Genomic DNA, 57,671 nt, shown 5'->3' with positions numbered 1-57,671 from the left:
CCCTTCGCCCCCGCCGGGTACGGGACCGGGCCCCGCCCGGCCGCGGCCCGTCCGCCGACCGGCGCCGACGGGCGGTCCGTCGTGCTCAGGAGGCCTCGGCGGGGTGGTCGTGATCCGGCCCGATGCCCACCAGGGCGGTCCGCCACTGCTCGGCGAGCTGCTGCTGCGCCGTCCTGGGCCTGCGGGCGGGATGGGGCAGGAGCCCCACCTCGAGGCCGGCCACCAGGCTCCCCACCAGGAGGGCCGCCGTCTCCGGCTGGGTGCCGGGCCGGAGCTGGTCCAGGACGTGCGCCTGGTACAGCCGGGTCCGCACCAGGGGCAGCCAGCTCGACCGCCAGTCCACCTCCAGCGCGGGGTGCTCGCGCGCCAGCCGCGCCGCCGCGCGGACCAGCGCCTGGCCGCCCAGCAGCTCGGCGAGCGTCTGCGCGATGCCGCCCACGGACGCCAGGGGCGTCGCCGCCCTCGCGTCCGCGTCGTCCACGGCGCTGTGCGTGGCCTCGATCCCCGCCGCGCCGACGGCCTGCGCCAGCGACGCCTTGGTGGGGAAGTGGAAGGTGAGCGCGCCCATCGTGACCGCCGCCTCCCGGCAGACGCGGGCGAAGGAGGTGCCGTCGTAGCCGCGGGACGCGAACTCCGCCGCGGCGCTGAGCACCAGCCGATTCCGCGTCCGCGCCGCACGGGCCTGACCGGTCCGCTCCGTCACCCCGTCTCCCTTCCCTCGTGCCCGCGAGGCCCCTCGTGCCCGCCGCGCCGTCGTGTTCCCGCCCGCTCGCGACGGGGCGCTCGGCAGCGCCTCGGGCCGGGTCGGTGACGCCGCCTCCCGAGGGGGCGGGCGGGCGGGGTTCCGAGCATCCTGCGGGAGCGGGCACCCGGAAAGAAGGCCAACTTCCCGAAGAAGCTGCGGTGTTCCCGCCGTCCACGATGGCACACCGCGCCCGGTGCGACGTGCCAAAGTAGCGCGGCTCCGACCCCCCGCCTGGACTACAAAAGAGAGTGCTCTCTATGTTTGTTGTCAGTGACGATCGAGAGACAAGACTCAGGGGGAGTGGCCGTGCTCAACAGCTCCGACATCCGCCGCCACGGGCGCGTCCCGGGCGACAGCGACGGACACCTGGAGGAGTTCGTCGACCGTCTCTTCGGGGACCTGCCCAGAGCGGACCAGCGCAACCGCTCCCGCGAGTACGTGACCGGCCTGCTGGTGACACCGGGCAAGAAGTCCCTGCGCCGCATGGCCGCCGCGGTCTCCACCTCCCCGTACGCCTCCCAGGCGCTCCAGCAGTTCGTCAACGTGAGCCCCTGGGACTGGCACCCGGTGCGGCGCGCGCTGGCCGAGTGGGTCGAGGAACGGCACCCCACCTTCGCCTGGACGCTCGCCCTCGCCGTGGCGCCGAAACGCGGCGCCCACTCGGCGGGCGTGCACCGGCGCTTCGTCCCCGGACCCGACCGCGCCCTCAACTGCCAGCTGGGCGTGGGGCTCTTCCTGAGCTCCGCCGACGCCTGCGTCCCCGTCGACTGGCGGCTGGTGCTGCCGGGACGGTGGGCGAGCGACGCGGGCGCGCGGGAGGCCGTACGCATCCCCAAGGACGAGCACACGCCCGCCGAAGGCGCCTGCGCCCTCGACCTCGTACGCGCCCGGGCCGCCGGCCGGCGAGGCGTCCCCGTCGTCGTCGACCTGACCCAGGTCCCGCACGACGCGACCCTCCTCGCCGATCTCGCCGCGCTCGGCACCGGCTTCGTCGCCCAGGTCCCCGGCACCCTCCTCCAACCCCCGGGCGGACCGGCCGCCGGCCACCTGGTGCGGTGCGCCGCGGCCCTGCCCGGCTTCGGCTCGGGCGTCGTCCCGGGGGCACGCGGACGCGGCCACTCCCGGGTCCGGACCTGCGCCGTACGCCTGGCGTCCGGGACCTCCGCCGCGTCCCGGCGGCCGCTCGGGCTCGTCATGGAACACCCCGCTGACGGCAACGGCACACCCCGCTGGCTCGTCACGGACCTCACCCACCTCGGGCCGGGCGGGGTCCTGAAGCTGGCCGGCACCCTCGACAGGAGCGCGAGCGCGGTGCGGGAGATGGAACACGACTACGGGCTGCTGGACTTCGAGGGCCGCTCCTACCCGGGCTGGCACCACCACATGACGCTCGTGTCCGCCGCGTACGCCTTCCGGCAGCCGACCGGCGGGGGAACGCACCCCGGCGCCGAGCTGCCGGCGAGGACGAAGACGGCGCGGGCCGCCTGAGCCGGTACCGGCACCGACGACCACGCGGGGCCCGGAAGCACGATGCTTCCGGGCCCCGCGTCACGTCCGGCTCCCGCCCTCCCCGCGCCCGCCCGGTCAGCCGGTCTCGGCCAGCCGCACATGGGCACGGGCCTCACGCCGGGCCAGCAGCCTGCCGACCTTCTCGGCCGTGTCGGTACCCGGCTGCGGCGACTGCAGGATCAGACGCATGTCCGAGCGGCTGGCCAGTCGCAGCGTGCTGTGCTCGAAGGTCAGACAGCCGACGACCGGATGGTCGATCACCTTGGTGACCGCCGTGTCCTCCAGGACGTCGTGCCGGTTCCACAGCTCGGCGAACTCCGGGCTGCGCCCGCTCAGTTCGGCCACCAGCTCCGCGTAGCGCGGATCGTCGGCATGGTCGGCGGCATCGGCGCGGAACTGCGCCACCACCGTCGGCGCGAACTGCTCCCAGGCACGGAAACGCGAGCGGTACGGGCCGGCGGTGAAGTACGCCACCAGACAGTTCCGTTCGGCCCGGCTGAAGGAGAAGACCTCCTCGGCGGCGTCGTTGACCGCCACCACGTTCCACCACCGGTCCAGCACATAGGCGGGATTGGGCAGCCAGGTCTCCAGCACCCGGCGCAGCTCCGCGGTGATCTCCGGCCTCCCGGACGGAGCGGAACGCGGCGGGTTCAGGCCCGCCAGGCGGTACAGGTGCGCCCGCTCCGCCTCGCTCATCCGCAGCGCCCGCGCGATCGCGTCCAGGACCTGCTCGGACACCTTGATGTCCCGGCCCTGCTCCAGCCACATGTACCAGGAGGAGCCGACGCCCGCGAGCACGGCGACCTCCTCGCGGCGCAGGCCCGGCGTGCGCCGCCGGCCGCCACCGGGCAGCCCCACGTCCTCAGGAGTGATCCGGGCCCGGCGGCTGCGCAGGAAATCACGGAGCTCGCCACGGCGTCCGTTGCCGTTCTGCCGACTGGTGCTAGTGGTCACAGCACTACCATAAACAGGCTCTCTCCACGCCGGGCCGTTCGCACCGATGCTCGGTACATGGTTTCCACGACTACGCCAACTCAGGCGGCCTCCACCACCCTCACCGCCCGGCAGTGGCTCATCCTGACCGTGCTGTGCGCCGCCCAGTTCATGGTGGCGCTCGACTTCTCGATCGTCAGCGTCGCCCTGCCGACCATCGGTGACGACCTCGGCTTCAGCATGTCCGCACTGCCGTGGGTGGTCACCGCCTTCGCCCTGCCCTCCGGCGGGTTCCTGATGATCTTCGGTCGCGCCGGCGACCTGTACGGACGCCGCCGCTGGTTCATGTCGGGCCTCGTCCTGTTCACCGCGGCCTCGCTCGTCGCCGGACTCGCCGGCGACCCGGTCGTGCTGCTCGCCTCCCGCGCCGCCCAGGGCTTCGCCGCCGCGATGCTCGTGCCGTCCGGCATGTCGCTGCTGACCACCTCGTTCCCCGAGGGCCCGCAGCGCAACCGCGCGCTCGGCGTCAACGGCGCGCTGATCTCCCTCGGCTTCACCTCCGGCGTCATCCTCGGCGGCATCATCACCGAGGCCCTCAGCTGGCGCTGGACGATGTTCATCAACATCCCCTTCGGCCTGCTCGCCATCGTCGCCACCCCGCTGCTGGTCGCCGAGAGCCGCAGCGAGGAGCGCAGCCGCCTGGACATCCCCGGCGCCATCACCGTCACCGCCGGCCTGCTCGCCCTCATCTACGGCATCACCGCGGCCGAGCACGGCGGCTGGACCGCCCCCGGCACCTGGGTCCCGCTGCTGGCCGGCGTCCTGCTGCTGATCCTGTTCGTCCGCATCGAGGCCAAGAGCCCCGCCCCGCTGGCGCCGCTGAAGGTCCTCACCAAGCGCAGCGTCGGCTGGGGCAACCTCGCCGGCTTCATCACCTTCTCGATGATCACCGCCTGCGTCTACCTGATGACCCTGTACATGCAGCAGGTCCTCACCATGAACCCGCTGACCACCGGCCTGGCCTTCGGCTCGCTCGGCGTGGCCGCCATCCTCGGCGGCGTCGTCGCCCCCAACCTGGCCAAGCGCTACGGCGCGCGCGCCGTCCTCGTCGGCGGCCTGGCGATCCAGGCGATCGGCACCGCCGCCCTGGTGTGGCTGACCGCGGACGACAGCTTCACGCTGCTGCTCGTCGGCACCGGCCTGGCCGGCTTCGGCCACATGGCCGCCGTGGTCGCGTACACCATCGTCGGCACCTCGGGCCTCGCCGACACCGAGCAGGGCCTCGCCTCGGGCCTCGCGACCACCTCCCAGCTCGTCGGCCTGACCATCGGCATCCCGGTGCTCGGCTCCATCGCCACCGCCCGCATCGGCTCCCTCGGCGACAGCGTCTCCGCCACCCAGGCGAGCCTGAGCGGTGTCCACTACGGCGTCCTCACGGCCGGCGCGATCATCGCCTTCGGCGCCCTGACCTCCCTGTTCTTCCTGCGCGGCGGACGCACCCCCGTCCAGCCGCTCACCGCGGTCCCCACGGACCGCAGCCGGACCGGGGCGGCCACCGACCAGCAGGTCCCCGTCGACTCCGTCCGCTGACGCCGCTCCCACACCAAGGGAATTGACCCCATGAACATGAGATTCCTCGGCCGCACCGGCCTCCAGGTCTCCGAACTCTCCTTCGGCGCCATGACCTTCGGCACCGGCGGCGGCTACGGACACATGGGCGGCCTCGACGCGGACGGCGCCCGGGCCCTGGTCGAACAGTGCCTGGACTCCGGAGTGAACTTCTTCGACACGTCCGACGTCTACGCGGCCGGGGAGTCGGAGCGGATCCTCGGCGCCGCCGTGCGGGGACGCCGCGACGAGATCGTCCTGGCCACCAAGGCCCGCTGGCCCCTGGAAGGAGCCGGCCCCAACGACCAGGGCCTCTCCCGCCACCACCTCATCCGGGCCGTCGAGGCGAGCCTGCGCCGCCTCGACACCGACCACCTCGACCTCTACCAGATCCACGGCTGGGACGGCCGCACCCCCTGGGAAGAGACCCTGCGCGCCCTGGACGACCTGGTCCGGGCCGGAAAGGTCCGCTACCTCGGCGCCTCCAACCTCGCCGCCTGGCAGCTCACCCGGGCCGTCGGCCTCAGCGAGCAGCACTTCCTGGAGCGGTTCGCCGTCCACCAGATCCAGTACAACCTGCTCAACCGGGAGGCCGAGTGGGAGCTGATCCCCATGGCCCGCAACCTCGGCGTCGGCATCACCTGCTGGAGCCCGCTGGCCGGCGGCCTGCTCTCCGGCCACCAGCAGCCCGGCACCACCCCTCCGCCGGGCAGCCGGCGCTCCACCGGCTACTTCGAGCCGCAGGACATGCAGTGGGCGTTCAAGGTGGTCGACGCCGTGCGCAAGGTCGCCGCCGACCGCGGCGCCACCCCCGCCCAGGTCGCCATCCGCTGGCTGCTCGACCAGCCCGGCGTCACCTCGGTGATCCTCGGCGCCCGCAACAGCAGGCAGCTCGCCGAGAACCTCGACGTCACCGGCTGGTCGCTCAGCGACCAGGAACGGGCCCGCCTCGACCTCGTCAGCCACCGCCCGCTGCCCTACCCGTACTGGCACCAGGCGTTCACCGACGCCGACCGCGCCGGCTCGGCCGACTCGGAGGACTGACAGCGACGTGCCCGGGGCGCGGCCACCGCCGCGCCCCGGGCCCCGCCATGCCCTCCGCCCCCGACCCCACGCCCCGTCACCCGAAGGTGGTTCGTACACGATGAAGGAAGAGCACATACCGGGAACACCAGTACCGTCCGGCCTCCCCGGGCCCGCCCGCCCGGTGACGCTCGCCCGCCGACCGCTCGCCCTCACCCTCCTCGGCCCGCTCGACATCCGCGTGCACGACAGCTCCGCGCTGCCCCGCGCGGCCAAACAGCGGCAGATCTTCGCCCTGCTGGCGGTCCAGGGCAACCGGATCGTCTCCACCGACACCCTGATCGAAGAACTCTGGGACGGCCGCCCGCCGGCCTCCGCCCGCACCGCGCTGCAGACCTACATCGGCCAGATGCGGCAGAACCTCGCGGACCTGCGCGGAGTGGACCGCCGCACGGTGGCCACCGAACTCCTGGTGACCGAGGAGAACGGCTACGTCCTCAGGTTCGACCCCCAGGACCTCGACCTCCACCACTTCAAGTCGAAACTGTGCGCCGGCACCACCCTGCTCAACGAGGGACGCCCGCACGAGGCCCACACCCTCCTCAGGGACGCCCTCGACCTGTGGCACGGCCGCCCCATGGAGAACGTCCGCACCGGCTCCGTCCTCGACGCCTACGCCCACCACCTCGAAGGCCTGCGGCTCTCCGCCGCCGAACACCTCGCCCGCGTCCGGATCAAGCTCGGCGCCTACCACGAGGCCCAGACCGGACTGAGCGAACTGTGCGCGCAGTACCCGCTGAACGAGGAACTGCAGGCACTGCGGATGACGGCCCTGTGCGGCTGCGGCCGCCGCGACGCCGCCCTCGACTCCTACCTCCTGTTCCGCCAGCGCATCCTCGACACCCTCGGCATGGACCCCTCGCCCCGCCTGGTCGACCTCCAGCGCTCCATCCTCAGCGGCCACCGCCCGCTGGCCGCCGCGGCGGCCTGACCCCCGCCCGCGCCCCGCGCCGCCCGCGCATTCTTTCCCAAGTCGGCGTTGCCGCCGCCCCGTCGAGCGACGGACAGTGAAGTCCGGTCACACCCAAGGCCGTTCCCCTTCCGCAGAGTCCGCCTTGAGTCGGGTGTGAGCCACTGCCGGAAGGCTGACGTGCCGTCCACGAACCCCGCCGGCGCGCACCCGATCCGGCCCGCGACGGCCATTCGTATCCCACCGATGGAGCCTTGATGAGTCTGAACATGCCAGGCCGACCGGCCCGGCAAGCCCCTCCCGCGCTCGTGCTCGCAGCCGTCTGCGCGGCTGTGCTCGTGCTTCCGGCCTCACTCACCGGCTCCTCGGTGGCGCTGCCCGACATCAGCGCCGAACTGGACGCCGGATACGGCCCGCTGCAGTGGGTCGTCAACGCGTACAACGTGGCCTTCGCGACCTTCATGCTGGCCTCGGGCGGCGTCGCCGACCTGATCGGCAGGCGCAAGGTCTTCGTCTTCGGCACCGTCGTCTTCGGCGCCTGCTCGCTGGTCAGCGCCCTGGCGACCAACATCTACCTGCTGGACGTGCTGCGCGGACTGTCCGGCCTGGGCGCCGCCGCCATGCTCACCTCCGGCAGCGCGATGCTCGCCACCGTCTTCCAGGGCGCCGCCCTCGGCCGGGCGTTCGCGCTCTTCGGCACCGCGGCGGGCGCCGGCCTGGCCCTCGGCCCCACCACCGCCGGCTGGCTGGTCGGGGCGTTCGGCTGGCGCGGCGTCTTCCTCTCCCACCTCGTCGTCGCCCTCGCCGTCCTGTGCGCCACGCCGTTCCTGCCCGAGTCGCGCGACCCGAAGGCCGGCGGCGTCGACTGGGCGGGCACACTCACCTTCACCGGCGGACTGTTCCTGCTCACCCTCGCCGTCGTCGAAGGCCCCCGGTACGGCTGGACGGGCGGACCGGTGCTCGCCATGGCGGCCGGGTTCGCCGTCCTGATCGGCGTGTTCGTCGCCGTCGAGCGCCGCCAGCGCCGCCCGATGGTCGACCTCAGCCTGCTGCGCCAGCCCCGCTTCGTCGCCCTCTGCCTGCTGCCGGTCGTCGCCGCGTTCGGCTTCGTCAGCCTGGTCGTCCTGCTGCCCTCGTACTTCATCGGCGCCGGAGGGATCTCCAGCGGCGCCGCCGGCACCCGGGTGCTGCTGCTGACCCTGCCCGTCCTGCTGCTCCCGCTCGCCGGCGCCTGGCTGGCCCGGCGCACCCGCTCCACCCGGTTCGTACTGGCCCTGAGCCTGCTGCTGATGGCGGCCGGCGCCGCCTGGCTCGCCCTGGTCCTCACCCCCACGGCGAGCATGGCGGCCCTCCTGGGCCCGCTGCTGCTCATCGGCAGCGGCATGGGCCTGAACGCGGGCATCATCGACGGCGCCGCCGTCGGCTCCGTCGAACCGGCCCGGGCCGGCATGGCCGCCGGCATGTTCAACACCACCCGGCTGGCCGGCGAGGCCGTCGCCATCGCCGTCATGGGCGCCGTCCTGGTCACCCTCACCCGCGGAAACCTCGCCGGGGCCGACTCCTTCGACGGCGTCACCGGACAGGACACCGGCGCCCTCGCCGACCGGCTCGCCCAGGGCGACCTGGCATCGGCCGCCGAGACGGCGAGCCCCGCCGCGCGCACCGGCTTCACGGACTTCCTGCTCGCCGGCTACACCGACGCCTTCCACACCGCCCTGTGGTGCCTGACCGGCATCACCGTGCTCGGCGCCGCCGTGGTCGCCCTGCTGCTGCCCGCCCGCGACGAGGCCCCCGCACCGCAGGAGGCCCCCGAGACCCCGGCCGACACCGGCAAGGAACGCGCCCCCGCCGAGGTGTGACGGCCCCCGCCGCCCGGGACCACGGGTGCGGACCCGCCCCCCCCAGAACCGGGCCCGCACCCGCCCGGGCCACACACCCCGGCCCCCGAGTCCCCGAGTTCCCGTCAAGAGTCCACCGAGGAAGCACATGAAGGACAACGCGGCGGCCGAGACCGTCCCGCCCAAACCCGTACTCGTCGTCGGCGCCGGCCCCGTCGGCCTGGCCGTCACCACCGACCTGGCCCGCCGCGGCGTCCCGGTCCGCTGCGTCGACCGCGCCGCCGAACGCTCGCCCCTCACCAAGGCCCTGGGCGTATGGCCGCGCAGCGTCGAGATCCTCGACAAGCTCGGCGCCCGCGGCGCGGCCCCCACCCGCGGACTGCGCGTGGACTCGTTCCGCTACTACTCCGGCAACCGCCCCGTCGCCCGACTGCGGTTCCCCGACCGCACCGCCCCGCTGATCCTGCCGCAGCCGGACGTCGAGGCCATCCTCGGCGACTGCCTCGACACGACGGACGCGCGGGTGGAACGCGGCGTCCAACTCCTCGACCTCGACCAGGACGAACAGGGCGTCAAGGCCCGGCTCCGCGACGCCCGAGGCGACGAGACCGTCGAGGAGTTCTCCTGGGTCATCGGCTGCGACGGCGCCGGAAGCACCGTCCGCAACCTCACCGGCATCGCCTTCGAAGGCGCCACCTACCCCCACACCTTCGTCGTCGCGGACGTCGACCTCGAAGGCGACCTCGAGCACGAGGACAACCACTACTACTGCTCCCCGCGCGGCATCCTCGTCATCGCCGGACTCCCCGACGGCCAGTACCGCGTCTTCACCTCCGCACCCCCCGGCCTCGACCCGGCGGAGGTCACCCTCGACGTCGTGCAGCGGCTCGTCGACGAACGCGGCCCCGGCGGGCTGCGACTCGTCCACGAGAACTGGATCAGCGCCTTCTCCGTCCACGCACGGCACGCCGAGACCACCCGGAGCGGACGGATCCTGCTGGCCGGCGACGCCGCCCACATCCACAGCCCCGCCGGCGGCCAGGGCCTCAACACCGGCCTGTACGACGCGCACAACCTCGCCTGGAAACTCGCCCTCGTCTGGCACGGCGACGCCGACGCCGCACTGCTCGACACCTACGTGCACGAGCGCGGCGCCGCCGCCCAGGACGTGGTCCGCCAGGCCGACCGGCAGACACGGGCATGGCTGCTGCAAAAACCCCACCAGGTGCTGCTGCGCGACCTGGCCCTGCGGGCCGGCTCGGCACTGCGCCTGGCCCACTGGTCGTACACCTCCACCCTCGCCGGATTCCGCACCGTCCACGCGACGGCCGAACGGCCCGGCACCGGCCGGGGCGGCTTCCGCTCCGGGGCACTGCTGCCCGACCGCACGGTCCGGGACGGCGCCACCGGCCGCCGCACCACCCTGCGCCGGGCCCTGCCCGACCTCACCCACACCGTCCTCGTCCTCGACCCGCCGCACGAGGCCGCCCCCCGGCTACGGGCCGAACTGCAGGCGCTGCGCACCCGGTTCGGGGACCGGCTGACCGTACGCGTCCTGGACACCTCCCGGCGCGTCCTCGCCGCGCCCGGCGACTGGCCCCGCCCGGCGCGGCCCGGCCTGCCGCGCCGCCCGCTCCTCGTACTGGTGCGGCCCGACCACCACATCGACGCGGTCCGCCCGCTCTCCGGCACCGCCGGCCTCGGCGACCGGCTCGCGACCGTCCTCAGCCGCCGCGGCGGCACGCGGACACCGGCCCCCACAGGCGCCTGACGCCCCCGCGCCGCGCCCGCCGCGGCCCGCGGACCCACCGAACCCGACAACCAGGAGCACACCCCCATGTCCCCGATCCCCGACAGCCACATCGACCTCCTCCAGCGCCCGCTCTTCGGCCACCTGGCCACCATCCGGCCCGACGGCAGCCCGCACGTGAACCCCGTCTGGTACCTGTGGGACGGCGAGCGCCTGTGGTTCACCACCTCCACCGACCGGTTCAAGTACCGCAACATCGCCAAGGACCCGCGCGTCTCCCTCTCGGTCAACGACCCGGACCAGCCCTACCGGTACGTCGAGGTCCGCGGCGTCGTGGACCGCGTGGAGCCCGACCCCTCCACCGACGGGTTCTTCCGCCTCGCGGACCGGTACGGGCTGACGGTCGACCGCCCCCTCGCCGACGCCCCCACCCGGGTCCTGCTCGGCCTCAAGCCCTCCCACGCCACCTTCCAGTAGCCCCCATCCCCCCTTCGGCAGCTCGTTCCGGAAAGGCCAACGCTCCCATGAAGTCCGTCAGGCTCGCCGCCGCAGCCGCTCTCGCCGGCACCGTCCTGCTCACCCCCGCAGCCGCGCCCGCCGACGCCGAACCGACCGCGGCCCCCGCCACCGCCGCCTCCGCCCGCTTCCCGGGCGCGTGGCCGCAGCGGCTGGTCGGCACCGCCGCCTCGCTGCACCCCGAGGGCATCGCATGGGACCCCACCCGCCGGGCGCTGCTGGTGAGTTCCGTCCGCCACGGCACGGTCTCGGTGCTGCGCCAGGACGGCAGCGTGCGCACCCTGGTCCGCGACCCCGGCATCATCTCCAGCTACGGCATCCACGTCGACGCCGCCCGCGGCCGCCTCTACGTCGCGTACGCCGACCTCGGCGTCGCCGAGCGCTCCACCCCCCGAACCGCCCTGCGCACCGGGGGAGTGGGAGTCTTCGACCTCGCCACCGGCCGCCGCATCCACCTGGTCGACCTGACCCGCCTCGACCCCGGCCGGGCCGCGTACGCCGTCAACGACGTGACCGTGGCACCCGACGGCACCGCCTACGTATCCGACGTCTTCAGCGACGCCGTCTACCGGGTGGACCGCAAGGGACGCGCCTCGGTCCTGGTGCGCGACACGGCGCTCACCGACGGCAAGGGCACCGGCATCAACGGCATCGTCTACCACCGCGGCGGCTTCCTGCTCGGCGTCAACACCGGCGACGGCCGCCTGGTCCGGATCCCGCTGCGCGACCCCGCCGTCCACACCGTCGCCCTCGACACCGCACTCCTCGGCGGCGACGGCCTCGCCGTCCGGCGGGACGGCTCCGTCGTCTCGGTCACCAACTCGCTGGGCAGCCCCGCCGGACACGACGCCGTACGCGTCCTGCGCTCCACCGACGGATGGCGCACCGCCCGCGCCGAGAACACCACCCCCTGGCCCGAGCGCGGCCCCTCCACCGTGGCCCTCACCCCGCACGGCAGCTATGTGCTCAGCGGACGCCTGGAAGTCGTCTTCGGACCGGGGAACCCGACCACCGACGACTTCGTCGCCAGGAGGTTCGGGTGACGGCCGGGCCGGGCACGACCCGCCCCCACCCCGCCGGACCCGCCCCCCTCACACCCCCCGCTCCCGAGGATCCCCGCGACCCCTACGACCCCTTCGCGGAGTTCGTCGACGAACTCAACGCCGGACTGCGCCGCAGCGCCCTCCGCCTGCGGACCCCGACACCGGCACCCACCGCCGCCCCCGCGCCCAGGGACACCGCCCCCGCCCCCCGCCCGGTGGACGAGACCGCGTTCACGCCGGCCCTCGGCCTGCTGCGCCTGGGCGCGAAACGCCTGCCCGCCCCGGCCGCCCCCCGGCGCGCCACCGGACCCCGGGCCGCCTGACACCAGCCCCACCGCCACCCCCCGATCGACCGAGGGAGCGGCCGAGATCCTCGGCCGCTCCCTCGGCATGCCCGCCCCCGCCCGCCCCCGCCCGCCAAGCCGGCCACAGAGGCCCGCTTGAGTCGGTCATGAGGACGGGCGGAGAGGGTGAAGTCCGAGCCGAGAAACACGGCTCCGTCCGCCCGATGCTGCACGCAAGGAGAACCCGTATGACGGTCACCACCGGCGTCGCCGACGTCCGGCCGCGGCCCGAGGAACTCAGGTACGTCCAGACCGTCGACCGGTCCATGGTCCACCGGGACGCGCTCAGCGAGGTGTTCCTCACCGACTCCCAGCAGATCGCCCCCGACCGCTACCTCGCCGCGGCGCAGCTGCCGCCCACCCACGCCTACTACACCGACCACCTGCTCAGCGGCCTGCCCGACCCGCTGCTGCTGCTGGAGAGCTGCCGGCAGGCGGAGACGTACGGCGGGCACGCCTACTTCGGCGTCCCCCGCGACACCAAGTTCATCCTGCGGTCCTGGCGGGTCGGCTTCCCCGGGCTGCTCGCGGCCCGCGGCACCGCCGGCCCCGCCCCGCTGGTCATGGACGTCACGACCCTGGGCCGCCGCGGCCCGGCCGGCCGGCTGCGCGCACTGACCTACGCCAGCGACGTGCAGCTCGCCGGACACCACCTCGGCGACGTCCGCATCGACGTCGGCTACCTGGGCTCCGAGAGCTACACCCAGCTCCGCGCCGACCAGCGCGGCGGCACGCCGCCCCCCTCGTCCACCGCGCTGCGCGCCACGCCCCCCGGGCTCGCCCCCGACCTCGTCGGCCGGACCCAGCGGGCCAACGTCGTCCTCGACACGGTGCACCTGAAGACCGGCGGCGCCACGGCCACCGTCCGCCTGCCCGTGGACCACCCCAGCATGTTCGACCACGCCCAGGACCACCTGCCGGGCATGGTGCTCATGGAGGCGGCCCGCCAGCTGGCCCTGGTCGCCGGCCGGCACCACCACGGGACACTGCCCACCCGGACCACCGTCGCGGGCTTCGCCTTCGAGTTCAGCCGCTACGCGGAACTGGACGCCCCCGTCACCGCACGGCTGCGGTCCGGCCTCCCGGCCGACGCCGTCCTCGCCGACACCCTGCCCGAGGTCCACACGTACGCCGTGGAGTTCCTCCAGCACGGCGCCGTCATCGCCCAGGGCGAGATCAGCACGGCCACCCTGACCGCCGCCGCGGAGATCCGGGCATGAGGGTCGCCGGACGGATCACCATCACCGCCCCCACGGCCTGGCTGCCCGCCGCCGCCGTGACCGCCGCCGACGCGCTCGCCGAGGGCCGCATCAAGGAGGAGGACGCCCAGGCCACCGGCTACCGGTCCCTCCCCGTCGCCACCGACCTCGCCCCGCCCCAGCTCGCCGCCCGCGCCGCGCGCCGCGCCTACCGGCGGGCCGGCCGCACCCCCGACGACACCGACGTCGTCCTGCACGCCTGGATCCACCACCAAGGACACGACTTCTGGTCACCGGCGCACTACGTGGCGCACGAGGCCGGAGCCCTGGACGCCGTCCCGATCGGCATCCAGCAGATGTGCAACGGCGGTGCCGCCGCCCTGGAGACCGCCGCCGCGCGCCTGCTGTCCGCACAGCCGCCCCGCACCGTCCTCGTCACCACCGCCGACCGCTTCGACGACGCCGCGTTCGACCGCTGGCGCGGCGACTACGGCCTCTGGTACGGCGACGCCGGCACCGCCGCCCTCCTCCACGGCACCCCCACCGCACCGGACCCCCGCGCCGACGCCCCCGCCCTGCTCCTCCACTCGGTCGTCACCGTCGCCGCACCGGCCCTGGAGACCATGCACCGGGGAGACGACCCGTTCTCCGAGGTGCCCCGCCCCTACGGGACGCGCATCGACGTACGCCGCACCAAGCGGGCCTTCCTCCGGCGCCACGGCAAGGAAGCCCTGGCCGAGGTGGTCCGGGACAAGGTCGCCGAGGTGCTGCGGACCGCCCTCGACGAGGCCGGGACATCCCCGGGCGGCCCCCGCCCGGCCGTGGTCGTCATGCCCCGCCTCGGCCAAGCCGCCCTCACCGACGTGTACGGGCCGGTCGTGCGCGGCGTCACCGACGCCCCGCTCCTCGACCTCGGCGCCGACACCGGCCACCTGGGCGCCGGCGACGTGCTCGCCAACCTCGCCGACCTGACCGAGGGCCCGCACCGTCTCGCCCCGGGGGAGTACGCCGTGCTGCTCGGCGCCGGCGGCGGCTTCACCTGGTCCTGCCTCGTGGTCCAGCGACCGCCCCAGCGCCACGTCCCGGAAAGGAACCCGCGGTGACCGCCACCCCCCCTGCCCCCCGAGCCGCCGTCGTGGCCGGACTCGGCGGCTGGATACCCCACCGTGCCGTCGACAACGACGAACTGGCACGCATCCTGGACACGTCGGACACCTGGATCCGCACCCGCACCGGCATCCGGCGGCGCTACACCATCGCCCCCGGCGAGGCCACCTCCGACCTGGCGGTCGAGGCCGGCCGGCGCGCGCTGAAGTCCGCCGGGGCCGCCGACGCCGACGCGCTGGTCCTGGCCACCAGCACCCCCGACCAGCCCTGCCCGGCCACCGCCCCGCAGGTGGCGGCCCGGCTCGGGCTCGGACCGGTCCCGGCCTTCGACGTGAACGCCGTCTGCACGGGTTTCGTCTACGCGCTGGCCACCGCGGCGGGACTGATCGCCACCGGCACCGCCGAGCGGGTCCTGGTCATCGGCGCCGACACCTTCTCCACCATCCTCGCCCCGGACGACCGCACCACCCGCGCCATCTTCGGCGACGGCGCCGGCGCCGTCCTGCTGCGCGCCGGGGACCGCTCCGAGCCGGGCGCCCTGCTCGACTTCGACCTGGGCAGCGAGGGCGAGCAGGCCGAGCTGATCCAGGTGCCCGCGGGCGGTTCCCGCCAGCGGTCCACCAAACTCGCCGCGCCCGCCCGGGACCACTGCTTCACCATGCAGGGCCGCCCGGTGTTCATGCACGCGGTGCTCCGCATGAGCGCCTCGACGCAGAAGCTGATCGACCGCCAGGAGTGGGGCACCCCCGACAAACTGGTGGCCCACCAGGCGAACATCCGGATCCTCAACGCCGTCGGCGACCAGCTCGGCCTCGGCGAGGAGCAGGTGGTGGCCAACCTCGACCGGGTGGGCAACACCGTCGCCGGCTCCATCCCGCTGGCCCTCGCCGACGCCGTCACCGACGGGCGGCTCACGCCCGGCGACCGCGTCGTCCTCACCGGCTTCGGCGGCGGACTCACCTGGGGATCGGCGGCCCTGGTCTGGCCCGACCTCCCCGTGGAGGCGCTGCCCCACCAGCCCTGGGCCGCCTGACCGGCTCCCGCCGCCCCTACCCCCGCCCCGCCACCCCCCCCCACGCATCCCCACCCCCCACCTCGCATCCCTCACCTCGCATCCCTCACCTCTCACCCCGACCGTCGGCCTTCGCCGACCGCATCACCGAACCGAAAGGAACCCCCTGTGGACGCGCTCAAGACCCGCCTCGCCGAACTGCTCAACGACAAGTTCGGCGTCCCCGTCGAGGAGGCCGCCTCCGGCGCCACCTTCGAGGACCTCGACATCGACTCGCTCGTGATCGTCGAGTTCTTCCTGGCCATCAGGAAGGAGTGGGGCGTCCAGCTCTCCGACGGCGACCTGAAGGCCTCCCACACCCTCGACGACGCGGTCGCCCTGGTCGCGTCGAAGGGTGTCACGGTCTGATGCCCCTCACCCACCCCAACGTCGCCGTGACCGGGATCGGCCTGGTCACCCCGGCCGGCCTGGGCACGCAGGCGAGCTGGGCGACCATCAGGGACGGCATCCCCACCGCCTCCCACGACCCGGCGCTCGCCGGCCTCGGCTGCGACCTCTCCTGCCGGGTGCCCGGCTTCGACGCGACCGCCCTGATCGGCCGGCGCACCGCCTGGCGCCTCGACCGGTTCACCCACCTCGCCCTCGTCGCCGCCCGCGAGGCGGTCGCCGACGCGGGCCTCGACCCCGCTACGTGGGACGGCGCCCGGGTGGCCGTCGTGCTCGGCAACTCCCTGGGCGGCACCGCCACCACGGAGGAGCAGTACCGCACCTACTACGGCGGCGCACCCGACGAGGTCTCCCCGCTGACCGTGCCGAAGAGCATGTCCAACATGGTCGCCGGATACGTGGCGATGGACCTCGGGGCCCGCGGACCGAGCCTGGTCACCGCCACCGCCTGCGCGTCCGGCAGCACCGCCATCGGCACCGCGCGCCAGCTCCTGGTCCTCGACCAGTGCGACATCGCCGTGGTGGGCGGCACCGAGTCCGCCCTCACCCCGGCGACGGTCACCGCCCTGCACCACATGGGCGCGCTGACCCGGCACACCCACGAACCGGACCGGGCCTCCCGCCCCTTCGACGCGGACCGGGACGGCTTCGTGCCCGCCGAGGGCGCCGGCATCCTCGTCCTGGAGCGCGAGGCCGACGCGGCGGCACGCAGGGCCACCCCGTACGCGTTCGTCCGCGGCTTCGGCGCGTCCTCGGACGCCCACCACGCCACGGCCCCCGACCCCCAGGGGGCCGGGATCGAACGGGCGGTGCGCGCCGCGCTCGCCGACGCCGGCCTCGCGCCCGGCGACATCGCGCACGTCAACGCCCACGGCACGTCCACCCCGCTGAACGACGCGACCGAGGCCACGGCACTCGGCCGGGTCTTCGGCCACGGCGCCGCCGTCACCTCGGTCAAGGGCGTCACCGGCCACACCCTGGCCGCCGCGGGCGCCGTCGAGGCCGCGGTCACGGCGCTCACCCTGCACCACGGCGTCATCCCGCCCACCGCCGGCACGGTCTCCGTCGACCCCGCCGTCGAACTGGACATCGTCCTGGAGGCCCCCCGCAAGTCCGCCCCGCAGGCCGCGGTGAGCACCTCGCTCGGCTTCGGCGGACACAACGCGGCCCTGGTCCTCACCACGGCCTGAACCACGGTCCGACCCCTCGAGAAAGGACGCTCATGTCCCCCTCCGCCGTCGTCCTGGCCGCCCCCGGCGGCCTGGGCGCCATCGGCGCCGAACTCGCCGTCCGGGCCGCTGCGGCACAGCTGGCCGTGACCGTCGTGACCGACGATCGCACCACGGTGGACGCCGCGTACGACCGGCTCGAACAGACCCTGCTCCAGTGGGCCGGAGGCCGACGGCTGCTGGCCCCGGAACGCCTGCTGGACACCCGTTCCGCCCTGACCGTCGTCACCTTCGACGAGGCACCCGGCGAGGCCGGCGTCGCGGCGGAGGTCTGCGAGCGCCCGCACGAGCGGGCCCGTACGCTCGCCCGGCTCGCCGCCGCCCACCCCGGCGCCCTGCTGGTGAGCACCGGCCTCGTCGAGACGGTACGCGGCGTGTGCCCGCCCGGCGCGGCCGACCGGACCGTCGGGCTGCGCCCCCTGTTCCCGGACCGCGCCCGCGCGTTCGAGATCGCGACGACTCCCGACACGGTGCCGGAGGCCGTCCGGCGCGCCGAGGCGTTCGTGAAGGCCCTCGGCGCCCAGCCGGTCGTGGCCGACGACCGGCCCGGCGGCATCGCCCCGGCCCTCGTCCTCGGGCTCGCCAACCGCGCGGCCCGCATGGTCGGCAGCCGGTACGCGAGCGCGGACACCGTCGACACGGCCCTCGGGCTCGGCTGCGGCCTGGCCGCAGGACCGCTGCGGATGCTCGACGAGATCGGCCTGGACGCGGCGGGCGACGCGCTCGACGCGCTCCACCGGGCGACCGGGAACCCGGTGTTCGACCCGGCGCCCGAACTCGGCCGGCTCGTCGCCGACGGCCGGTACGGGACGCGGAGCGGGCAGGGCTTCCACCGCCACCCGGCCACCGGCCCCGAGAAGACCGGCACCCCCGCCGGCGCCCCTGGGGAACACGGCCTCACCGGCACCCCGACCGTCGGCGTCATCGGCACCGGCACCATGGCGCGGGGCATCGCCGAGGCCTTCCTGCGGGCGGGGCTGCCGGTCGTCCAGTCCGCCCGGACACCGCAGCGCGCCGCCGAGACCCGGGAGGCGCTCGCCGACCGGTTCGGCGACGCCGCCGACACCCTCCTGGCCGGCTGGAGCGGCACCGTCGGCCTGAAGACGGCGGCACGCTGCGACCTCGTGGTGGAGGCGGTCGTCGAGGACCCGGACGTCAAACGGGACCTGTTCGCCGCCCTCGGCCGGCTGGCCCCCGCGCACGCGGTGCTGGCCACCAGCACGTCGAGCCTGTCCGTCGCCGAGCTCGCGGCGGCCGCCGGCCGCGCCGCCGACGTCGTCGGACTGCACTTCTTCAACCCCGCCCACACCAACCCCCTCGTCGAGGTCGTCACCACCGCCGCCACCTCGCCCCGGGCCGAACGGCTCGCCCTCGACGTGTGCGCGCACCTCGGCAAGCGGGCCGTCCACTGCGCCGACCGCACCGGATTCGTCGTCAACGCGCTGCTGTTCCCGTACCTCAACGACGTCCTGCGCGCCGTCGGGGAAGGCGTCGACCCGGCCCGGATCAACAAAGTCGCGAAGACAATCGCAGGTTTCCCTGTCGGGCCGACGCGGCTGCTCGACATCGTGGGAACCGATGTGGCGCTGGAGATCCAGCGCCGCCTCCACGAGGAATCCCCGCACGGCGAACCGCGTCCGGCGCAACTGCTGCGCGACCTGGTCGCCAGCGGGCACCTCGGGGCCAAGAACCGGCGCCCCGTGCAGCACTTCCTCGACGCCAGGCTCGCCCTGACCCCGGCCGCGTGACCGCCGACCACCCCTACGCACCCCAAGGAAGAACGCCATGAAGCTCCGCCACAAGGCCGTCGCCGCAGCCTTCGGCCTGATCGCCCTCCTCGGCACGACGACCGCGGCCCGCGCCGCCGCCGACACCCCCGCGCCGGCCGCGGACACGCCCGCTGCCGCCGCCCCCGCCGCCGACCTCCCCAAGCCGGTCGCCGAGATACTCGGCCGGGGCACCACCTCCGCCCCCTTCAAGGTCTCCTCCCGCGCCCCCCGCGAGTTCGTCGCGCGCAAGGTCACCATCCCGCCGGGCGCGCAGACTGGCTGGCACTACCACGAGGGCGAGCAGATCGTCGTCCAGATCTCCGGGACCGTCGAACGCCTCGACGAGAACTGCGAGGTGGAGACCCACACCGCCGGGGACGCCTACGTCGAGCCGGTCGGCGCGAAGCACATCCACAACGGCATCAACCGGGGCACCGAACCCGTGGTGTTCTACGTGACCGACGTGATCCCCGGCGGAGCCCCGTTCGCCGTGCCGGCCACCGCCCCCTCCTGCGCCGGCGATGAGTGAGCGCGCCGGACGGCCGCGCATCGCGGCGGCGTTCTTCGACGTCGACGAGACGCTGATCACGGTCAAGAGCATGTTCGGCTTCCTCGCCTTCCACCTGCGGGCCCAGGGCCTCGGCCCAGACGCCTACGACCGCGCCGAGAAGGAGCTCAAGGACCTCGCCGCGCAGGGCGTGCCGCGGGAGGAGACCAACCGTCTGTACTACCGCCACTTCGCCGGCCACCAGGCCGCCGACGTGGCCCAGGAGGGCCGGCGCTGGTTCGCCCGGGAGCTGGCCCGCGACGGCTTCTTCCACCCCCGCACCCTGCACCACCTGCGCGCCCACCACGCAGAAGGGACGGTGATCTCGCTCGTCTCCGGATCGTTCCCCGCCTGCCTGGACCCCATCGCCGCGCACGTGGGCGCCCACCGCGTCCTGTGCACCCGGCCGCGCATCGAGAACGGCGTGTACACCGGCGAACTCGACGGCGAACCGGTCATCGGCGAGGGCAAGGCACGGGCGGTCCGCCGGGCCCAGGCCGAACTCGGCATCGACGCCGACGCCTGCGTGGCCTACGGGGACCACGGCTCCGACCTGCCGATGCTCCTGACGGCCCGCCGCAGGATCGTCGTCGGCACGGACCCGGCCCTCCTCGGCCACCTGCCCGGTTCCGGATGGTCACGCCTGCACCAGGCGGCATGAGACCCCGCCGGCGGCGCGCCCCGACCGGGCACGCCGCCGGCCGACACAGACGGGTTCAGTCATGACAGCGACACCACCGCGCCACTCACCCCCCACCCCCACCCCCACCCCCGCTCCTGTCTCCACCCCCGCCCATGCCGCCGGACGCGTGCGGTACGCGCCCCACCCGCACCGGGCACGCCCGGCCCTGCTGGCCGGCGAGGACGAGGCCGCCTTCGACCCCCATGTGATCCGCGGCATCGACTGACGGCAGGTCAGCAAGAAGACAGCGGGCGCGGACCGACCCCACCGGTCCGCGCCGCACGACGTGGAATCCGCCGACTCAGCGAGAGGCACCGAGGTACATCGACATGGCAATGCCTGATCAGGGCGGGCTGGAACGCCCCTCGCGCGCGGTCGCCGTCATCGGGATCGGCTGCCGCTTCCCCGGCGCGGACGGACCGCAGGCCTTCTGGCGGCTGCTGCGCGACGGCGGCGACGCGGTCACCGGCCGGCGGCACGGCCGCGGCCCGGAGCGCGGCGGATTCCTCGACCGGGTCGACGGCTTCGACCCCGCCTTCTTCGGCGTCCCGCCGCGCGAGGCCCTCGCCATGGACCCGCAGCAGCGGCTCGCCCTCGAACTGGCCTGGGAGGCCCTGGAGGACGCCAGGACCCTGCCGGGCGACCTCCGGGGCAGCCGGACCGGCGTCTTCCTCGGAGTGATCGCCGACGACTACGCCAAGCTCCTGCACGACGCCGGCCCCGACGCGGTGACCGGCCACACCCTGACCGGCCTGCAGCGCGGCGTGACCGCCAACCGGATCTCGTACACCCTGGGCCTGAACGGCCCGAGCCTGGTGGTGGACACCGGCCAGTCCTCGTCCCTCGCCGCCGTCCACCTGGCCTGCGCCAGCCTGCGCAACGGCGAGTCCGAACTGGCCCTGGCCGGCGGGGTGAACCTGATCCTCGCACCCCAGAGCACCCTGGCCCTGGAACGGGCCGGGGCCCTGTCGGCCGACGGCCGCTGCTTCACCTTCGACGCGCGCGCGAACGGCTACGCACGGGGCGAGGGCGGCGGGATCGTCGTCCTCAAGCCGCTGGAGGCCGCCCTGCGGGACGGCGACCGCGTCCACGCCGTCATCCGCGGCAGCGCCCTCAACAACGACGGCGCGACCGAGACCCTCTCCACGCCGGGCCGGGCCGCCCAGGAACGGGTGATCCTCGACGCCTGCGCCGACGCGGGCGTCGCACCCGCGGAGGTCGCGTACGTCGAACTGCACGGCACCGGAACCCGCGTCGGCGATCCGGTCGAGGCCGCCGCGCTCGGCGCGGCCCTGGGCCCCTCCCGTACGCGGGACACCCCGCTTCTGGTCGGGTCGGTGAAGACGAACATCGGCCACCTGGAGGGCGCGGCCGGGATCGCCGGCCTCATCAAGGCCGTCCTGTGCGTCGGCGCCCGCGAACTCGTCCCCACCCTGAACCACTCCGGCCCCGGCGACCGCATCCCGCTCGACGAACTGCGGCTGCGGGTCACCACCGAGGCCCGGCCCTGGCCGTCGCCGGACGGGCCCCTCATCGCCGGGGTCAGCTCGTTCGGGATCGGCGGGACCAACTGCCACGTGATCCTCTCCGACCCGCCGGACACAAACACAGACACAAACACCGACACGGACACGGGGACGGACGCCGCCACGGACACGGTGCTGCCCTGGGTCCTGTCGGGGCGCGACGAGGCCGCGTTGCGGGACCAGGCCGCACGGCTGCGCGCCCACGTGGCGGCACGTCCGGAGCTCGGCGCGGCCGCGGTGGGCCGGTCGCTGGCCCTCACCCGCACCACGTTCGCCCACCGCGCCGTGATCGTCGCGGACGGCCGCGACGGCTTCCTCGCCGAACTGGAGGGCCGGCCGGCCGGCCGGCCGTCGGCGGCCGTCGTGGAGGGCCGCCACGAGGGGCCGCCGGTCCGGCCGGTCTTCGTCTTCCCCGGCCAGGGCTCGCAGTGGGCCGGCATGGCCGCCGAACTGCTGGACACCGAACCGGTCTTCGCCGCCCGCCTCCACGCCTGCGCGGACGCCCTGCGCCCGTACACGCACTGGTCGCCGGCCGACGTCCTGCGAGAAGTCCCCGGCGCGCCGCCCCTGACGGCCGACGAGGTGGTCCAGCCCGTCCTGTGGGCGGTGATGGTGTCGCTGGCCGAGCTGTGGCGGTCGGCCGGGGTGGAACCCGCCGCCGTGATCGGCCACTCCCAGGGCGAGATCGCCGCCGCCACCGTCGCGGGCGCCCTCTCCCTGGCGGACGGCGCGCGGATCGTGGCCCTGCGCAGCCGGATGCCGGGCCGGATCGCGGGCCGGGGCGGGATGCTGTCGGTGGAACACCCGCCCGCCCGGGTGGCGCGGGACATCGAGGCGGTCGCGCCCGCGCTGTCGGTCGCGGCGGTCAACGGCCCCGCGCACACCGTGGTCGCGGGACCGGTCGCCGCGCTCGACGCGCTGGCCGCCCACTACGGGCCGCAGGTCCGCACCCGGCGGATCCCGGTCGACTACGCCTCGCACAGCGCGGACGTCGACGTCCTGCGGGAGGAACTGCTCGCCGCCCTCGACGGGATCGCCCCGGGCCCCGCCGGCGTGCCCTTCGTCTCGACCGTCACCGCCGAACCGGTCGACACCGCCTCCCTGGGACCCGCCTACTGGTTCCGCAACCTGCGCGAACCCGTGCGGTTCGGACCGGCCGTCGAGAAGCTGCTGGACGAGGGCCACTCGACGTTCCTGGAGATCAGCCCGCACCCCGTGCTGACGACGGCTGTCCGCGGGGCGATCGACCTGCGCGGCGGGGGCGGCGCCGCGCTGGGCACGCTCCGCCGCGACCACGGCGGCCGGCGCCGGTTCCTCACCGCGGCCGCCGATGCCTTCACGCACGGCGTCGCCGTCGACTGGGCCGCGCTGCTGCCCCCTTCCGCCCCCCTGGCCGACCTGCCCACCTACCCCTTCCAGCGCCGCTCCTTCTGGCCCGCCGGGCTGCCCGACACCACCGGGGAGACACCGGACGGGCCCCCGGCCCCGGCCCCGGCCGCGCCTTCGGCCCCGGCCGGGGACCCGCGGGCGGTGCGCGAACTGGTCCGCAGCCTCACCGCCGTCGTGCTCGGCGCCGGCCCGGCCGCCGACGTCCCGCCCGGCCTGACCTTCCGGGAACTGGGCCTGGACTCGGCCATGACGCTCGAACTGCGCGACCGGCTGTCGACCGCGACCGGGCTCAGGCTGGAGAGCACCTTCCTGTACGACCACCCCAGCCCGGCCGCCGCGGCCACCGCGATCGCCGAGGCCGGCGGGGAGGAGCCGGCCCCGGCGGCCGTACCGGAGCGGACCGGCCCCGCCCGCACCCCCGGCGCCCCGCCCGACGATCCGCACGACGACCCCGTCGTCATCGTCGGCATGGCCTGCCGCTTCCCCGGCGGAGTGGGATCCCCCGACGACCTGTGGGACCTGGTCGCCGCCGGCACCGACGCCATCGGCGACTTCCCCGGCGACCGCGGCTGGGACCTGGCGGCCCTCCACCACCCGGACCCGCAGCGGCCCGGGACCTCCTACGCACGCCAGGGCGGCTTCCTGCGGGACGCGGCCGGCTTCGACGCGGAGTTCTTCGGCATCAGCCCGCGCGAGGCGCTCGCCATGGACCCGCAGCAGCGGCTCCTCCTGGAAGTCGCCTGGGAGGCGCTGGAACGCGCCGGGATCGACCCCGCGACGCTGCGGGGAAGCCGCACGGGGGTGTTCGCCGGGGCCATGCACTCCGGGTACGGGCCGAGCATGCAGACCGCCGGACCCGGCGTCGCGGGCCACCTGCTGACCGGCACCAGCGTCAGCGTGGTCTCCGGCCGGATCGCCTACGTCCTCGGCCTCAACGGGCCCGCGCTGACCGTCGACACCGCCTGCTCGGCGTCGCTGGTCGCACTGCACCAGGCGGTGCGGGCCGTACGCGGGGGAGAGTGCACGCTCGCCCTGGCCGGAGGGGTCACCGTCATGGCGACCCCCGGCATGTTCGTGGAACTCTCCCGGCAGCGGGTGCTGGCCGCCGACGGCCGCTGCAAGGCCTTCTCCGCCCGCGCCGACGGCACCGGCTGGGCCGAGGGCGCGGGCATGCTCGTCGTCGAACGCCTCTCGGACGCCCGCCGCCACGGCCACCCCGTCCTCGCGGTGGTCGCCGGCAGCGCCGTCAACTCCGACGGCGCCTCCAACGGGCTCTCCGCACCGAGCGGCACCGCCCAGCAGCGCGTCATCGCCGACGCCCTGGCCGACGCCGGCCTCACCCCCCGCCAGGTCGACGCCGTGGAGGCGCACGGCACGGGCACCGCGCTCGGCGACCCGATCGAGGCCAACGCCCTGCTCGCCGCCTACGGGCACGACCGCGACCGGCCGCTGTGGCTCGGCTCCCTCAAGTCCAACATCGGCCACGCCCAGGCGGCGGCGGGCGTCGGCGGCGTCATCAAGACGGTCCAGGCCCTCCGGCACGCGACCCTGCCCGCCACCCTGCACGCCGACGAACCCTCCCCGCACGTGGACTGGGACTCCGGCGCGGTGGCCCTGCTCGACCGCTCCCGCCCCTGGCCCCAGACCGGCGCCCCGCGCCGCGCCGGCGTCTCCTCGTTCGGGATCAGCGGCACCAACGCGCACGTGATCCTGGCCGAACCGCCCCCCGCGCCCGAACCCGCCGACGAGCCGGCCCGGCCGCCCGTGGTCCCCCTCGTCCTCTCGGCCCGGACCCCGGACGCCCTGCGGGAGCAGGCCCGAAGGCTGGCCGACGCACCCCACGACCCGATCGGCGCGGCACCCGCCCTCACCACCAGGACCCCCTTCGAGGAACGCGCCGTGGTGATCGCCGCCGACCGGCGGGAGGCCGGCCGGGCCCTGGACGCGCTGGCCCGCGGCCAGGAGGCCCCCGGCCTGGTCACCGGCCGGGCCGGCGAACCCGGCAGGACCGTGCTGGTCTTCCCCGGCCAGGGCGGCCAGTGGCCGGGCATGGCGGCGGAACTCGCCGCCGAGAGCCCCGTCTTCGCCGCCCGCCTGGCCGCCTGCGAACGCGCCCTCGCCCCGTACGTCGACTGGTCGCTCACCGACGTCCTGGGCAGCGCGACCCCGCTCGACCGGGTCGACGTCGTCCAGCCCGCGCTGTGGGCCGTGATGGTGTCGCTGGCCGGGCTGTGGCGGTCGGCCGGCCTCGTCCCGGACGCCGTGATCGGCCACTCCCAGGGCGAGATCGCCGCCGCCGTCGTCGCCGGGGCGCTCTCCCTGCAGGACGGCGCCCGCGCCATCGCGCTGCGCAGCGCCACCGCCGTCGACCTGATCGGCCGGGGGAGCATGGCGGTGGTCCCGCTGCCCGCCCGGCACGTACGGCAACGCCTCGGCACCCTCCTCGACGTCGCCGCCGTCAACGGACCGGCCACCACCGTCGTCGCCGGCCCCCCCGAGGCGGTCGCCGCACTGGTCGACGGCTACCGCGCCGAGGGCGTCGACGCCCGCGTCGTCCCGGCGGCCTTCGCCTCGCACAGCCCCGCCGTCGAACCGGTCCGCGAACGGATCCTCACCGAACTGGCGCCGCTGACACCGCGTACCGGAGAGATCCCGATGATGTCCTCCGTCACCGCCGACTGGCAGGAGGGCGGCGCGCTCGACGCGTCGTACTGGTACCGCAACCTGCGCCACCCGGTCCGCTTCCAGGACGCGGCCCAGGCGCTCGTCGCCTCCGGCCACACCACCTTCGTGGAGGTCGGCCCGCACCCGGTCCTCTCCGGCGCCCTCGGCCAGATCCTCGAAGAGGCCAAAACCGACGGGATCGTGACCGCCTCGCTGCGCCGCGACGACGGCGGCCTGCGCCGCTTCCTCACCTCCGCCGCCGAGGCCCACGTCCGGGGCCTGCCCCTCGCGTGGGAACGGCTCACCGGACCGGCCACCGGACCGGCCGCGGCCCCCGCCGGCCTCCCCACCTACCCCTTCCGGCACCGCCGTCACTGGCTCACGCCCACGACCGGGCCCTCGGACACCGCCGACCTCGGCCAGGCGCCGGCCGGCCACCCCCTGCTCGGGGCGGCCGTCGACCTCGGCGACGACGAGACGGTGTTCACCGGCCGGCTCTCCGCCCGCACCCATCCCTGGCTGGCCGACCACACCTTCGCCGGCACGGTCGTCGTGCCGGGCACCGCGCTCCTGGAGATGGCCCTGCACGCCGGCGCGGAGGCCGGTACGGCACGCGTCGAGGAACTGACGCTCTCCGCGCCCCTGGAACTCCCGGCGGACGGCGCCGTCGACCTGCGGGTGCGGGTGACGGCCCAGGACGCCGACGGGCTGCGCGCCTGCCGGATATCGGGCCGGACGGCCGGCGGCACATGGACCGCACACGCCCACGGCACCCTCGGACCCGACCGGGCGACGACACCGGCCGGACCCGACGCGGTGACGACACCGGCTCCCACCGACCGGCCGTCCGACGCGACGTGGCCGCCCGCCGGGGCGGCACCGGTGCCGGTGACGCGCGTGTACGAGGACCTCGAGCTGCGCGGGCACGGGCACGGGCCGGTCTTCCAGGGCCTCCGGGCCGCCTGGCGGCACGACGCGGAGCGGTTCGCCGAGGCCGTCCTGCCCGAACCGGAGGCCCGGAACGCCGCCTCCTACCGCCTCCACCCCGCCCTGCTCGACGCGTCCCTGCACGCCCTGGCCGCCGAGGAGCTCGCCCGCCGGGGCCGGCCCGTGCGGCCGCTGCGCTGGCGCGGGGTCCGCCTGCTCGGCACGGGCGGCCACACGTCGCTGCGGACGCACGCGGGGCCCGCCGCGGACGGCGGAACCACCCTGACCCTGCTCGACGCCGACGGGCGGCCCGCGGCCCTCGTCGACGCGCTGGAACTGTGCCCGGTCGAGGCGGCCCCCGCCGTGGACCCCGCCACCGCCGCGCGCGACTCCTGCTTCGTCCCGGACTGGGAACCGCTGTCCGCACCGCCCGCCGCCGCGAGGGCCGGTCACGCGCCGGTGCCGTGGGACGCGTTCGAACCGGACGCGCCGCCCGCGGCGGCACGGCCGGCCGGGCCCGCCGTCGTGGCCTGCCCGGGCGGCGCGGCCGCGTCCGACGTGCCGGCGGCGGCCAGGGACGCGGTGCGCCGCACCCGGGACCTGCTCGCCCGGTGGCTCGCCGGGGACCGGCCCGCCGAGGACCGCCTGGTCCTGGTCACCCGGGGGGCCGTCGCGGCCCGGCCCGGCGAGACCGTCACCGACCTCGCGCAGGCGGCGGTCTGGGGCCTGGTGCGGACGGCGCAGGTCGAACACCCGGGCCGGTTCGTCCTGGTCGACCTCGGCCCGGACACCACCGCCGTCCCGGCCGCGGCGACGGCCTCGGACGAACACCAGCTGGCGGTCCGCGACGGCACGGTCCTGGTGCCCCGCCTCAAGGCCGCCGCCGGCGGCCCCGTACTGCCGCTGCCCGGGGACGCGCCCGCCTGGCGCCTGGACATCCCCCGACGCGGCACCCTGGACGCCCTGGAGATCCGGCCGTGCCCCCAGGCCGCCGCCGAACCCGGCCCCGGCCGGGTCCGGATCGCGGTCCGCGCCGCCGGGCTCAACTTCCACGACGTCCTCGGCGCGCTCGACATGCACCCCGGCGACCCCGGCCCGCTCGGCCTGGAGGGCGCGGGCGTGGTGACCGCGACCGGCCCCGGCGTCACCGGCCTGGCCGTCGGCGACCGGGTGATGGGCCTGTTCTCCGGCGCGTTCGCCACCGTGGCCCACGCCGACCACCGCACCCTCGTCAAGATCCCCGACGGCTGGTCGTTCACCCAGGCCGCCGCGGTGCCCGTCACCCACCTGACCGCCCTGCACGCCCTGACCGAACTCGGCGGGACGGCCGCGGGCGACCCCGTCCTGATCCACGCCGGGGCGGGCGGCGTCGGCACGGCCGCGATCCAGCTCGCCCGGCACCTGGGCGCCGACGTCCACGCGACCGCGAGCCCCGCCAAGTGGCCCGCGCTGCGCGCCCTCGGCCTGACCGACGACCGGATCGCCTCCTCCCGCGAACCCGGCTTCGCCACCCGCTTCGGCGCCGGCGGCCGGCGCATGGCGCTCGTCCTGAACTCCCTGACCGGCGAGCTGCTCGACGAGTCGCTGCGGCTGCTGCGGCCCGGCGGCCTCCTGGTCGAACTGGGCAGGACCGACCCGCGGGACCCCGCCGAAGTGGCCTCGACGCACCCCGGCGCGCGCTACCGGCCCTGCGACCTCCTCCAGTTGCCGCCCGAGCACCTCGGCCGCCTCCTGAACCGGGTGGTCGAACTGTTCGCCGAGGGAGCCTTCACCCGGCCCGCCGTCACCGACCTGGACGTCCGGCGCGCGCCCGAGGCCTTCGGGCTGCTGCGGCAGGGCACCCACGTCGGCAAGGTCGTCCTCACCCTCCCGCCGGTCCTCGACCCGGACGGCACCGTCCTGATCACCGGCGGCACCGGCGCCATCGGCCGGGCCCTCGCCCGCCACCTGGTCACCGGCCACGGCGCACGACGGCTCCTGCTGGCCTCCCGCCGCGGCGGCGACGCGCCCGGCGCCGCCGGCCTGGCCGCCGACCTGACCGGCCTCGGCGCCGAGGTGCGCTTCGCGGCCCTGGACGTCGCCGACCGGCAGGCCGTCGCCGCGCTGATCGACACCGTCCCCGCACGGCACCCGCTGACCGCGGTGGTCCACGTCGCCGGCGTGGCCGACGACGCCCCGGTCACCACACTGACCCCCGGCCGGATCGACCGGGTCATGCGGGCCAAGGCCGACGCGGCCTGGCACCTGCACGAACTGACCGCGGGCCACCCGCTGACCGCGTTCGTCCTGGCCTCCTCGGTCATGGGCACGCTCGGCGGGGCGGGCCAGGGCGGCTACACCGCCGCCAACGCCTTCCTCGACGGGCTCGCCCGCCACCGCCGCACCCGTGGCCTGCCCGCCCTCGCGCTGGCCTGGGGCCTGTGGGACGACCCGGACGGCATGATGGGCGCCCTCACCGACGCCGACCGCGCCCGCTTCGCCCGGGCCGGCCTGGTGCCGATGGCCCCCGACCACGGCCTGGCCCTGCTGGAGGCGGCGCTGCTGTCCCCGCACGCCGTCCTGGCCCCCGCCAGGTTCGACCGCGAGGCCCTGCGCGACCTGGCGGCCGACCTCCCGCCGGTGCTCCGCGAGGTGGCGGCCGGCGGCCCGGCCCGGCCCGGAGACGAGCCCGCACGGCGGCCGCGGCCGCTGCGGGAGGAGCTCACCGGCCTGACCGCCGCCGAACGGGCGGAGGTCCTGGCCGACCTGGTCCGCACCCACATGGCCGCCGTCCTCGGCACCCGGCCCGAGAAGATCGCGGACGACCGGCCGTTCGGCGAGCTCGGACTCGACTCGCTCACCTCGGTCGAGTTCCGCAACCGCCTGGGCGCCGCGACCGGCCTCAAGCTCCCCGTCACCCTCCTGTTCGAGGCCCCCACGCTGCCGGAGGTCGTCGCCGTCCTCGACGCGGAACTCGCCCCGCGCGAGCAGCCCCCGGCCCCCAAGACCTTCGAGGACTCCGGGGACACGGCGGCAGCGCAGGCAGAGCAGGCGGCGCAGGCGGCGCAGGCGGCGGAGGTGGCGGCACTCGTCGAGGCCGCGACCGCCGACGAACTCCTCGACTTCATCGACCGCGAGCTCTCCGGCTCCTGACCCCCCACGAAGGACCGATCCGTCATGGCATCAGAAACGGACGAGAGGCTGCTCGCCTCCCTCAAGCGCCTCACCCTCGACCTGCACCGGACGCGCCGGCGGCTGCGCGAGCTGGAGGACGGCGACCGGGAGCCGATCGCGATCGTCGGCATGGCGTGCCGGTACCCGGGCGGGACCGACTCGCCCGCCGCCCTGTGGCGGCTGCTCGCCGAGGGCGGCGAGACCGTCGGCCCCTTCCCCCGCGACCGGGGCTGGCAGGACGGCCTGTACGACCCCGACGGCGGCGGCCGGAGCCTGACCGGCGCGGGCGGCTTCCTGCGCGGCGCGGCCGACTTCGACGCGGCCTTCTTCGGCATCAGCCCCCGCGAGGCCCTCGCCATGGACCCGCAGCAGCGGCTGCTCCTGGAGACCGCCTGGCGGGCCTTCGAGGACGCCGGGATCGACCCGCGGTCCGTACGCGACACCGAGACCGGCGTCTTCGCCGGACTGTCCTGCCAGGACTACGGGCAGGCGGACGTAGACGTCCCCGAGGAGGCCGAGGGCTTCCTGACCACCGGGACGGCCGGCGGCGTCGCCTCCGGCCGGATCTCCTACGCGCTCGGCCTGCGCGGCCCGGCCCTCACCGTGGACACGGCCTGCTCGTCCTCGCTGGTCGCGCTGCACCTGGCCGTCCAGTCCCTGCGCCGCGGCGAGTGCGCCATGGCGCTGGCGGGCGGCGCGACCATCATGTCCACGCCCCGGCTGTTCACCGAGTTCACCCGCATGCGAGGCCTGTCGCCGGACGGCAGGTCCCGCCCCTTCTCGGCCGCCGCCTCCGGCAGCGGCCTCTCCGAGGGCGCGGGCATGCTCCTGGTGGAACGCCTGTCGGACGCCCGGCGCCTGGGCCACCGGGTCCTGGCCGTGGTACGCGGCAGCGCGGTCAACCAGGACGGCGCCGGCCACGGCCTCACCGCGCCCAACGGCGCCGCGCAACAGCGGGTCCTCCGGCAGGCGCTGAAGGACGCCCGCCTCGAACCCGGCGACATCCAGGTGGTGGAGGCGGGCAGCACCGGCACCCCGCTCGGCGACCCGATCGAGGCCCGCGCCCTGCTCGCCGTCTACGGGCCCGGCCGCGACCGGCCGCTGCGGCTCGGCTCGGTGAAGTCCAACCTCGGCCACACCCAGGCGGCCGGCGGCGTCGCCGGCGTCATCAAGACGGTCCTGTCGATGCGGTACGGCACCCTCCCCGCCACCCTCCACGTGGCGGAGCCCACCCCGCACGTCGACTGGTCGGCGGGCGTCGAGCTCGTCGCCCGGCAGACCGCGTGGCCCGAGACGTCCGGGCCGCGCCGCGCGGCGGTCTCCTCCCAGGGCATCAGCGGCACCAACGCCCACGTCATCCTGGAGGAGCCCCCCGCCGACCCCGACCGGACCCCGCCCGCCGACGCGCCCGGCCGGCCACGCCTGCTGACCCTGTCAGCCAGGACCCCGGCGGCCCTCGCCGAACTCACCGCGCGTTACACCGAGTTGCTCGCCGAAGCCGAAGCCGAAGCCGAAGCCGAAGCCGAAGCCGAAGCCGAAGCCGAAGCCGAAGCCGAAGCCGAAGCCGAAGCCGAAGCCGAAGCCGGTGCCGGTGCCGGAGCCGGAGCCGGCGCAGGGCCCGCCGCCGAGTCCGCCGACGCCATCGAGTCCGCCGGCGGTGACTCGCTCGCGGCGATCTGCCGGACCACGAGCCTGGGACGGGCGCACTTCCCGCACCGGCTCACGGCCGTCGCCTCCTCGCGCGCCGAACTGCGCGACCTCCTCGCCCGGACGCGCCCGGACGAGGAGCCGCCGCCCGGCGTCCGCGCCGGCGTCCGGCCCCCGAAGGCGGACCGGGGCCCGGTCCTCCTCGTCACCGGCCTCCCGGAGCCGCGGTACGCCGACGCGCTCGCCGCACTGGCCGACACCGAGCCCGCCTTCCACGACGCCCTGGCGCGGTGCGCCGAGGCGGGCGCCGGCCGGCTCTCGCCGTTCGCCCTCACGTACGCGCTCGCCGAACTGTGGCGGTCGTGGGGCGTGGAGCCCGCCGCCGTCCTCGGCCACGGCGCCGGCGAGCCGGTCGCCGCCTGCCTGCGGGGGGAGTCGAGCCTGGAGGACGCCTGGCGGGCGGCGACGGCCCGGCCCGCGGCGGACACCACCGGGCCGGAACGGTTCACCGACGCGGTCGCCGCGCTCCTGCGCGACGGACACCGCGGCCTCGTGGAACTGGGGCCCGCCTCGCCGGTCCTCGACCGGCTCCGGGCGACCGCGCCCACCGCCTTCCTGCCGTCGCTGCGTGAGGGGCAGGACGCCCGCCGCACCCTCCTCGACGGCCTCGGCGCCCTCTACACCCAAGGCGCGCGGATCGACTGGGCCCGGGTGCACGGCGAGCCCGACGGCCCGCCCGCGACCCTGCCGGGACACCCCTTCCACCGCGAGCGGTACTGGCTCCCGACGGGCACCGGCCGCGGCGACCGCGCACCGGCCCCCCACGGGCCGCTCGTCGCCCAGGTCCGCCTCGTGGGCCCCGACGGCACCCCCGTGGCCCTCGCCGACGGCGTACGCCTCGAAGCCGCGCCCGCCACGGCCCCGCCGGAGCGGACCGCCGAGCCCGCCCCCGTACGAGACACCGCCCCCGCCGACGTCGCCGAGGCGGTGGCCGGCATCGTCGGCCGGGCGCGCGGCGCGGCCGTCACCGGCGACGAACTGCACCTGCCGCTGCGGAACCTGGGCGTCGACTCGCTGATCGCCATGGACATCCGGCAGTCCCTCGCCCGCCGGCTCGGCGCCGACATCCCCCTGCGCAGCCTCCTGGACGGCCGGAGCACCGACGAGCTCACCCACGCCGTCCGGACGGCACGCGACGACACGCACCGGGCCGGGGAGCCCGCCCCGACACCGCCCGCCGCGCCGCCGAACGCCCCGGCACCGGCCGCCGACCCCGCGGCCCGGTACGAGCCCTTCCCCCTCACCGCCCTCCAACAGGCCTACCTGGTCGGCCGGACCGACGCCTTCGAACTCGGCGGCGTCCCCACCTCCTTCCTCGTCGAGATCGACCTCGACGACACCGACACCGACCGGCTCGCCACCGCCTTCCGGCACCTGATCGACCGGCACGACATGCTCCGCGCGGTCGTCTGCGAGGACGGCCGGCAGCGGGTGCTCCCCGAAGTCCCCGCGTACCGGATCGCGACGGTCGACCTGCGGACGTGCGACGAGACCGAACGGGCCCGCCGCCTCGCCGAGATCCACCAGGAGATGCGCCACCAGACCTTCGACACCGCACTCTGGCCGCTGTTCGACGTCCGGGCGACCCTCCTCGACGCGCGCACCACCCGACTGCACCTCACCTTCGACGCGCTGATCATCGACGGCCGCAGCTCCGCACTGCTGTTCCGGGAATGGGCCGAGACCTACCGCACCGGCGCGCCCGCCGCGCCCGCCCCGGCCGTCACCTACCGCGACTACGTACTGGCCGCCGCCCAGGAGGACACCGCACGGCGCGACGCGTCCCTCGCCTACTGGCAGGGCCGCCTCGCCGACCTGCCGCCCGCCCCCGCCCTGCCGCTGCGCCCGGGCCCCGCACCCCGCCGGCCGGTCTTCACCCACCGCACGGCCCGGATCGACCCCGGCGCCTGGCAGCGGTTCAAGGACCACGCCACCGCGGCGGGCGCCTCCCCCTCGGCGGCCCTGTGCGCCGCGTACGCGCAGGTCCTCGCCGCCTGGAGCGCCTCGCCGCGCTTCACGCTCAACGTGCTGGCCTTCCACCGCCGGCCCGTGCACGAGGACGCCGGCCGGATCGTCGGAAACCTCAGCGCGACCACCCTGCTGGAGGTCGACGCCGCCCCCGCCGAGGCCTTCGCCTCCGGCGCCGCACGGCTGCAGGACCAGCTCCTGGCCGACCTCGAACACGGGCACGTCAGCGGCGTCGAGGTGCTGCGCGAACTCAACCGCACCCGGGGCGGCACCGGCCTCGCGAGCATGCCGGTGGTCTTCACCAGCACCCTCGGCTTCTCGGAGCAGGGCGCCGGCGCGCTCACCGCGCTCACCGCCCTCGGCACCGCCGGCCGACCGGTCTCCAGCTCGGTGCGGACGCCGCAGGTGTGGCTCGACCACCAGGCCCTGGAGGAGGACGGGGAACTGGTCCTCAACTGGGACGTGGTGGAGGAGATGTTCCCCGACGGCGTCGTCGACGGCATGTGGGACGCCTACCTGGAACTGGTGCGGGACCTGTGCGGCGAGACGGCCTGGCGCCGCCCGCCGTCCGTGTTGGTGCCGGCCGCCGACCTGGAGGCCCGGCGGGCGGCCAACGCCACGGACGGCCCCCTCCCCGCCGGGCTGCTGCACGACGGGTTCCTGCGGCAGGCCGCGGCCCGGCCCCACGCGCCCGCCGTCATCACCGCCTCCCGGACCCTCACCTACGGCGAGGCGCACCGCCGCTCCGACCGGATCGCCCACTGGCTGGCCCACCACGGCGCGGGCCCGGGCACGCTCGTCGGCATCGTGATGGACAAGGGCTGGGAGCAGGTCGTCGCGGCCCTCGGCACCCTCAAGGCCGGCGCCGCCTACGTGCCGCTCGACGCCACCATGCCCCGCCGACGGCTCCACGCCGTCATGGAGGCCGCCGGCATACGGCTGGTCCTGACCCGGACGCGGGACGCGGACGGCCCCGGCCTCCCGGACGGCACCCGCACGCTGCGCGTCGACACCGAACCGGCCGGCGGGGGAGCGGACACCCCGCCGCCGCCCTGCCCGGCCGGGCCCGGCGACCTCGCCTACGTCATCTTCACCTCGGGCTCCACCGGCACCCCCAAGGGCGTGATGATCGAGCACGCCGCCGCGCTCAACACGATCCAGGACGTCAACGACCGGTTCGGCGTCACCGCCGACGACCGGGTCCTGGCCCTGTCCGCGCTCCACTTCGACCTCTCGGTCTACGACGTGTTCGGCCCGCTCGCGGCCGGCGGCGCCGTCGTCCTGCCCGACGCGGCGGCGCAGCGGGAACCGGCCGTCTGGCGGGAGCTGATCGACCGGCACCGGGTGACGATCTGGAACAGCGTCCCCGCCCTGATGGACATGTTCGTCGAACACCTACGGGCCCTCGGCGGCCCCCCGTCGCTGCGCCTGGTGATGCTGAGCGGCGACTGGATCCCGGTCACCCTCCCCGGCGCCATCGCCTCGGCGCTGCCGAACGCCCGGACCTGGAGCCTGGGCGGCGCGACCGAGGCGTCCATCTGGTCCATCCAGCACCCGATCACCCGCGTGGACCCGCAGTGGACGAGCATCCCCTACGGCACCCCCCTGCGGAACCAGAAGTTCCACGTCCTGGACGAGACGCTGCGGCCCCGCCCGGCCCTCGTCCCCGGCGACCTGTACATCTCCGGCGCCGGCCTGGCCCGCGGCTACCTCGGCGACGAGGCGAAGACCCGCGCGGCCTTCCTCCGCCACCCGGTCACCGGGGAGCGGCTCTACCGGACCGGTGACCTCGGCCGCCACCTGCCCGACGGGACCATCGAGTTCCTGGGCCGCGCGGACACCCAGGTCAAGATCCGCGGCCACCGCATCGAACTCGGCGAGATCGAGGCGGCACTGCTGCGCCGGCCCGACGTCCGCGCCGCGGTCGTGACGGCCGAGGGCGAACGCGGCGGCCCCCGCCGGCTCGTCGCCCACGCCGTGTCGGACACCCCCGAGGACGCGCTGCGCGAGGCGCTCCGCGAGGAACTGCCCGGCTACATGATCCCCGCCCGCGTCGTCCTGATGGACGAACTCCCGCTGACCGGCAACGGCAAGGTGGACCGCGGCCGGCTGCCCTCCCCCCACCAGACGGCGCAGGGCCCGGCGGAGCCCGTCGCCCCGCGCGACGCGACCGAACGGCTCCTCGCCGGCATCTGGGCGGACTTCTTCCCGCCCGCCGGCGGACCCGTCGACGTCACCGCGGACTTCTTCGACCTCGGCGGCGACTCCCTGCTCGCGGTACGGCTCATGGCCCGCGTCCGGCAGCGCACCGGCCGGTCGCTCCCGGTGGCCACACTGCTCGCCCGGCCGACCGTCGCGGCGCTCGCCGAGGCGCTGCGCGAGCGGCCCGACGACACGGACCGGACGGCCCTGGTCACGATCCGGGACGGCGGGACCCGCCCGCCGCTCGTCCTCGTCCACCCGGTCGGCGGCGACGTCCTGTGCTACGCGCCGCTCGCCGCCCTCCTCGACGACGACCAGCCGCTCCACGCCCTGCAGTACCCCGACCCCGACCCCGACTCCGGCCCCGTGCCGCACACCGTCACCGGCCTCGCCGCGCACTACGCCGACCTGCTCACCGCCCGTTTCCCCAAGGGCCCGTACCGGCTCGGCGGCTGGTCCATGGGCGGCGTGATCGCCCTGGAGACCGCCCGCCTGCTCACCGAGCGGGGCAGGACGGTCGAACTCGTCGCGGCCGTGGACCTGCTCGAACCGCCCGGCCGCACCGAACCGCCCTCCGACACGGCGCTCCTCGCCCGCTTCGCCCGCGACCTGGCCGGCCTCGCGGGAAGCGACTGGGCCCCTGACCCGGCCGACCTCGAACCCGCGGACGGCAGGTCCCCGATCGGCGAACTCCTCGTCCGGGCCCGGGCCGCCGCCGTCCTTCCCGAGGACGTCGACACCCCCACCCTGGAACGGCTCGCGGCCCGCTTCCTGCGCCTCAGCCGCGCCCTGGCCGACCACGAACCCACCCCGTACCGGGGCAGGGTCCGGCTCCTGCGCGCCATGGACGGCTCCGCCACCGGCACCACCCGCCGGTGGCTGGAGCTCCTCGGCGACCGCGCCGAGAGCGTCGACGTTCCCGGCGACCACTACAGCGTCATGCGTCCCCCGAACCTCCGGACCCTGGCCGGCGAACTCGACAAGGCGCTGGGCGACCTGTGACCCGCACCCACCGACAGCACGGGACCGAAGCAGACCACCGAACCGGGAGGACCGGATGACCACCGTGGAACCGACCCGCCGGGCCGCAGCGGACCTGACGGCCGCAGCGGACCTGACGGCCGCAGCGGACCTGACGGCCGCAGCGGACCTGACGGCCGCAGCGGACCTGACGGCCGCACCGGACCTGACGGCCGGACAGGTCATGGACCGCGTACGGGCATACGCCGCGGGCCTCCCGGCACGCGCGCCCGAGATCGAGCGGCTGGGCCGGCTCCCCGCCGACGTCCTCGACGGCCTGAAGGCCACGGGACTGCTGCGCGCGGCCCTGCCGCCCCGGCGAGGCGGGGTCGAGCTGACGGTGCCGCAGATCACGCGGGCCGTCGACCTGCTGGCCCGGGGGGACGGCTCGGTCGCCTGGTGCGCGGCCGTCGCGCTGAACGCCGCACTGGCCGCGGTCCACCTCCCCGACGAGGTGTTCACCGAACTGTTCCCCGACCCCGGCCTGGTCACCGCCACCGTGCTGCCGCCGGCCGGGCGGGCGGTCCGGCGGGGCGGCGACTACCTCCTGTCGGGCCGCTGGACCCAGGCCAGCGGGATCACCCACGCCGACCGGGTGCTGGCCGGCTTCCAGACCCCGGACGGCACCCCGAGGATCGCCGTCCTCGACGCCGCGCGGGTAGGGGTGACCGACACCTGGCACACCACAGGACTGCGCGGCACCGGCTCGCACGACATCGAGGCCGCCGACCTCCGCGTACCGCAGCGGCACACCTTCGCGCTCGTACCGTCCGGCACCCACGGGGAACCGCCCCGCCTGCGCGCCGACGGCCTCGCCCACAAGATGGCGGGCGTCCCGCTGGGCATCGGCAGGGCCGCACTGGACAGCGCCCGGGAACTCCTCGCCGCCCGGCGCCCCGCGCTGCCGCGGCCCGCCACCCCGGCCGACCTCGCGCGCGCCGAATCCCTGATCGGCGCGGCGGACGCGTACGTGTACTCCACCCAGGAGAAGGACCGGGCAGCACAGAGCACCGGCAGGGAACCCGAACGCGGCACGGCCGCGCTGGCCCGCCACTTCGCCCACCGCGCCTGCCGGGAGGCGGCCCAACTGCTGTACGACGCCGTGGGATCGGCCGCCGTCTACACCGAGCGCACCCCGCTCGACCGGTGCCTGCGCGACCTGATCACCGCAGGCCGCCACGTCGCCTCCGCGGAGAAGATCCTCGACGGCGTCGGCGACCTGCGCCTGGGCGGCGACCCCGTCTCACCCCACCTCTGACCCGGGCGGAAACCCATGCCGATCCAGGAACAACCATGACCGTGACCACGACGGTGACCGTGAGGGAGAACCCGGACGCGCCCTTCCCCCGGGCGGACACACCGGACGCCGGGCCCGGCGCCCGCCCGCTGCTCCGCCCGCTGCTTCCCCCCGCGGTGGCGGTCGTGGAGACCCACGGCGACGACGGCACCGCCCCGGCCTCGGCCTACCCCGAGGAACACCGGGTGGTGGAACGGGCGGTGGACCGCCGCCGCCACGAGTTCTTCGCCGTACGCGCCTGCGCCCGCCACGCCATGAAAACCCTCGGCACAGCACCCGCCCCCATCCTGCCGGACCACAACGGCGCCCCCCGATGGCCGGCCGGCCTCATCGGCAGCATGACCCACTGCGCCGGCTACCGCGCCGCCGCCCTGGCCCGCTCCGGCGGCCTGGCCTCGCTGGGCATCGACGCCGAACCCCACGGCCCGCTCCCGGACGGCGTCCTGCCCCACGTCGCCCTGCCCGCCGAGCGCGACCGCCTGACGGCCCTGGCCGCCCGGCACCCCGCCGTGCACTGGGACCGGCTGCTCTTCAGCGCGAAGGAGTCCGTCTACAAGGCCTGGTACCCCCTGACGGGAAGGTGGCTGGAGTTCGACCAGGCGGACATCGAGATCCACCCCCCGGCCGGCCCCGCCGAGCACGGCCGGTTCACGGCCGTGCTCCTCGTCCCGGGACCGGTCGTACGCGGCCGCCGCCTCCAGCGCTTCCAGGGCCGGTGGACGGTCCGGCACGGCCTGGCCGCCACCACGGTGACGGTCCCGGCCGACGCCCCCGCGGCCCCACGCCCCGCGGCGGCGCCCCCGACACGATGACCCCGACAGCGAGGTACCCCCCCCCATGAACCCCATGACCCCCGTCATCCCCGCCCCCGCCCCTCCCCGCACGGGACCGCCCACCAGCTGGCTCCCCGGCGGCCCGCCACCGCCCGGCAAAGTCCCCCTCTTCCTCCTGCCGCCGGCCGGCGGCTCCACCGCCATGTACCGGTCGGCCGCCTGGCGCGCGCTCCCCGCCCCCCTGGCCGCCTGCCCCGTCGAACCACCGGGCCACGGGCTGCGGATGGCGGAAGGGGACCCGCTCCACGACATCGACGCGCTGGTGGCACTGCTCGACGCCCACCTCCGCCCGCCGGACGACGCCCCCTGGGCCGTGCTCGGCCACAGCCTGGGCGCGCTGACCGCCGCGTCCTGGGCCCTGCGCGCCCAGCGCGCCGGCCACCCGCCCGTGGCCCTCTACCTCAGCGCCGCCACCCCGCCGTGGCTCCGGACCGACGCACGGAACCTGGCCGCCGCGGACGACGCCACGCTGTGGACCCGCCTGGCCGCGCTGGGCGGGATACCACCCCGGGTGGCCGCGTCCCCCACGGCCCGCCGGCTCCTCACCGACGTCATGCGCGCCGACGTGACAGCCGCGGCCTCCTGGCGCCCCGACCTCACCACCCGCCTCACCTGCCCCGTCATAGCCGTCGCCGCCACCGGAGACCCGGCAGTGGCCCCGGCGACCCGGCACGGCTGGAACCGCCTCACCACCGGCGCCTTCACCCCCCTGACCCTCCCCGGAGGACACTTCTACCGGGCAGGCCTGGCAGACCTGACCCCCGTCGTCGCCCGGACCTGGCCCCGGTGACAGGACCCCGCCGCGCAGGGGCGCACGACCCTCCGCCGGCCGGAGCCCGCCCCGCGCGGCCGGGCAGCGCTCTGGTTCCCGCCGCGGCGAGTCCCGCTCGCGACGGTGAGCGGGAACCCATGAGCAAAGGGGTCCCGACCCCAGTGACGACCAGTTCGCCGCCTTCTCCGACACTCCCCGCTCAATCAGCCCGTCCGGAACATGCCCGCCCTGCGTACCGTCGACGTACGCAAGACATGCACTCCGCGGCGCAAGGTGAGTGCCAGGAGGCGTCTCACACCCGAATCGTTCGACGCGCTGCTTGCGTCCCGCGCCATGCTTCCGCCGCCGACGGAGCACAAACGGCTGCGTACCGCACACGGCCTGACGATCGACGAGGCGGCCACCGCGCCGAAGACGCGCCAAGCCACGGTATCCGGGCGAGAGTCCGGCAAGACCGAGCCGCGCCCGCCGGAGCGTGACGCGTACGCGCGACCCCTGGACGGACTCGCCGAGCCGTACCCCGCCCCGGCGGACGTGCGCCCCGCGGCCACGGGGGAGCCGCCCCGGGGCCACGGCCACGACGACAGCCGAGCACACCCAGCCCCCGGCCGTCGTGAGCGGTCGCCTGCGGGGTGCTGGATGCCTGATCCGGCCAACCTGACGCGGTACAGGGGAGGACGGGCCGATTCCTTGCGTTGCCCGGATGGACATCGCCGGTGCGGGCTGGCCATGCTGACCACTCCGGCAAAAGCCTTGCCGAAGGGTTCACTGACAACCCATTACCGGCCTTGACGGTACGAGCGGGAGTGAGAGCGATGAACTCTGCACACCAGCACCGCGATCCCCCACACGAGCAGAACCCCGTCACCGGAGCGGACGAGCGCAGCCCCGAACTGCTCCTCGTCGACGCCGGGCCGGTGCGTGACGTCACCCTGGGGAACTGGTCGTTCGGGCACCCCGACGACACGCAGCACTGGACGCCGATCGACGACTGATGCGCTGGGCGGCCGGGTTCCGGGCAGGACCAGACACGAGCGGGACGCCGGTCCCGGCGCCCCTCGGCGGGGCTGAGATCCCCGGCTTCACCAAAGCGTGGACTGTCGGGCCGGTCGTGGTGCGTACGGCGGAAACCGACGGCCCCGGTCGCTCCCGGATCGCGGCCGTCGGCGACTGTCCGCCCAGCCGTGCCGAACTAGCCGCCACCCTCGACGCCATACGGGCCGGGCGACTGGACCGGCTGCCGGAGCGGTCCGGCTCCTGCCTGCTGCTGGCCGAGGCCGGTGACCGTACGGTGATCATCGGCGACCGCGCCGGTGTCTGGCCGGTTTTCTACCGCAGGGATCTCGACGGCGGAGTCTGGTGGTCGAACGCGGCCGCGCCGCTGGCGGCGCTCTCCGGCCCTCCGGTCCCCGACCTCCGCGCGCTGGCGGCCCGTACCGCTCTGCCCGGCGTTGCGCTCGACCCGCACAGCAGCCTGTTCCCGCAGGTCGCCCGGGTACCACCCGGCACGGCTCTGGTCTGCGGACCGAGACCGGCGTCTCTGGCCCTTAAACGCACCGCCCCCGCCCTTTGGAGCACGGAGCCCCTCTCCTTGTCCGAAGGGGCCGAACTCCTGCGCGCGCGGCTGACCGAGGCGGTCGCCCGCCGGGCGCGCCTCACCCAGATCCGTTCCGCCGACCTGTCCGGTGGGCTCGACTCCACGGTCCTCGCCCACCTCTCCACACGGGCGGGAAAGGCCCACGCCGTCACCTACACCGACGAGTGGCTGCTCAACGACGACCTTCCGCATGCGACGGCCGCCGCTGCCGGGATGCCGGGGACCGTCCACCACGTGGTGACGGGAGACCGCTCCACGCTCCACTACACCGGGCTGGTTTCGGACCACCTCGCCGTCCCCGTCTCAGACGCCCCGAGCCCTACCGTCGTGTTGTGGGCGATGAAGACGAAAGTGCTGGGCGCGATGGCCGCACAAGGCTCGCAAGGCCACTTCGTGGGCACCGGCGGAGACACCGTGCTCACCGCTTCCGGCGTCCTGACCGACGCCCTACGCGCCGGACGACACCGTCGGGCCGCCGCGACGGCCATGGCGGCGGCCCGCCTCACCCACACGTCCGCCTGGCACCTGTGGCGCGCAGCCCGGTCCAAAGCCGCGCTGACCTTGGCAGCCGAGGCGGAGCGCCTCGCAGGCCGGCTGCGCGGACCCGCGGCCCCCGACGTCGCGGCGGCCACCACGGGCCGCGAGACCGGGTGGGCTGGTGGCGCGGACGCCGCGTGGCTGCCGGCCCCGACGATCGCCGCCTGGATGCCCCGTCCGGCCCGTGACCTCCTGGCCGATCACATCACCGACACCTGCCAGGCCCGCGAACAGCCGACCGGCCTTGCCCGCTGGCGCGACGCGAACGGCCTGGCCGGGGTCGGCGACGACGTCGCCCAGTACGCACACCTGGCGGCGAGCCTCGGCATGCCCCTATGGGCCCCGTACCTGGACGACCAGGTGGTCGCGGCCTGCTTCGGTGTGCCACCCGAGGAACGGCATGTGCCCGGGGCGTACAAGCCGCTGCTGACCCGCGCCATGCACGGCGTCGTCGCCGACCAGATCCTGGCCCGCCGCACCAAGGGCACCTTCGCCGGTCCTGTCTACGCGGGCCTGGCCGAACATGCCGCCGAAATCGCCGAGCTGGTGGGACCCGGCTCCCGCCTCGCCCGCCTCGAGCTCCTCGACCCGACGCCCCTCGCCGCCGTACTACGACGGGCGGCACCCGGGCTCCCTCTGCCGCTCGGCGCGGTGCACAACCTCGTCGCGGTCGAGGTGTGGCTGCGACAGTTGGAGACTCGCAGCCGCTCGTCGTGGTGGAAGGAGAACTGATCCCGTGCCATGGGTCTTGCCGCGTACCGCGCACGTCGTCCACGACGACACCGCGGGCGCCGCCCTGCTCGACGAGCGCTCTGGACGTTGGTACCACCTGTCCCCACCCGCAGGCCGACTCCTCAAGACGATCCTCGCAGGTGCCGACCCGGGGGAGGCAGCGGCCGAGGCGGCCGTACCAGATGATCCCGGACGGTCCGCGCAGGCCTTCCTGGCCCTGTTCCACGACCTGCGGGCCGCAGGCCTCCTCATCCAGCGACCCGACGGTTCCCCGCACCACGGCCTGCCAGGCCCCGAAGCCACCAACAGACCCACCGGAAGGTCCCCGATGAGACGCGCCGGAAGACTCACCGCGAGATTCACGGAGAGACTCACCGGAAGGACCCGACGATGACCCTGCCCGTCGCCCTCCCCGCAGGCCCACGGCCCTCCCTCATCCAGCGACTCAGCGGAACCCTCGGCCTCGCCGCCGCCATCCTCCTGCTCAGACTTCCCCTGCGCCGCGTCACCGCCCTCGTGCGCCTGCTCCACTGCCTGCCCCTGAGAGAACCCGCGCCTGCCCGGGCCGAGCGCATCGTCCAGGCGGCCCGCTCGGCCGGCGCCTGGTGGCCCGGCCGCGCCGCCTGCCTGGAGACCTCACTCGCCGCGACCCTGGCCGCCGCCGCCCAGGGCCACCGCCTTTCTTGGTGCCTCGGCGTCCGCTTCCTCCCACCACCCCGCATCCACCACGCGTGGGTGGAGACCACGGCCGGTCCGGCCGGCGAACCCGAGACCGCACTTCCTCACGGCTGGCCCTACAAGACGGCCCTGCGCATCTGACCGAATCGCAGGACGATTCGGCCACGCCCTGCCACTCACACCCCCTCGTCCAGAGCCCACGGCCGGCCGAAGCACCAGCAACGATCCCTCACCGAGCGCCACCGACGAGAACCTGAACCACTCGCCCCCCAGAGAGCAGAAGCAGCCGCTGAAGCGAAGCGGCCGACGCCCCCAGTCCGCTCGAAGAGCGGGTGACACGGGCGCCGGCCCGCCAAGACACCCGCCGATCCAGAAACCCGCGAGGCTTGCCAGGAAACGCAGCGCCGCAGCGACGCGAAAGCAGTCCAACACAGCTTTCTCGTCCAGGGCGTGATCGCGACTGCCACACGGCCACACCGCTGCCCGCCCCGTGACTGTCGCACCGGAGTTCGCCGTGATCCGCGCCGACCACGTCGACAAGGCCCGCACCCCCGCCGATCCCGCCGACGCCCCCCGTCCCCGTCCCCGGACCACCCAGGACCGACAGCGACGAGGACCCCCGGACCGAAACGAAGCCACCACCGAACTCGGCCTCGCGCTGACCGGCGGAAGCGCCCACAGGAAACGCCCCGCCCTGACCGACAACCAAGTCGTCGCCGCCGACGCCGAGCACCGGCCCCGCGGCATCCTCCACACCTACCGAAACGCCAAAAACAGCCACCCCGCCACCGGAGGCCACCCCAAGAACACCGGCGACCAGCCCCCCCCGCGACCAACTCCCCGCACTCCGCGCCGCCAAACCGGGACCTGCCTGGCCACAGCCACGGCCGCCCTGCACGAAGCCGGCCCGCCGACCTCCTGGCCGCACTCACCACCTGATGGCCGACGGGGGAGTACCAGCGGAGATTCATCCTCTGGCCGTCAGCGGCGCAGCCCCAATGACCTGGTAGTCCACACTGACATGCCGCGATGCACCGGTGCCGACACGAGTGACGAATAACCACGTCATTCTCACGCCGTCCCTCACGCACCGCTGCGCCCACAGGCCAGAAGACAACACCTGCACGCCGAGCAGGACTGACTATGCTGCGGGGATGGATATTCCTTCGGCGGACGAAATCCGCGCGCTACACCTCAAGCACTCTCCCAGCGCTGAAGCTTTTGAACTTGTCTTCACACATTGTGAAATCGTCTGGAAGATAGCCGAGCAAATCATTTCCCTTTCAGACTGGGGTGTTGACCCGGAACTGGTACGCGCCGGGTGCCTGCTCCATGACATCGGGGTGTACCGCCTTTACAGCGCCGAAGGCCGCATCGACGGGCAGAACTACATCCGCCACGGACTCCTAGGGCATGAAATCCTGGAATCCGAAGGACTGCCGCAGGAGTTGTGCCGCTTCTGTTCGTGTCACACCGGGGTCGGACTGACCAAAGAAGACGTACTCACCCAGGGCCTCCCCCTGCCACCGGCTGACTACGTTGCAGCCACGCCGGAAGAGCGGCTGGTGATGTACGCAGATAAATTCCACAGCAAGTCCACACCGCCGAAGTTCGTCGCCCCGGACACCTACGCGGCATACGTAGGACGCTTCGGCCAGGACAAGGTCGAGGCATTCGGAGCACTGCGCGCCCAATTCGGCGACCCCGAACTGGGCAGCCTGGCTGCTTCGTACGGCCATCACCTGACCTGACACACAGCCGGCGCAGCGAGACTCAAGAACCCGGTGCGCGCCCACAACCAGGGCGCACCGAGCGCCCCCACGCCCAGCACACGGCAGTCCAAGCCCGGCTGCCTCCGAGGGCGCTGGAGTGATCGAAGACATCTGCACGGCGCGTTGAACGTGAGGACCTGCACGGCTGACACCACAAGGGGCAGGTCCCGGAAAAGGGGGAGAGGGAACGACCATGGCCGATCACCCCCTCCCCTCGTTGACGCCGGCCGGTCAGCCGATGGCACGGTTGGTTACCCCCGTGTCGCCGACCATGAAGCGGGCGCCATGCGCGGTGCGGCCGCCGGGCCAGAAACAGAGCCTTCCGCCGGATGCGGCTGCCCACATGCCGGGTACGGCATCGCCGTCGGCGTCGGGAGTGCCCATGAGCATGGGCACGGATCCCTTGTTCCACCCGCCTGCTCCCCAGACCCCATCCTGGCCGGTTTTGAAGTTCGCGGCTGCTCACAGGAAGGCGAGGCCGACCCCGCCGATCGTGCCGGGCTTGCCCTGCCGCAGGAGCAGACCGCGCCCGGTTCCTCGCTACGGAAGAGCAGGTCGGGGACGCCGTCTCCACTGATGCCGGCGACACTGACAAGGCCGCGGGCCGCCAGGGTGCGCTGGCGAGCACGCGAGCTTCGGTGAAGGAGACTCCGTTGTAGCCGGTGAAGGCCCACAGCTGATCGCCGACAGGGAACCGCTCCCCGTCCCCGCAGGAATGCTCCCCGCGCCCGCGGGGGATGGTCTCAACGAACGCGCTAAATATTGCTGGCAACGCGCTAAATATTGCCGGCCATGACGTTGGTGACGCTCACGTGGAGGCATGAGGCTGAAGGACGGTTTCCGGCAGCGATGCGAGGCCGGTGATAGTCGTGGCGGATGTTCCAGACCACGATTGCCCGGGCCCACTTTTCCTCGGAGGTCCACGGACGGATGTAGAACAGCTCTTCGGCGAGGATGCGCTGGTACCGCTCGACCTCGCTGTGGATGCCGTGGGCGGCGAAGAACGCGCGAGCACGACTGATGAACACCACGGTGGTAGCGGCCTTCTCGTCAGGTAGGTGCTCGGTGTAGGCCAGGCGGGACAACCCGTCCACGGCGGAGTGCAGGCAGCCGTACCCCCCTCGGCGCCGGCGGTCTTCACGCGCCGGGCCGCCTTGGCCTGCGCAGAGCATCGGCCACGGGCCCGCCCCCCACCGCCGTCGGGGATGCATCCGACCTTCTTGACGCCCAGGTGGACCATGTGACCCGGGCAGCGGGCCACGACCCGTCCCGGCGGGCGTCGGCAGGCAAACCCTTCGAGGGCGAGGAGACGGCGGTGGCTGATGCCCAGCCGCGCCGGCCACCGGCCCATGGTACGTTCGCCGATCCGCGCACCCCGGCCCGCGAGTTCGAGCGCGATCCTGCGGACGGTCCACTTGTTCTCCCGCCGCGGTCACTTGATCCGTTCGACGATCCCGGGCGGGGCCTGGGCAGGCGAGGAGCGCGGGACGCCGGGGCGGCCCAGCAGCCGGACTTGCCGTGCTTGCCGCACCGGTTCTTCCACTAGGACAGGCAAGCCCGGGAGATGCCGGCCTCGGCGGCGATGTGTGCGACCGGTCGGGCGCGGCAGCGTTCGACGAGCCTTCGGCGTCCCTCGACGGCCAAGAGGGCGTTCGCGTGCGTCACTGGAGCACCTCGCTGCTGCGACCGGCCGCGATCACACCGCGCAAGGGGAACGCGACGAGCAGCGAGACCAGGACGAGGAGTCCGCTGGCCCAGAGCGGCCCGAGGTTCCCGGCCGCCGTCCCGAGGGTCGTCGCGGCGATGAGGGGTCCGACGGCGGCGCCGACGTTGAGCGCGGCGGTCGCGTAGGAGCCGGCCATGGTGGGCGCTGCCGCCGCCTCGTAGAGGACCCGCGTGATCAGCGTGCTGCCCAGCGCGAACGACAGCGCGCCCTGGACGAACACGAGGGCGAGCAGCGCAACCGGCTTGTCGGCCAGGACGGCCAGGGCCGGCCAGCCGATGAGCAGCAGCGGACCGCCGACCGCAACGACCGGGCCGGGGTACTGGTCGGACAACCGACCGGCGACGGTGACCCCGGCGAAGGAACCGGCACCGAAGAGCACCAGGGCGACGGAGATCCACAGCTCGCCCAGCCCGGCGGTATCGGTCACGACGGGGGCGAGGAAGGTGAAGCCGGCGAAGGTCGCCGCGTTCACCATGGCGCCGAGCAGCAGGATCAGAAGCAACCGCGGCCTTTTGAGCTGTGCGAGTTCCGACCACAAGGCCGGCCCGTCAGCGGCAACCTTCTGCACACGTCGCACCGGGATCCCTTTGACGATGCCGATGACCGCGGGCAGACAGAGAGCGGCGACGGCCCAGAAAACGGCCCGCCAGCCGAGCAGTGCGCCGAGCACCGACCCCCCTGGGACACCCGCGACCGTGGCCACCGTGGTGCCCGACAGCAGCACAGCGAGCGCACGTCCCTTCCTGTCGGGCGAGACCAGCGTGGTGGCAGTCGTCAGCGCTACGGCGAGGAACCCCGCGTACGCGAGCGCCGCGACCACCCGCGTCGCCACCAGGACCGGGAAGCCCGAGGCGGCAGCACCCACGACGTGGGCCGCCAGGAACACGAGGACGAACCCCAGAAGACTGGACCGTCCGGGCCGGTTGCGGGCCAGCCCGGCCATGAGCGGGGCACCGACGACCATTCCGATCGCGAAAGCCGAGGTGAGCACACCTGCTGTCCCGACTGTCACGTCGAGGTCCGAGGCGATGTCCGGCAAGAGACCGGCGAGCATGAATTCCGAGGTGCCCATGGCGAAGACCGCCACGGCGAGCAGATACAACGGGACAGGCATCGAGTGACTCCGAGGTGAGGAGAAGCACGAGAAGGTCAACTCGTCACCGCGGTCAGCACCCAGGGGCGCACCCGTCCGGCCGCACAACGCGGCGAGACGGCAGGACTACGAACTCAGTGGTTCAGGGGGCTGACGGCGTGACCGAAAGCCCCCACCGTGTCTGACTCAGGACTCGACATGGCCCGCACGGTACCCGACCGATGCCCGTCGAGGCACACCGGTTTCACACCTGCCGGCATGTGTCCCCAACGTCATGACCCGCAACAGCCAAAGATGAGACGAAGCATGGCCGCTCCCCGCGCCCGCACGGGAACAGCCCCTCCACGGACCTCGCGGCCACCCACCGGGCTTCCTGCTCAGTTGCTCCATGGCCGCCGTTCGGAGCCGCTCAAGACTGCTCAAGAAGAACCGCTCCCCGCTCACAGAAGGGATGATCCCTCCTCCAGGGCGCCGCCGCACGGCCACCAGATGGCCGCCGATGTCGCCAACTACGCCACCGGCGGTGCGGTCATCATCCACTATCCGGTGCAGGACGACACCGGACGACACCGGACGACACCAGCCGAGACAGGCCGATACGCTCCAGGACACGTGCGGTCGGCCATCGCGGCCAGGTCCGGCTACCGGCGGACGCCGTTCGCGGTTGCCGGTTCATTGAGCATCAAAGGTGGGGCGATGTCCTGGCAAGATGTCACGGTGGTCGACGCGTGCGTGCGGCGCGACGGCCGGGGCGGCAGCCCCACGGCCGTCACCGACGACGACCCGGCGGCGACGGACACGGACCGGCGTGCGGTCGCTGCTGCGGCCGGCACCTCACACACGGCGTTCCTCGGCCCGAGGCGGACACCGGACGGTGGCTGGCCGGTCCGGTTCTTCACCGCCACCGCCGAACTGCCCGGCTGCGGCCACGGCACCGTCGCCGCCCAAGCCGTCCGATTGACCCGCACCGCACTGGACGAGCTGACCGACCGCCAACACACCGGCGGGCGCACGTTCGACACCACCGCGATCCGCCGCCCCACCGGCATCGAGGTGTGGTTCGACCAGGGCCTCGTCGCCCTGCGCCACCCGGCACCGAACGAGCACGCCGCGATCATCACCGCGCTCGGGCTCACCACCAACGACCTGCACCCGACCGACACGCCACGGATCGCCGCACCCGGCGCACCACGCATGCTCGTACCGGTCCACGACCGGTCGACCCTGCTCCAAGTCCACCCACACCTCGACAGACTGACAACAGCGTGCCGGCAGTACGGGCTCCTCGGCTGTTTCCTGTACGTACCGCCCGCGGGCGACCGACCAGGTGCGGCGCGGATGTTCGCCCCGGCGATCGGCGTCGACGAGGACATCGCCAACGCCAACAGCACCGGCTGCCTGGCCGCCCACCTCCTCGACACAACAGGGGCACAGACGATCACGATCGAGGTGGAGCAGGGCGACACCCTCGGCCGACCGGCCAGCGTGCTCGCTTCGGCCCAACGCGAACCAGCGGGCATCACGACCCGGGTCGGCGGGTTGGCGCTGGTCCGCGACGGACACCGAGGCGACGATTAGTACTCCAGCCGTAGATCATGATCTTCATGGTTGGAGAGCGGCTTGTCGTCGGTAGTGGCACTGGCGTGCATGGGCCTGGTGACGTCTTCGCCAGTGCGACCAGCGCAGTCGGTGTGCGAGGTCGTGAACGGGGCTGTTCAAGGCTGCGAACAGGTGCTGGATCTCGTTGCCGGTCAGAGGGATCAAGCCATTGGGGGCCGGCCGGTCGTGGCGTTCAGTGGCTGCGGTGACGGCGAGGAAGGCGTGGGCGAGCATCGCGAGGGTGACCCAGCGGTGCCAGGAGGTCCAGCGGCGGACCTGGTGCTCATCCAGGCCGGTCAGACCCTTGCTAGCCTGGAACGTCTCCTCGACCGTCCAGCGCCTACCGGCCACCCGTACCAGCTCGGACATTGACACCGGGTGTGGTGAGAAGCAGCGGTAGAACGCGAGTTCGCGGGTGCGATGGTTGCGGCGGACCAGCAGGCACCACTGGCCGAGCCGATCGGCCGGGTCGTGGACCTCGACCTGTGCCCAGTCGTAGTACCGCTCGCCCTTCGCACCCGCTCCAGCCGACAGCCGCTGCCAGGCCCGCTTCGGGATGCGCGCGGCCAGCGTCTTTGCCTGGAACTTCCCCGCGTGCGTGACGACGGGGTGAGTGCTGGAGACGGCCAGGACGTAGCCGGTCCGACGCTGTTCCAGAGCGGTCCGCAGGTGCGGATTATCGCCGTAGACCTCGTCTCCTGTGACCCAGCGTGCAGCTGTGCCCGCGTCCAGGGCTCGCTCGACCATTTGCGCGGCGAGTTGGGGCTTGGTCGCGAACGCCAAGCCGTCCGGGATACCCGCGCGCTGGCAGCGGTCCGGGTCCTCGGTCCACGAGCGGGGCACGTACAGGGCCCGGTCGATGGCAGTGTGTCCGCGGGCGGCGGAGTACACGAGGTAGACAGCGACCTGGGCGTTCTCGATACGGCCGGCCGTGCCGGTGTACTGACGCTGGACGCCGACGGTCGCCGTGCCCTTCTTCAGATCCCCCGTCTCGTCGACCACGAGCACTGTGTTCTCGTCGTGCAGGTGCTCGACGACGTAGGCGCGTATGTCGTCACGGACTGCGTCAGCGTCCCATTTCGCGCGGTGGAACAGGTGCTGCATGCCGTCCGGGGTGGCGTCACCCGCGTGCTCGGCCAGGGTCCAGCAGTTTTTCCGCGGCAGGTCCGACAGGAGCCCGGAGACCAGCCGCGTTACCCGGCGGCGGGGCTCAACTCGGGCGAACCGGGTCGCGATCCGGCTCATCAGAGCCTCGAATGCCTCCTGCCAGTGGGCAGGCACTACGCTGGCGGCCGAGGTCGCCGCGTGATCATTGGTTGTCCACACAACACCTAATGATCAACGGCGGCCTCACCTGTTCAGACGCCAGCGGAACCAGTAGCCCGTTCCTTCCACCCCGTGGCCAGCACCGGTATGCCGAAGCTCACCGGCAAGCCGACGCGCATCGTCAGGCGCCTGACGGTACTGCGCCAGCAGCGCGTCCAATTCGTCGTAGCGTGCGTTGATCCCGCCCTGGCCCAGATAGGCAGCCCCAGCCCCCTGGCGTTCGTTCCAGTCGATGTAGATTGCCCACTGCTCGCGTTCCAACTCCGCTGTGGCCGGGCTCGCAGGCCAGACGCGATACTCGTCAGCCTCGTCGCCGAGGTATTGGCCATAGCCGTCGAAGTAGTGGGGCTTCCCGTCGATGTCAACGAGGCCGACGCGCGGTCCGTCGTACCACTCCAACTCGACGATCACACGCCCGAAGCCGTCCGTGATCAACTGTGCTTCGTCCCAGGTCTCAGCCATACGCGCAGGCTACTGACGAGCGACCTTCACATCCATGATCAGGATCTACGGCTGGAGTATTAGACCGTCCTCAGCGTCACCTTGGCCGAACTGCACGCTGAGGCACCATTCCTGGAAAACAGTGCGCTGCCGCGGCCCACGAACGCGGGCCCGAGTATGCCGTGGCGAAGAAATGGCGCCTACCTGGAACCGGACTCGTACGAGGACCTGGAAATGACCCGCGCGGCACACGCCGAACCCAGGCTGCGAGCACCCTTCCCCTTCATCAGCCACGGCACCCTGATGTTCAGCAGATGCACCGGATGGTCGTTCTCACGCGATGCCCCGGCAATCCGCCCGCTCGCCAACGACCGTTACACGGTACTGCACCGCGGCGAGGAGCTCTCCAAGTCGCTTTCCTACACGCCACAGGAAGCAGCAACATTGGTCGTCTCCCGCCTGCAGGAGACCTGGGGTCCGGTGGCCGCCGGGACCGAGCACGATCTGCGTGACCGCGAGAGCCGGTGACCGCACGGGGCGCCTTCCCAACTGCCCCAGAACACCGCAGGCTGGGAAATCACCATGAGCGGCTCTGCCCACCCCCTGAGCAGGGGCAAGAAATCCAAAGAGCGGCATCACCCGCTTGTACGGGGATGGCTCTTACGGCAAAGGCCACGAGGACACATGGCTGTCTGCTCCCTGCTCGTGCGGGTGTGTTTGCGTTCCGGTCGCTTGGGTCACTGAACCTCTTTCATCCTGTGCTGGACGGTGAAATGAGCTGCTCAGCGGTGTGGTGACGAGGCAGGGCCCCTGGTCGTTGGCGTGGTGATCTCACTCAGCACACCGGCGACCGAAGGGGCCCTGTCGGTTCCGTATCCTGCCACGCTCGACGTCCCGCATGAGCTCGTCGAGCATGTCGCCTGGCTGCTGTACGAGCACCGCCAGACTTGCAACACCCGCTGGCGCAAGCTCGACTGCTTCGACCAGGCGCTGCTCACGCTGGTGCACCTACGGAAGAACGAGACGTTCTCGCAGCTCGGAGCGGGTTTCGGGATATCCCAGGCCGCCGCCTGACGGTACGTCGACGAGACCTTGGACATCCTGGCCGGCTGGGCGCCCGGCCTCCACGAAGCCCTCACCGGCCTCGGCGAAGGCGACCACGTCATCGTCGACGGCACCCTGATCCCCATCGACCGCATCGCCGCCGACGAGCCGTACTACTCCCAAAAGCACCGCAAGCACGGCATGACCGTGCAGGTCATCGCCCGTCCCGACGGCACACCGCTCTGGTTCTCCCGCGCGACACCCGGCCGCACCCACGACCTGACCGCGGCCCGCGCCCACGGCATCGTCCAGGCCTGCCTGACCCGACAGATCCTCGTCCTCGCGGACCGCGCCTACCAGGACGCCGGCGCCACCGTCCGCACCCCCTACTACCGACACCACGAACACCCCGAGTATTAGCAGCAGTTCAACCGGGACCATGCTCGGCTGAGAGCTCCGGGCGAACGCGCCTTCGCCCGACTCAAGTCCTGGCGGCTACTACGGCGGGCCAGATGCTCCACTCGCCGCATCGGCACCATCGTCCAAGCCGTCCACACCCTCCTGATCTGCAGCTATGCAGGATGAAAGAGACTCACTGCAGCCAATTTTGTGCACGCAGAGAACACTTCGACTTCGCTGCCAGACAAGCATCGTTTGTACGAACCTGTAACTTCTGCGTGCAGGAGCCCGTCTGCAAACGACGGTCCCGCGCACTGATTCAAAGGAGTTATTCATGAGTTCCCAGGCGAAGGCATTCGGTTTTGGTATGCCGTGGGAGTCGTTGTACGGGTACAGTCAGGCCACCCAGGTCGGTGACACGGTCTATGTGTCAGGGCAGCTGTCCCATGACCGTCACGGCAACTTCCTGGGCGCAGGCGACTTCGAACTGCAGGTCCGAACCACGCTGGAAAATCTGGACCTGGTGCTGAGGCAGTTCGGGGCCGAGCGTAGCCAGATAGTGGAAACCACGGTACTGGTGAGGAACCTGCGGGAGAACTTCGACACGACAGCACGCCTCCACGCCGAGTACTTCGGGGAGCACCGGCCCGCCAGCACGGTCATGGGCATTTCCGACTTGGCACTGCCGGACCAACTCGTTGAAATTGGCGCGCTCGTGCGTCTCGACGTGAAGCCATAGGCAGGAGGTTGGCCTGATTCCTTCACCGAGCCTCTTTCATCCTGCATAGCTGCAGGTCAGCAACGTGTGGACGGCTTGGACGATGGTGCCGATACGGCGGGTGGAGCATCGGGCCCGGCGGAGGATGCGCCAGGACTTCAGTTGCGCGAAGGCGCGTTCACCGGGTGCTCTGAGTCGGGCATGGTCGCGGTTGAACTGTTGGTAGTGCTCGGGCTGTTCGCGGTGGTTCTTGTACGGGGTGCGAACCGTAGCGCCGGCACCCTGGTAGGCGCGGTCCGCCAGGACGAGGATCTGTCGGGTCAGGCAGGCCTGGACGATGCCATGGGCGCGGGCCGCGGTCAGATCGTGGGTCCGGCCCGGCATTGCGCGGGAGAACCACAGCGGTGTGCCGTCGGGACGGGCGACGACCTGCACGGTCATGCCATGCCGGCGGTGCTTCATCGAGTAGTACGGCTCGTCCGCTTCGATCCGGTCGATAGGGATCAAAGTGCCGTCAACGATGACGTGGTCGCCTTCGCCGAGGCCGGTGAGGGCTTCGTGGAGGCCGGGCGCCCAGCCGGCCAGGATGTCCAAGGTCTCGTCGACGTACCGTCAGGCGGCGGCCTGGGATATCCCGAAACCCGCTCCGAGCTGCGAGAACGTCTCGTTCTTCCGTAGGTGCACCAGCGTGAGCAGCGCCTGGTCGAAGCAGTCGAGCTTGCGCCAGCGGGTGTTGCAAGTCTGGCGGTGCTCGTACAGCAGCCAGGCGACATGCTCGACGAGCTCATGCGGGACGTCGAGCGTGGCAGGATACGGAACCGACAGGGCCCCTTCGGTCGCCGGTGTGCTGAGTGAGATCACCACGCCAACGACCAGGGGCCCTGCCTCGTCACCACACCGCTGGCCAGCTCATTTCACCCTTCAGCCCAGGATGAAAGAGGCTCACTGTGCGGTGTGGGTGTGGCGGGTATCGACCGGTGTGGGGATTGTGTCCGCAGTTTATTTACCACCGGGCTTTCCACAGCCGCTTCGCGCACTGTGCGGGGAGCGGCCTGGCCGTGGTTTTCTGCGGTGGGACCATGGCGCCGGCCGCTGTCCCCCACTGCGTGCGGGAGGTTGTCCTGGTCGCACGGTCGGTCCATTGCAGCGGTGCCAGGTCCTGATTGCTCCTCGTTCCTGCCGGGATGCCCTCGTGGGCACCCCGCGCCTGCGTTGGTGACCACGCTGGCCTTGTGAGGGTGGTCCCGTCTCGCGCCGTACCGCTTTGGTTCGTCCAGTAGCCCCTGCACTGACCGCTCGCCGTCGGTACGGGGGCTACCGGGGATGGTTATGGCGGCGAGGACCTGAATGGCTGATACGGTTTCCGCATATGCGGGTCATGCATAGCGTATGCGATTTCCGCATGCAGGGTGGTTTTCGAGGCCGCGCTGTTGTGCCGTCGGGGGCATGGCGGCTGTCTGCAGTTTTCTGTGAGCGGATGAGAGCCGTGCCCGTTCCCAGCCCCCCATCTCCGTTTTCTTCCGTGCCCTGGTGCCTGGTCAGCATGTTTCTGTGGCCTTGCTGGCTGTGGTGCCGGGCTGGCGGATGCCATAGCCGCCGGACTGGCCCCGCCTGCCTTTCCTTGCGGCCTGCCTGTCGGATCCGGAGCTGATTGCGGGCTTGATACGAGAGTGTCGGAGGGCCTGCTGTTCCCGTGCAGGCAGGCCAGGCCGTTGGTGAGGGTGCTGGATCGGTGAGGCAGTATCCGCATATGGGGTGATGCATGCCGTATGCGTTTTCCATATACGGCATGGGGTTCCGGGTCCGGGCCCCGGGCTTGCCCTGCCCGGGGACGGGTGCGTCTGTCTGCCGCGCCCAGGCCGACAGGGGAGGGCCGCAGGCAGACTCTCGTTCCTCCCACCCCCTCCTCCAAGCTCCAGACAGCCTGTTCCGAGGCCTGCGCGGCCGACGTCGCCCGATCGGCGGGCTCGATGGCTGCGGTGGTGCCCTTCCCCGGGTGCCCCTGCGCCCCTGCCATCTCTTTCTGACACCGGCTGGGCCTGCGGGGGCCCGGCGAGAGGGGAAAAAACCGTCCCGCTCATGCGCCTGGGGTGTGGTGAGCAGGGGGATCTGAGAGCCTCTCAGGCCCTTTTCCCAGATGGACCGATGGACCGATGGACTGAGAGCTGTGAGAGATGGACTCACCACGGCTCTTTGGCCGTGATGGCGGAATGAGCAGCCCCCTCTCCGACAGCCAGTCACGCGACGCGCGGATACCCGGCCCGACAACAGCCCCCGCTGCCGCGCCCTGCTCTTTCGGCGTGCGAGCGATTCCGGTGCCTGTGGCGACCGTGACCCCGTGCCGGCCCGGCGATGCGGCGACGGTGGTCCTGAGCGTCTCCTCTCGGGGTGGGGCAGGTGTGTAGCGGTTCGTCTTATGCGTTTTCTGCATGGGGTATTGGTGTGGTGTCAGGAGGCGTTCGCTGTCGGGGTTTTGTGTTTTCGTCATGTGCATTCAGGGTTAGGGTAATTGGTGGGTGCGCCCCCCGGGCTCGGGACGCTGGTGTGAGAGGTAGGGCCGATTTCGCTGTCACGCTGCGGTATTCATACAGGTGGAGCACTGACACGAAACCGAGAGATCGCAGCTGAGAAGTCAGGTTGTGGGCCAGCGGCCGGCCCGCTCCTAGCGTCCCGCCGCCGACCGTCCGGTGTTCACCGAGGACGGCAGGGCCTACCACGGCACCGTTGGCTTTGATTACGCCTACTACCCGGTCAGCGTGAGGCTTTGTAGCCTGTGCAGGCCCGGCGGCTTCCGGCCGGGTTCCGGCGATCACGGGGGAACTGAAATCATGTCGGATCTCGAACGGGCAGCCGCGGAGCTCTTGCGTCGGCAGCGGGAGTTGAGCGCGAAGGAGACAGCCGCCGCCGAGGCGGCCGAGCAGGCTCATGCCAGAGACCAGCAGCTCCTGCGCGAACGCGCCAAGGAGTTCTTCGCGTTCGCCCGCCGCCACGGTGCACCCCTGCTACGTCGGTACATCTTCATAGACGGGGGCCAGGAGTCCCCGCACCGGCACGAGCGGACGAACGACCTGTGTGTTGTGGCGCAGGCCTGGAGCGACGGCATCAATTCGTTCGACACTCCAAGGTGGGCCGTCAGTGAGGACGGCACGGTGTACCCGTACGTGTTGGAGGTGCCCTACGGGCAGCCGAAGAGTGTCCGCGACGAGCGCTACTTCAGGCAGCACTCGTCGTACGCCGACCAGCTGGCCTACCTCAGCCTCTCGGATGACTTCGCGCCGGCAGCGGCGGCGCTGCTGGAGTCCTTGCCGCTCCCCGGCGGATTGCGGACTGGAGTCCAGGACGGTGGCTGGATCGGCTACCGTCGGGGCTGAGCCCCAGCGGAGGCCCGCTTCCGCCGACGTGTCCTGTCAGCGCCGGTCTGGGCCGAGCGCGGCGAGCTGGTGGAGCTACTCGGCGGTCGCCAGCATCAGCTCCGGCCAGGGCCTGCCGTCTGGAGCCGTGCCCCGCATCCGCCCGCCGGGCCGACGTACTGAGGTACGCGTACACCCGATGCTCTAGCTGACCCAGATGCACAACGCCCCCCGCTTCGTCCGGAGCGGGGGGCGTTGTGCATTACCACGTAGTCCAATCAAGGGCCGTATGCAGATCCTGAATTGGTTGTCTGCATTCTGTTTCTGCATACGGTTTTTGGTGGTGATTCAGGCACAGTGAGGGGGAGGGGTTTTGCGGTTCCGTCATGAGGATTTGCGTCGGGGCTTTCTGTTGGTGTTTCAGTTTGCGGTTTCCGCATTTCCCCATGAATGGGCGGTGCCTTTCCGGACGGCCGAGCATCCCTACCCTTCTTGCTGACGATCTTTATATGGTTTAGACCACCTATAGCCGGGTATGCTCCTAGTGTGGCACGGAGAGTGATCACCCTTCCGGGTGGTTGCGGGGCTGGACAGGCTCTCTCGATCCCTGCAATCTGTTACCAGATAGAGGATTCCGCGGGTGATTGAGGAGTCGCCGGCCCCGCAGGGGACGGAGGCGAAACCCACCACCCAGACCGGTACCACCCCGCAGGATCAGGCTTCTGACCAGCGGAAACGCTCGCCGCAGGCGAGCGAGACCCAACCGCCGGCCCCCACCCGGGGCCCGCAGGCCCGGTCTGACCGGGCCGCCCCGCAGTCACCGAAGGTGACTGCCTTCCGGGCTCACTCCGCCCGGCGCCGCGCAGCGGCGCAGTCCCCCTTGGAGTGACGCAGTCACTCCGCGTCGTGTCTCCGCAGGAGACCGCGCGC

General features: G+C 73.5%; 37 protein-coding genes and 3 pseudogenes. 32 read left to right on the top strand and 8 right to left on the bottom strand.

All coding sequences use genetic code 11. The features are described from left to right. Positions 1–85: 85 nt before the first annotated feature. Positions 86–703 carry a TetR family transcriptional regulator gene (locus ACFYUS_RS34270; protein WP_388861272.1) on the bottom strand — a complete coding sequence of 206 codons (618 nt, stop codon included), beginning with the start codon at positions 701–703 and terminating at the stop codon, positions 86–88. Positions 704–1,051: 348 nt separating this feature from the next. Here ACFYUS_RS34270 and ACFYUS_RS34265 point away from each other — a divergent pair, with 348 nt between their 5' ends. Next, positions 1,052–2,233, top strand: a complete 1,182-nt coding sequence (locus tag ACFYUS_RS34265) for an IS701 family transposase (protein ID WP_388861269.1) — start codon at positions 1,052–1,054, stop codon at positions 2,231–2,233. A 96-nt stretch (positions 2,234–2,329) separates the two neighbouring features. Here ACFYUS_RS34265 and ACFYUS_RS34260 read toward each other — a convergent pair whose 3' ends face one another. Continuing rightward, entirely contained in the window at positions 2,330–3,208 is an 879-nt protein-coding gene (locus tag ACFYUS_RS34260) for a helix-turn-helix transcriptional regulator (RefSeq protein WP_388861266.1), read from the bottom strand. Positions 3,209–3,265: 57 nt separating this feature from the next. Here ACFYUS_RS34260 and ACFYUS_RS34255 point away from each other — a divergent pair, with 57 nt between their 5' ends. The 26 genes from ACFYUS_RS34255 (at position 3,266) to ACFYUS_RS34130 (ending at position 45,024) form a co-directional block, all read left to right on the top strand. Continuing rightward, positions 3,266–4,777, top strand: coding sequence for an MFS transporter (locus ACFYUS_RS34255; protein WP_388861263.1), 1,512 nt, complete (start codon positions 3,266–3,268; stop codon positions 4,775–4,777). Positions 4,778–4,807: 30 nt separating this feature from the next. After that, complete coding sequence (locus tag ACFYUS_RS34250; RefSeq protein ID WP_388861260.1) at positions 4,808–5,839, top strand: aldo/keto reductase; 1,032 nt, start codon at positions 4,808–4,810, stop codon at positions 5,837–5,839. Positions 5,840–5,939: 100 nt separating this feature from the next. Beyond that, entirely contained in the window at positions 5,940–6,809 is an 870-nt protein-coding gene (locus tag ACFYUS_RS34245; RefSeq protein WP_388861257.1) for a BTAD domain-containing putative transcriptional regulator, read from the top strand. A 248-nt stretch (positions 6,810–7,057) separates the two neighbouring features. Next, a complete protein-coding gene (locus ACFYUS_RS34240; protein ID WP_388861254.1) occupies positions 7,058–8,647 on the top strand; it encodes an MFS transporter in 1,590 nt (529 codons plus the stop codon). 127 nt (positions 8,648–8,774) lie between these two features. Further along, on the top strand, positions 8,775–10,397 hold the full coding sequence (locus tag ACFYUS_RS34235) for an FAD-dependent monooxygenase (protein ID WP_388861251.1): 1,623 nt from the start codon (positions 8,775–8,777) through the stop codon (positions 10,395–10,397). Between the two features lie 66 nt (positions 10,398–10,463). Beyond that, positions 10,464–10,853, top strand: coding sequence for a PPOX class F420-dependent oxidoreductase (locus ACFYUS_RS34230; protein WP_388861248.1), 390 nt, complete (start codon positions 10,464–10,466; stop codon positions 10,851–10,853). A gap of 47 nt (positions 10,854–10,900) precedes the next feature. Next, complete coding sequence (locus ACFYUS_RS34225; RefSeq protein ID WP_388861245.1) at positions 10,901–11,935, top strand: SMP-30/gluconolactonase/LRE family protein; 1,035 nt, start codon at positions 10,901–10,903, stop codon at positions 11,933–11,935. Next, complete coding sequence (locus tag ACFYUS_RS34220) at positions 11,932–12,258, top strand: hypothetical protein (protein ID WP_388861243.1); 327 nt, start codon at positions 11,932–11,934, stop codon at positions 12,256–12,258. Before ACFYUS_RS34225 ends, ACFYUS_RS34220 begins: the two co-directional genes overlap by 4 nt. Before the next feature lie 209 nt (positions 12,259–12,467). Then, positions 12,468–13,499, top strand: a complete 1,032-nt coding sequence (locus tag ACFYUS_RS34215) for an AfsA-related hotdog domain-containing protein (protein ID WP_388861240.1) — start codon at positions 12,468–12,470, stop codon at positions 13,497–13,499. Further along, positions 13,496–14,581 (top strand): 3-oxoacyl-ACP synthase, encoded by a 1,086-nt coding sequence (locus ACFYUS_RS34210; protein ID WP_388861237.1) that lies wholly within the window; start codon positions 13,496–13,498, stop codon positions 14,579–14,581. The genes ACFYUS_RS34215 and ACFYUS_RS34210 overlap by 4 nt, the downstream gene beginning before the upstream one ends. Beyond that, positions 14,578–15,618 carry a beta-ketoacyl-ACP synthase III gene (locus tag ACFYUS_RS34205; protein ID WP_388861234.1) on the top strand — a complete coding sequence of 347 codons (1,041 nt, stop codon included), beginning with the start codon at positions 14,578–14,580 and terminating at the stop codon, positions 15,616–15,618. Before ACFYUS_RS34210 ends, ACFYUS_RS34205 begins: the two co-directional genes overlap by 4 nt. 147 nt (positions 15,619–15,765) lie before the next feature. Further along, on the top strand, positions 15,766–16,005 hold the full coding sequence (locus tag ACFYUS_RS34200) for an acyl carrier protein (RefSeq protein WP_388861231.1): 240 nt from the start codon (positions 15,766–15,768) through the stop codon (positions 16,003–16,005). Continuing rightward, a complete protein-coding gene (locus ACFYUS_RS34195) occupies positions 16,005–17,234 on the top strand; it encodes a beta-ketoacyl-[acyl-carrier-protein] synthase family protein (protein WP_388861228.1) in 1,230 nt (409 codons plus the stop codon). The genes ACFYUS_RS34200 and ACFYUS_RS34195 overlap by 1 nt, the downstream gene beginning before the upstream one ends. 32 nt (positions 17,235–17,266) lie before the next feature. Then, on the top strand, positions 17,267–19,021 hold the full coding sequence (locus ACFYUS_RS34190; protein ID WP_388861226.1) for a 3-hydroxyacyl-CoA dehydrogenase family protein: 1,755 nt from the start codon (positions 17,267–17,269) through the stop codon (positions 19,019–19,021). A gap of 37 nt (positions 19,022–19,058) precedes the next feature. Then, entirely contained in the window at positions 19,059–19,571 is a 513-nt protein-coding gene (locus tag ACFYUS_RS34185; RefSeq protein WP_388861224.1) for a cupin domain-containing protein, read from the top strand. After that, positions 19,564–20,250, top strand: coding sequence for an HAD family hydrolase (locus ACFYUS_RS34180; RefSeq protein WP_388861221.1), 687 nt, complete (start codon positions 19,564–19,566; stop codon positions 20,248–20,250). The genes ACFYUS_RS34185 and ACFYUS_RS34180 overlap by 8 nt, the downstream gene beginning before the upstream one ends. Positions 20,251–20,311: 61 nt before the next feature. Next, positions 20,312–20,497, top strand: coding sequence for a hypothetical protein (locus ACFYUS_RS34175; protein ID WP_388861218.1), 186 nt, complete (start codon positions 20,312–20,314; stop codon positions 20,495–20,497). 103 nt (positions 20,498–20,600) lie between these two features. Further along, complete coding sequence (locus ACFYUS_RS34170; RefSeq protein WP_388861215.1) at positions 20,601–29,909, top strand: type I polyketide synthase; 9,309 nt, start codon at positions 20,601–20,603, stop codon at positions 29,907–29,909. 24 nt (positions 29,910–29,933) lie between these two features. Further along, on the top strand, positions 29,934–36,809 hold the full coding sequence (locus tag ACFYUS_RS34165) for an amino acid adenylation domain-containing protein (RefSeq protein ID WP_388861212.1): 6,876 nt from the start codon (positions 29,934–29,936) through the stop codon (positions 36,807–36,809). A gap of 55 nt (positions 36,810–36,864) precedes the next feature. After that, the gene (locus ACFYUS_RS34160; RefSeq protein WP_388861209.1) at positions 36,865–38,085 is read left to right on the top strand and encodes an acyl-CoA dehydrogenase family protein; all 1,221 of its coding nucleotides are present in this window, start codon (positions 36,865–36,867) and stop codon (positions 38,083–38,085) included. A 128-nt stretch (positions 38,086–38,213) separates the two neighbouring features. Beyond that, positions 38,214–38,936, top strand: coding sequence for a 4'-phosphopantetheinyl transferase (locus ACFYUS_RS34155; protein ID WP_388861440.1), 723 nt, complete (start codon positions 38,214–38,216; stop codon positions 38,934–38,936). Positions 38,937–38,961: 25 nt separating this feature from the next. Continuing rightward, positions 38,962–39,747 carry a thioesterase II family protein gene (locus ACFYUS_RS34150; RefSeq protein WP_388861206.1) on the top strand — a complete coding sequence of 262 codons (786 nt, stop codon included), beginning with the start codon at positions 38,962–38,964 and terminating at the stop codon, positions 39,745–39,747. A gap of 797 nt (positions 39,748–40,544) precedes the next feature. After that, positions 40,545–40,724 carry a hypothetical protein gene (locus ACFYUS_RS34145; protein ID WP_388861203.1) on the top strand — a complete coding sequence of 60 codons (180 nt, stop codon included), beginning with the start codon at positions 40,545–40,547 and terminating at the stop codon, positions 40,722–40,724. A gap of 119 nt (positions 40,725–40,843) precedes the next feature. Further along, positions 40,844–42,595 carry an asparagine synthase-related protein gene (locus ACFYUS_RS34140; protein WP_388861200.1) on the top strand — a complete coding sequence of 584 codons (1,752 nt, stop codon included), beginning with the start codon at positions 40,844–40,846 and terminating at the stop codon, positions 42,593–42,595. Between the two features lie 390 nt (positions 42,596–42,985). Next, complete coding sequence (locus ACFYUS_RS34135; protein ID WP_388861198.1) at positions 42,986–43,414, top strand: lasso peptide biosynthesis B2 protein; 429 nt, start codon at positions 42,986–42,988, stop codon at positions 43,412–43,414. A 1,013-nt stretch (positions 43,415–44,427) separates the two neighbouring features. Beyond that, the gene (locus ACFYUS_RS34130) at positions 44,428–45,024 is read left to right on the top strand and encodes an HDIG domain-containing metalloprotein (protein ID WP_388861195.1); all 597 of its coding nucleotides are present in this window, start codon (positions 44,428–44,430) and stop codon (positions 45,022–45,024) included. 252 nt (positions 45,025–45,276) lie between these two features. On the opposite strand, the gene ACFYUS_RS34125 is transcribed toward ACFYUS_RS34130, so the two are convergent. The 3 genes and pseudogenes from ACFYUS_RS34125 to ACFYUS_RS34115 all read right to left on the bottom strand — a co-directional run bounded on the left by ACFYUS_RS34125 (position 45,277) and on the right by ACFYUS_RS34115 (position 47,885). Next, positions 45,277–45,435: a hypothetical protein gene (locus tag ACFYUS_RS34125; protein ID WP_388861192.1), complete on the bottom strand. Its 159-nt coding sequence runs from the start codon at positions 45,433–45,435 to the stop codon at positions 45,277–45,279. 386 nt (positions 45,436–45,821) lie between these two features. Next, positions 45,822–46,710 (bottom strand): annotated as a pseudogene (locus ACFYUS_RS34120) (IS481 family transposase). Further along, positions 46,707–47,885 carry a Cmx/CmrA family chloramphenicol efflux MFS transporter gene (locus ACFYUS_RS34115; protein ID WP_388861189.1) on the bottom strand — a complete coding sequence of 393 codons (1,179 nt, stop codon included), beginning with the start codon at positions 47,883–47,885 and terminating at the stop codon, positions 46,707–46,709. The pseudogene ACFYUS_RS34120 and the gene ACFYUS_RS34115 overlap by 4 nt, the downstream one beginning before the upstream one ends. Before the next feature lie 675 nt (positions 47,886–48,560). Between ACFYUS_RS34115 and ACFYUS_RS34110 the strand changes: the two genes are divergently transcribed. Further along, positions 48,561–49,442: a PhzF family phenazine biosynthesis protein gene (locus ACFYUS_RS34110; protein WP_388861186.1), complete on the top strand. Its 882-nt coding sequence runs from the start codon at positions 48,561–48,563 to the stop codon at positions 49,440–49,442. Between the two features lie 24 nt (positions 49,443–49,466). On the opposite strand, the gene ACFYUS_RS34105 is transcribed toward ACFYUS_RS34110, so the two are convergent. Together ACFYUS_RS34105 and ACFYUS_RS34100 are read right to left on the bottom strand one after the other, a co-directional pair. Continuing rightward, positions 49,467–50,708 (bottom strand): IS701 family transposase, encoded by a 1,242-nt coding sequence (locus tag ACFYUS_RS34105; protein WP_388861183.1) that lies wholly within the window; start codon positions 50,706–50,708, stop codon positions 49,467–49,469. 105 nt (positions 50,709–50,813) lie between these two features. Further along, entirely contained in the window at positions 50,814–51,251 is a 438-nt protein-coding gene (locus ACFYUS_RS34100) for a hypothetical protein (RefSeq protein ID WP_388861180.1), read from the bottom strand. Between the two features lie 81 nt (positions 51,252–51,332). On the opposite strand from ACFYUS_RS34100, the gene ACFYUS_RS34095 reads away from it, so the two are divergent. From ACFYUS_RS34095 to ACFYUS_RS34085, 3 genes and pseudogenes are all read left to right on the top strand, one after another. Beyond that, on the top strand, positions 51,333–51,758 hold the full coding sequence (locus ACFYUS_RS34095; RefSeq protein WP_388861177.1) for a DUF6193 family natural product biosynthesis protein: 426 nt from the start codon (positions 51,333–51,335) through the stop codon (positions 51,756–51,758). A 294-nt stretch (positions 51,759–52,052) separates the two neighbouring features. Further along, positions 52,053–52,859, top strand: a pseudogene (locus tag ACFYUS_RS34090) (transposase family protein). 148 nt (positions 52,860–53,007) lie between these two features. Then, positions 53,008–53,412 carry a RidA family protein gene (locus ACFYUS_RS34085; RefSeq protein ID WP_382858412.1) on the top strand — a complete coding sequence of 135 codons (405 nt, stop codon included), beginning with the start codon at positions 53,008–53,010 and terminating at the stop codon, positions 53,410–53,412. A gap of 36 nt (positions 53,413–53,448) precedes the next feature. Here ACFYUS_RS34085 and ACFYUS_RS34080 read toward each other — a convergent pair. Next, positions 53,449–54,255, bottom strand: a pseudogene (locus tag ACFYUS_RS34080) (transposase family protein). 1,823 nt (positions 54,256–56,078) lie between these two features. Here ACFYUS_RS34080 and ACFYUS_RS34075 point away from each other — a divergent pair. Further along, positions 56,079–56,762, top strand: coding sequence for a hypothetical protein (locus ACFYUS_RS34075; protein ID WP_388861174.1), 684 nt, complete (start codon positions 56,079–56,081; stop codon positions 56,760–56,762). Positions 56,763–57,671 lie beyond the last annotated feature (909 nt).

The organism is Streptomyces sp. NPDC004284 (assembly GCF_042874035.1).
Classification (GTDB): Bacteria; Actinomycetota; Actinomycetes; order Streptomycetales; family Streptomycetaceae; genus Streptomyces.
This window is presented reverse-complemented; position numbering and strand designations above follow the sequence as displayed.

Coding starts and splice junctions, on each gene's coding strand:
- ACFYUS_RS34150 (WP_388861206.1), top strand. CDS start 38,962: ATGAACCCCATGACCCCCGTCATCCCCGCCCCCGCCCCTCCCCGCACG.
- ACFYUS_RS34250 (WP_388861260.1), top strand. CDS start 4,808: ATGAACATGAGATTCCTCGGCCGCACCGGCCTCCAGGTCTCCGAACTC.
- ACFYUS_RS34130 (WP_388861195.1), top strand. CDS start 44,428: ATGGATATTCCTTCGGCGGACGAAATCCGCGCGCTACACCTCAAGCAC.
- ACFYUS_RS34110 (WP_388861186.1), top strand. CDS start 48,561: ATGTCCTGGCAAGATGTCACGGTGGTCGACGCGTGCGTGCGGCGCGAC.
- ACFYUS_RS34175 (WP_388861218.1), top strand. CDS start 20,312: ATGACAGCGACACCACCGCGCCACTCACCCCCCACCCCCACCCCCACC.
- ACFYUS_RS34235 (WP_388861251.1), top strand. CDS start 8,775: ATGAAGGACAACGCGGCGGCCGAGACCGTCCCGCCCAAACCCGTACTC.
- ACFYUS_RS34210 (WP_388861237.1), top strand. CDS start 13,496: ATGAGGGTCGCCGGACGGATCACCATCACCGCCCCCACGGCCTGGCTG.
- ACFYUS_RS34245 (WP_388861257.1), top strand. CDS start 5,940: ATGAAGGAAGAGCACATACCGGGAACACCAGTACCGTCCGGCCTCCCC.
- ACFYUS_RS34105 (WP_388861183.1), bottom strand. CDS start 50,708: ATGAGCCGGATCGCGACCCGGTTCGCCCGAGTTGAGCCCCGCCGCCGG.
- ACFYUS_RS34100 (WP_388861180.1), bottom strand. CDS start 51,251: ATGGCTGAGACCTGGGACGAAGCACAGTTGATCACGGACGGCTTCGGG.
- ACFYUS_RS34230 (WP_388861248.1), top strand. CDS start 10,464: ATGTCCCCGATCCCCGACAGCCACATCGACCTCCTCCAGCGCCCGCTC.
- ACFYUS_RS34135 (WP_388861198.1), top strand. CDS start 42,986: ATGACCCTGCCCGTCGCCCTCCCCGCAGGCCCACGGCCCTCCCTCATC.
- ACFYUS_RS34185 (WP_388861224.1), top strand. CDS start 19,059: ATGAAGCTCCGCCACAAGGCCGTCGCCGCAGCCTTCGGCCTGATCGCC.
- ACFYUS_RS34190 (WP_388861226.1), top strand. CDS start 17,267: ATGTCCCCCTCCGCCGTCGTCCTGGCCGCCCCCGGCGGCCTGGGCGCC.
- ACFYUS_RS34085 (WP_382858412.1), top strand. CDS start 53,008: ATGAGTTCCCAGGCGAAGGCATTCGGTTTTGGTATGCCGTGGGAGTCG.
- ACFYUS_RS34165 (WP_388861212.1), top strand. CDS start 29,934: ATGGCATCAGAAACGGACGAGAGGCTGCTCGCCTCCCTCAAGCGCCTC.
- ACFYUS_RS34115 (WP_388861189.1), bottom strand. CDS start 47,885: ATGCCTGTCCCGTTGTATCTGCTCGCCGTGGCGGTCTTCGCCATGGGC.
- ACFYUS_RS34170 (WP_388861215.1), top strand. CDS start 20,601: ATGGCAATGCCTGATCAGGGCGGGCTGGAACGCCCCTCGCGCGCGGTC.
- ACFYUS_RS34160 (WP_388861209.1), top strand. CDS start 36,865: ATGACCACCGTGGAACCGACCCGCCGGGCCGCAGCGGACCTGACGGCC.
- ACFYUS_RS34180 (WP_388861221.1), top strand. CDS start 19,564: ATGAGTGAGCGCGCCGGACGGCCGCGCATCGCGGCGGCGTTCTTCGAC.
- ACFYUS_RS34125 (WP_388861192.1), bottom strand. CDS start 45,435: ATGCTCATGGGCACTCCCGACGCCGACGGCGATGCCGTACCCGGCATG.
- ACFYUS_RS34240 (WP_388861254.1), top strand. CDS start 7,058: ATGCCAGGCCGACCGGCCCGGCAAGCCCCTCCCGCGCTCGTGCTCGCA.
- ACFYUS_RS34225 (WP_388861245.1), top strand. CDS start 10,901: ATGAAGTCCGTCAGGCTCGCCGCCGCAGCCGCTCTCGCCGGCACCGTC.
- ACFYUS_RS34145 (WP_388861203.1), top strand. CDS start 40,545: ATGAACTCTGCACACCAGCACCGCGATCCCCCACACGAGCAGAACCCC.
- ACFYUS_RS34195 (WP_388861228.1), top strand. CDS start 16,005: ATGCCCCTCACCCACCCCAACGTCGCCGTGACCGGGATCGGCCTGGTC.
- ACFYUS_RS34255 (WP_388861263.1), top strand. CDS start 3,266: ATGGTTTCCACGACTACGCCAACTCAGGCGGCCTCCACCACCCTCACC.
- ACFYUS_RS34215 (WP_388861240.1), top strand. CDS start 12,468: ATGACGGTCACCACCGGCGTCGCCGACGTCCGGCCGCGGCCCGAGGAA.